Here is a 53621-nt window from a genome sequence, read left to right on the forward strand (position 1 = left end):
CGCTTCGCCATCCGTGAAGGCGGCCGCACCGTCGGTGCCGGCATCGTCGTCACCATCAAAGAATAATTGGACTTAAACCGATCTGTCGCGGGCGCGGAGTTGCCCGCGCCGCGCCAGAACAAGGAAGTGACGCATGAACGGACAGAATATCCGCATCCGCCTGAAGGCGTTTGATCACCGGGTGCTCGACGCCTCGACGAAAGAAATCGTGTCGACGGCCAAGCGCACCGGAGCAAACGTCCGCGGCCCCATTCCGCTGCCGACGCGGATCGAAAAGTTCACGGTCAACCGGTCGCCTCACGTCGACAAGAAGAGCCGCGAGCAGTTCGAGATGCGCACGCACAAGCGTCTGCTCGACATCGTCGATCCGACCCCGCAGACGGTCGATGCTTTGATGAAGCTCGATCTGGCCGCCGGTGTCGACGTCGAGATCAAGCTCTAAGGGAATGAGAGCGCGGTAAGGGGCGGTGCCCCTGGCCCGGAACTCTAAAGGAATTGAACCGATGCGTTCAGGTGTGATTGCAAAGAAGGTGGGAATGACCCGCATCTATAATGATGCCGGGGAACATGTTCCCGTCACCGTTCTCCAGATGGAGAACTGCCAGGTCGTGGCTCAGCGCACGCAGGAGAAGAACGGCTATACGGCCGTCCAGCTCGGCGTTGGCCTTGCCAAGGTGAAGAACACGTCGAAGGCGATGCGCGGCCATTTTGCGACCGCTTCCGTCGAGCCGAAGGCGAAGGTCGCCGAGTTCCGCGTCTCCGCCGACAACATGATCGATGTCGGCGCCGAGATCACCGTCGAGCATTTCGTCGCCGGCCAGAAGGTCGATGTGACCGGCACGACGATCGGCAAGGGTTTCCAGGGCGTCATCAAGCGCCACCACATGGGTGGTGGCCGCGCGACGCACGGTAACTCGGTCTCGCACCGTACGCATGGTTCGACCGGCCAGCGTCAGGACCCGGGCAAGGTGTTCAAGGGCAAGCATATGGCTGGCCACATGGGCGACACCCGCGTCACCACACAGAATGTCGAGATCGTTTCGACCGACGCCGATCGCGGCCTGATCCTGATCCGCGGTGCGGTTCCCGGATCGAAGGGCGCCTGGATCCTGGTCCGCGATGCGGCCAAGGTGGCACTGCCGGCCAATGCGCCGAAGCCTGCCGCGATCCGCGCCGTTGCGAAGAACGAGGCTCCGGCCGCAGAGGGAGCAGAATAATGGATCTCAAGATCACAACGCTTGGCGGCAAGGACGCCGGCAAGGTGAAACTCTCCGAGGAGATTTTCGGCCTTGATCCGCGCGAGGACATCCTGCAGCGCGTCGTGCGCTGGCAGCTGGCCAAGAGGCAGCAGGGCACGCACAAGGCCAAGGGCCGCGCCGAAATCGCGCGCACCGGCGCCAAGATGTACAAGCAGAAGGGTACGGGCCGCGCCCGTCACCATTCGGCACGCGCTCCGCAGTTCCGCGGCGGCGGCAAGGCCCACGGCCCGGTCGTTCGCAGCCACGAGCACGATCTGCCGAAGAAGGTGCGGGCTCTCGGCTTGCGGCATGCTCTCTCGGCCAAGGCCAAGAGCGCGTCGATCATCATCGTCGACGAGCTGAAGCTGACCGAGGCCAAGACGAAGGCGCTGATCGCGAATTTTGCGACGCTGGGCCTGACCAATGCTTTGGTGATCGGCGGTGCCGAGCTTGACCAGAACTTCAAGCTGGCGGCGACCAACATCCCGAACATCGACGTGCTGCCCATCCAGGGCATCAACGTCTACGACATTCTTCGCCGCGGCACGCTGGTCCTTTCGAAGGCCGCCGTCGAGGCTCTCGAGGAGCGCTTCAAATGACCGACCTTCGTCATTACGACGTGATCGTCTCGCCGGCGATCACCGAAAAGTCGACCATGGCCTCCGAGCAGAACCAGGTCGTCTTCAACGTCGCCAAGAAGGCGTCGAAGCCGGAAATCAAGGCCGCTGTCGAAGCGCTGTTTGGCGTCAAGGTTACGGCCGTGAACACGCTTGTCCGCAAGGGCAAGATCAAGCGCTTCCGCGGCACGATCGGCCGCCAGAGCGACGTCAAGAAGGCGATTGTGACGCTGGCCGACGGCCAGTCGATCGACGTCGCGACGGGTCTCTGAGCAAGGCCGCGAGGACAGGACAATGGCACTTAAAAAATTCAACCCGGTAACGCCGAGCACCCGCCAGCTGGTCATCGTCGACCGCTCGGGCCTCTACAAGGGCAAGCCCGTCAAGGGTCTGACCGAAGGCCTGACCAAGTCGGGCGGCCGCAACAATCACGGCCGCATCACGGCCCGCTTTATCGGCGGCGGTCACAAGCGTTCGTACCGCATCATCGACTTCAAGCGCCGCAAGTTCGACGTCGTCGGCACGGTCGAGCGCATTGAATACGATCCGAACCGCACCGCCTTCATCGCGCTGATCAAGTATGACGATGGCGAGCTGTCCTACATCATCGCTCCGCAGCGTCTTGCCGCCGGCGACAAGATCGTGGCCGGCGAAGCGGTCGACGTGAAGCCGGGCAATGCGATGCCGCTGGCTTCGATGCCGGTCGGCACGATCGTCCACAACATCGAGCTGAAGCCGGGCAAGGGCGCCCAGGTCGCCCGTTCGGCCGGCGGCTACGGCCAGCTGGTCGGTCGCGACCAGGGCATGGCGATCCTGCGCCTCAACTCGGGCGAGCAGCGTGTCGTTCACGGCTCCTGCATGGCCACTGTCGGCGCCGTGTCGAACCCCGACCATGGCAACATCAACGACGGCAAGGCCGGCCGCACGGTCTGGCGTGGCAAGCGCCCGCACAATCGCGGCGTGACAATGAACCCGGTCGACCACCCGCATGGCGGTGGTGAAGGCCGCACCTCCGGTGGCCGTCATCCGGTCAGCCCGTGGGGCAAGCCGACCAAGGGCAAGAAGACGCGGTCCAACAAGGCGACCGACAAGTTCATCCTGCGCTCGCGCCATCAGCGCAAGAGCTAAGAAGAGGTAACGCCAAGTGACTCGTTCTATTTGGAAAGGCCCCTTCATCGACGGCTACCTTCTCAAGAAGGTGGACAAGGTTCGTGAAGGTGGTCGCAATGAGGTGATCAAGATGTGGAGCCGTCGCTCCACCATCCTGCCGCAGTTCGTCGGCTTCACCTTCGGTGTCTACAACGGCCAGAAGCATGTTCCCGTCTCGGTGAACGAGGACATGGTCGGTCACAAGTTCGGTGAATTCGCTCCGACCCGGACCTATTACGGTCACGGCGCGGATAAGAAGGCGAAGAGGAAATAATCATGGGCAAGGCCAAAGCTCCGCGCAGGCTTGCTGACAACGAAGCGCGCGCCGTTCTGCGCACGATCCGTATCAGCCCGCAGAAGCTGAACCTGGTTGCCGCGCTGATCCGCGGCAAGAAGGTCGCGACAGCGCTTTCCGACCTCGAATTCTCGGCCAAGCGGATTTCCGGCACGGTCAAGAAGACGCTGGAATCGGCGATCGCCAACGCGGAAAACAACCACGACCTCGACGTCGATGCGCTGATCGTGGCGGAAGCCTATGTCGGCAAGTCGATCGTCATGAAGCGGTTCCACGCTCGTGGCCGCGGTCGCGCCAGCCGTATCGAAAAGCCGTTCTCGCACCTCACGATCGTCGTTCGTGAAGTCGAAGAAAAAGGGGAGGCCGCATAATGGGCCAGAAAGTCAATCCGATCGGTCTGCGCCTCGGCATCAACCGCACCTGGGATTCGCGCTGGTTCGCGAACACCGGCGAGTACGGCAAGCTGCTGCATGAAGACATCAAGATCCGCAAGTATCTTGAGAAGGAACTCAAGCAGGCTGCGATCTCCAAGGTTGTGATCGAGCGCCCCCACAAGAAGTGCCGCGTCACCATCCATGCGGCGCGCCCGGGTCTGATCATCGGCAAGAAGGGCGCCGACATCGAGAAGCTTCGCAAGAAGCTGATGGAGATGACGAAGTCCGAGACGCACCTCAACATCGTTGAAGTGCGCAAGCCGGAAATCGACGCGACCCTGGTCGCCCAGTCGATCGCCCAGCAGCTCGAGCGCCGTATCGCGTTCCGCCGCGCCATGAAGCGCGCCGTTCAGTCGGCGATGCGCCTCGGTGCCGAAGGCATCCGCATCAACTGCGCCGGCCGTCTCGGCGGCGCCGAGATCGCGCGCATGGAATGGTACCGCGAAGGCCGCGTGCCGCTGCATACGCTGCGCGCCGATGTCGATTACGGCACGGCCGAGGCGAACACGGCTTACGGCATCTGCGGCGTCAAGGTCTGGGTGTTCAAGGGCGAAATCCTCGAGCACGATCCGATGGCTTCGGAGCGTCGCGCGACCGAGGGTGATGCTGCGCATGGCGGTGGTGGTGATCGCGAACGCGGTCGTCGTCGCGAAAACGCCTGATTATTTAGGAATTTGGAGTTAGAACGATGCTGCAGCCAAAGCGCACAAAGTTCCGCAAGCAGTTCAAGGGCCGTATCCATGGTACCGCAAAGGGCGGCACCAACCTGGATTTCGGTGGTTTCGGGCTGAAGGCGCTTGAGCCGAACCGCGTCACCGCGCGTGAGATCGAGGCGGCCCGCCGCGCGATCACTCGTGAGATGAAGCGTGCCGGCCGCGTGTGGATCCGCATTTTCCCTGACGTGCCGGTGACGTCGAAGCCGACTGAAGTGCGCATGGGCAAGGGCAAGGGCGCTGTCGATTACTGGGCGGCGCGCGTCAAGCCGGGCCGCATCATGTTCGAGATCGACGGCGTCAACGAAGAAACCGCCCGTGAGGCGCTGCGTCTCGGCGCGGCCAAGCTCTCGGTCAGGACGCGCTTCGTACAGCGCATCGCAGAATAAGGACGGGCTGATCATGAAAGCCGAAGACATCCGGACCAAGACCCAGGACCAGTTGACCGACGATCTGGCCAGCCTGAAGAAGGAGCAGTTCAACCTGCGCTTCCAGAAGGCCACCGGCCAGCTCGAGAAGACCGCGCGCGTGAGGCAGGTCCGCAAGGACATTGCGCGTATCAAGACCATCGCTGCGGAAAAGTCCGCAGCCAAGAAGGCTTAAGGACGAAAACCATGCCAAAGCGCATTCTGCAGGGCACTGTCGTCAGCGACAAGAACGAGAAGACGGTAGTCGTCAAGGTCGAACGGCGCTTCACGCATCCCGTGATGAAGAAGACCGTGCGCATGACAAAGAAGTACAAGGCGCACGACGAGAACAACGCCCACAAGGTCGGCGACCAGGTGTTCATCCAGGAATCGAAGCCGATCTCCAAGGACAAGCGCTGGATCGTCGTGTCTTCGGACCAGGCATAAACAACGAATTTTGGACAGACCGGGGAGGGGCTTTGAGCCCGTCCCGTTAGAAAAGAAGAAGGCGGCCAGTCATGATTCAGATGCAAACAAACCTCGACGTCGCGGATAATTCCGGCGCGCGTCGTGTCATGTGCATCAAGGTGCTGGGCGGCTCGAAGCGGAAATACGCTTCCGTGGGCGACATCATCGTGGTGTCCATCAAGGAAGCCATTCCGCGCGGCCGCGTTAAGAAGGGCGATGTGATGAAGGCGGTCGTGGTTCGCACGGCCAAGGACATCCGCCGCCCGGACGGCAGCGTGATCCGTTTCGACAAGAACGCGGCCGTTCTCGTCGACAACAAGAAAGAGCCGATCGGCACGCGTATCTTCGGACCGGTTCCGCGCGAACTCCGCGCCAAGAACCACATGAAGATCATCTCGCTCGCGCCTGAAGTGCTGTAAGGAGCCGGACCAATGCAAAAGATTAGAAAAGGCGACAAGGTCGTCGTGCTGGCCGGCAAGGACAAGGGCCATTCGGGCGAAGTCCTCTCGGTTCAGCCGAAGGAAGACACCGCGCTGGTGCGCGGCGTCAACATGATCCGTCGTCACCAGAAGCAGTCCCAGTCCCAAGAGGGCGGGATCATCACCAAGGAAGCGCCGATCCAGCTGTCGAACATCGCGCTGGCCGACCCCAAGGATGGCAAGCCGACCCGCGTCGGTTTCATCTTCCAGAAGGACGGCAAGAAGGTGCGCGTCGCCAAGCGCTCGGGAGAAGTCATCAATGGCTAAGGCTCAAACCACGAAGCCCAAGGCTGAAAGCAAACAGTCCAAGGCCCAGAACACGCCGCGCCTCAAGCAGGTCTACAACGAGACCATCCGCAAGGCGTTGCAGGAGCAGTTCGGCTACGACAACGAGATGCAGGTTCCGCGCATCGACAAGATCGTGCTGAACATGGGCGTCGGCGAAGCGACCGCAGATTCGAAGAAGCCTTCGATCGCGGCCGAAGACCTTGCGATGATCGCCGGCCAGAAGGCCGTCGTCACCCGTGCCCGCAACTCCATCGCCGGCTTCAAGGTCCGCGAGAAGATGCCGATTGGCGCCAAGGTCACGCTGCGCAAGGAACGCATGTACGAGTTCCTCGACCGCCTCGTGAACATCGCACTGCCGCGCGTCCGCGACTTCCGCGGACTCAATCCGAAGAGCTTCGATGGCCGTGGCAACTACGCCATGGGCATCAAGGAACACATCGTGTTCCCGGAGATCAACTACGACAAGGTTGATCAGATCTGGGGCATGGACGTCATCGTTTGTACGACTGCGAAGACGGACGACGAAGCCAGGGCATTGCTCAAGGCCTTCAACTTCCCCTTCCGCCAGTAACGGCAGCGAGAAAAGGAAAAATCTGAAATGGCAAAGACCAGCTCAGTCGAGAAGAACAACAGGCGCCGCAAGCTTGCTGACCAGTACGGTCCCAAGCGCGCTGCCCTGAAGGCGATCATCATGGACCAGTCCAAGCCGATGGAGGAGCGCTTCCGCGCTCAGCTGAAGCTTGCTGCCCTGCCGCGCAACTCGGCCAAGATCCGCATCCGCAACCGCTGTGAAGTGACGGGGCGTCCGCGCGCCTACTATCGCAAGCTCAAAGTATCGCGCATCGCGCTCCGTGATCTCGGCAATAACGGCCAGATCCCGGGCCTGGTCAAGTCGAGCTGGTAAGGAGGACATAACATGTCATTGAGCGATCCTCTCGGCGATATGCTGACCCGCATCCGCAACGCGTATGGCCGCAAGAAGTCGAGCGTTTCGACGCCGGCCTCGCGCCTGCGTGCCCGCGTCCTCGACGTGCTGAAGGCTGAAGGCTATATCCGCGACTACAGCCAGACCGACTTCGACAACGGCAAGTCCGAAATCGAAATCGAGCTGAAGTATTTCGACGGTGCGCCCGTCGTGCGCGAAATCGCCCGCGTCTCGAAGCCGGGCCGTCGCGTTTACGTGTCGGCCAAGTCGATCCCGCACGTCGCCAACGGCCTCGGCATCGCCATCCTTTCGACGCCGAAAGGCGTGATGGCCGACCACGAAGCCCGCGAGCAGAACGTCGGCGGCGAGATCCTCTGCCAGATCTTCTGATCTGGCAGCTGACCCGCAAAGTGGAATCCGGTCTTCGGATCGTTTCCGAAGACAGAGACCTGAAACAAGAGAAGTGACGAGGACAACAAAATGTCTCGTATTGGAAAGAAACCCGTTTCGCTGCCGCAGGGCGTGACCGCGACCGTCAACGGCCAGACCGTGACGGCGAAGGGCCCCAAGGGCGAGCTGAAGTTCGTGGTGAACGACGAAGTGCTGGTCAAGATGGAAGGCAGCGAGATCGCTGTCCAGCCGCGCGACCAGACCAAGACCGCCCGCTCCAAGTGGGGCATGTCGCGCACGCAGATCGTCAACATCCTGCAGGGCGTCAAGGACGGTTTTGAGAAGAAGCTCGAGATCACCGGCGTCGGCTATCGCGCAGCACTTCAGGGCAAGAACCTGCAGCTGGCTCTTGGCTTCAGCCATGACGTCGTTTACGAGACGCCGGCTGGCATCACCATCACTGTGCCGAAGCCGACGGAAATCACCGTGACCGGCATCGACAAGCAGCAGGTCGGCCAGGTTGCCGCGGAGATCCGCGAATACCGTGGTCCCGAGCCCTACAAGGGCAAGGGTGTGCGCTACGCCGGCGAGAAGATCGTCCGCAAGGAAGGCAAGAAGAAGTAAGTTTAACGCCGCGGGGAGCGGTCGCGGGAGGCGCTTTCGCCTACCGCATATGGCGGCCCCCGTTTTTTGAAGGCAAGGAAGACTATTATGGCCGACAAGGAATCCATCCAGCGCCGCGCGCAGCGCGTCCGCCGCCAGATCAAGAAGGTCGCCGGCGAGCGTCCGCGTCTGTCGGTGCACCGCACGTCGAAGAACATCTACGTCCAGGTCATTGACGACGCCAAGGGCCACACCATCGCTGCCGCCTCCACGCTCGAGAAGGACTTCAAGGGTTCGCTCAAGACTGGCGCCGACACGGCCGCAGCCGCCGCGATCGGCAAGCTGATCGCCGAGCGCGCTTCAAAGGCCGGCGTCAAGGAAGTCGTCTTCGATCGCGGACCGTACATCTATCACGGCCGCGTCAAGGCGCTCGCCGAGGCTGCGCGCGAAGGTGGTCTGAGCTTCTAATTGCTTGATCCCGAAAAGTTGCAGACTTTTCGGATAAGATCATGCAAAGGAGAGAAATTCACCGCCGGTGACCCGAATGAGGCTCCGGCAAACAGCAACCCGTGCTTCCGGAAAAGAACAAGGAACAGGATATGGCACAGGAACGTAGGGATGGCGGCCGCGGCCGCGATCGTGAAGAGCGCGATGACGGCATGGTGGACAAGCTCGTCCACATCAACCGCGTCGCCAAGGTCGTCAAGGGCGGCCGTCGCTTCGGTTTTGCTGCGCTCGTCGTCGTCGGCGACCAGAAGGGCCGCGTCGGCTTTGGTCACGGCAAGGCGCGCGAAGTGCCGGAAGCGATCCGCAAGGCTACCGAATCGGCAAAGCGCGACATGATCTTCGTGCCGCTGCGCTCGGGCCGCACGCTGCACCACGACGTCGAGGGACGCTGGGGCGCCGGACGCGTGCTGCTGCGCGCTGCCAAGCAGGGTACCGGCATCATCGCCGGCGGCCCGATGCGCGCTGTCTTCGAGACGCTCGGCATGCATGACGTGGTCGCCAAGTCGATGGGTTCGTCGAACCCCTACAACATGGTTCGCGCCACGTTCGACGCGCTGAAGAGCCAGATGCATCCCAAGGATGTGGCTGCCGCGCGCGGCATCAAGTATTCGACCCTTCAGGCCCGCCGCGGCACCGCCGTTGCGGCTGAAGAATAGTCGATCTGACCAGGGATTTTGACCATGGCCAAGAAAGCAACCAAGACCATCACCGTTGAGCAGATCGGTTCGCCGATCCGCCGCCCGAAGGAACAGCGCGCGACGCTGGTCGGCCTCGGCCTCAACAAGATGCACAAGCAGCGCACGCTGGAGGACACTCCCTCGGTGCGCGGCATGATCGCCGCCGTCCAGCATCTCGTCCGCGTCGTGGACGAGGGCTGAGCAAAAGCGCAGGAGAACCCAGATGAAACTCACCGATCTGCGTGACAATGAAGGCGCGACGCACTCCAAGAAGCGTCTCGGCCGTGGCATCGGCTCCGGCTCGGGCAAGACCGGCGGTCGCGGCGTCAAGGGCCAGAAGGCGCGTTCCGGCGTCGCCATCAACGGCTTCGAGGGTGGCCAGATGCCGCTCTACCGGCGCCTGCCGAAGCGTGGCTTCAACAACATCTTCGCCAAGAGCTTTGTCGTCGTGTCGCTGGCCCGTATCCAGACGGCGCTCGATGCCAAGAAGCTCGACGCCAAGGCGACCGTGACGGCCGAGGCACTCGTCGCCGCCGGCGTCATCCGACGCGTCAAGGACGGCGTTCGTATCCTGTCGGACGGCGAGCTCAAGGCAAAGCTGGCATTCGACGTCGCCGGCGCTTCGAAGGCTGCGATCGAGAAGATCGAAAAGGCCGGCGGTTCGGTCAAGCTGCCGGAGCAGGCTGCTGCCGAGTAACGGCAAATTTGAAGCGCGCTTGGCAGGAACGGCCTCCGTTTTTGCTCACGATTGCGCTTTGATCCGATCAATTAAGCGGCCGCGTCAACGCGGCCGCTTGCATGTTGAGAGCCCGGAGCTTATCTCGTGAGCTTCGGTGAAACGCGCCGCCTGAGCTGCGGGCATCGAGCGTGATCAAGCGGAGAATCAGGCATGGCTTCGGCTGCTGAACAACTAGCCTCGAATCTGAATTTTGCGGCCTTCGCCAAGGCGGAGGACCTGAAGAAGCGAATCTGGTTCACCATCGGCGCGCTGCTCGTCTATCGTCTCGGTACCTATATCCCGCTGCCCGGTATCAACCCGGATGCCTTCGCGCAGGCCTTCTCTTCGCAGGCCAAGGGCGTGCTCGGCATGTTCAACATGTTTGCCGGCGGTGCCGTGCAGCGCATGGCGATCTTCGCGCTCGGGATCATGCCTTACATCTCGGCCTCCATCATCATGCAGCTTATGACCTCGGTCATCCCGTCGCTGGAAGCGCTGAAGAAGGAAGGCGAGCAGGGCCGCAAGGTCATCAACCAGTACACGCGGTACGGCACGGTTCTGCTGGCGCTGGTGCAGGCCTACGGCATTTCGGTCGGTCTGGAAGGCGGTAACGGCATCGTCAACGATCCCGGCATGTTCTTCCGCATCTCGACCGTCGTCACGCTGGTCGGCGGCACCATGTTCCTGATGTGGCTGGGCGAGCAGATCACCGCGCGCGGCATCGGTAACGGCATTTCGCTGATCATCTTCTCCGGCATTGTCGCTGGCCTGCCACGTGCCATTTCCGGCACGCTGGAACTCGGCCGGACCGGCGCCTTGTCGACCGGGCTGATCCTGGCGCTCATCGTGCTGGCCATCGTCGTCATCGCACTCATCGTCTTCTTCGAGCGCGCGCAGCGCCGCCTGCTGATCCAGTATCCGAAGCGCCAGGTCGGCAACCGCATGTTCCAGGGCGACACCTCGCACCTGCCGCTGAAGCTCAACACGTCGGGCGTCATTCCGCCGATCTTCGCGTCGTCGCTGCTGTTGCTGCCGGCAACGGTTGCCGGCTTCTCGCAGTCGACGAACCTGCCGGCGTGGGCAAGCACGGTGCTCGCCTCGCTCGGCCACGGCCAACCGCTCTACATGCTGTTTTATGCGGGCATGATCGTGTTCTTCGCCTTCTTCTATACGGCGATCGTCTTCAATCCCAAGGACACAGCCGACCAGCTCAAGAAGCATTCCGGCTTCATTCCCGGCTACCGTCCGGGTGAGCGCACCGCCGATTACATCGACTATGTCCTGACGCGCATCACCGTCGTCGGCGCCATCTATCTGGTGCTGGTGTGCCTGCTGCCCGAATTCCTGATTTCGGCGACTGGCGTACCATTCTATCTCGGTGGCACATCGCTTCTGATCGTGGTCAGTGTAACCCTCGATACGGTGGCGCAGATTCAGGGTCACCTGATCGCGCACCAGTATGAGGGCCTGATCAAGAAGTCGAAGTTGCGCGGGGGGAAGAAGGCCAGATGAGATTGATATTGCTTGGGCCGCCAGGAGCGGGCAAGGGGACGCAAGCACAAAGACTGGTAGACAGACACGGCATACCTCAGCTGTCGACGGGCGACATGCTGCGGGCCGCCGTGCAGGCCGGCACCGAAGTCGGCAAGCGCGCCAAGGCGGTGATGGATGCCGGCGAGCTGGTTTCCGACGCCATCGTCAACGCCATCGTGGCCGAGCGCATCGATCAGCCAGATTGCGCCAACGGCTTCATCCTCGACGGCTATCCGCGCACGTTGGTGCAAGCCGATGCGGTTGAATCGATGCTTGCCGAGCGCGGCATTGGCCTCGACGCCGTGATCGAGTTCGTTGTCGACGACAAGGCGCTGGTCGGCCGTATCGTCAAGCGGGCCGAAGATGCCAAGGCCGCCGGCCAGCCGGTGCGCAAGGACGACAACCCGGTGGTGTTCGAAGAGCGCCTGCGGGAATATTACAAGAAGACCGCGCCGCTGATCGGCTATTACTACGCCAAACGCAGGCTGAAGAGCGTCGACGGCATGGCCGGCATCGACACTGTGACAGCAGAGATCGAAGCGCTGCTCACGGCAGTGACGCGGGAGACCGTTACGGCAAAGTAAAGATTGCGCTTGACTGGAACGGTTCGCTGGGTTATGGCGGCCCGTCTTCCTATCAGGCATGAGGCTTGCTTGTCCGCAAGGGCAAGGCAGCCGCATTGAAACTAGGAAACTCCCGCATGGGCCGGCCTCCACCGGACGCGGGGTAATTTGAACAGCGCCGGGCCTACCTTTTGAAGGTTGGCCGGCCCACATGGAGAAGAAAAGAATATGGCTCGTATAGCCGGCGTCAACATTCCGACCAACAAGCGCGTCGTCATTGCGCTTCAGTACATTCACGGCATTGGCAAGAAGTTCGCTCAGGAGATCGTCGACAAGGTCGGCATCCCGGCCGAGCGCCGCGTCAACCAGCTGACCGACGCGGAAGTGCTGCAGATCCGAGAGACCATCGACCGCGACTACCAGGTCGAAGGCGACCTGCGCCGCGAAGTGTCGATGAACATCAAGCGTCTGATGGACCTCGGCTGCTACCGCGGCCTGCGTCACCGCCGCTCGCTGCCGGTTCGCGGCCAGCGCACGCACACCAATGCACGCACCCGCAAGGGCCCGGCCAAGTCGATCGCCGGCAAGAAGAAGTAAGGGAGCGAATAGCGAGTAGCCGTTAGCGAGTAGGGTCCCTATTCGCTACTCCCTACTCACTACTCCCTCTCGAAGGTGGAGCCGCTGGCATTACGGCGGTGTAGAGATCAACTGAAAGGACTATCATGGCCAAGGAAGCCGCTCGTGTTCGCCGTCGCGAACGCAAGAACATCTCGTCGGGCGTTGCCCACGTCAATTCGACCTTCAACAACACGATGATCACCATCACCGACGCGCAGGGCAATTCCATTGCCTGGTCGTCGGCCGGTGCCCAGGGCTTCAAGGGATCGCGCAAGTCGACCCCGTTTGCCGCCCAGATGGCTGCCGAAGACGTCGCCAAGAAGGCCCAGGAACACGGCATGCGCATGCTCGAAGTCGAGGTCTGCGGGCCCGGCTCCGGTCGTGAATCGGCGCTTCGCGCCCTGCAGGCGGCCGGCTTCACCATCACCTCGATCCGTGATGTGACGCCGATCCCGCACAATGGCTGCCGCCCGCGCAAGAAGCGCCGCGTCTAAAGATTTATTGAACGCCACGCGAGCGCTTAAGCGCGCTCCTCCGGGGCATTCCAGGTCGCCCGCCACGATTGGATGGTGGCGGGTCAACGGAAGGAAAGCATCATGATCCAGAAAAATTGGCAGGAACTGATCAAGCCGAACAAGATCGAGTTCTCGTCGAAGAAGAAGACGCTGACCACGCTGGTCGCCGAGCCGCTGGAGCGCGGTTTTGGCCTGACGCTCGGCAACGCGCTGCGCCGCGTGCTTTTGTCTTCGCTGCGCGGTGCGGCTGTGACCGCCGTGCAGATCGACGGCGTTCTGCATGAATTCTCGTCCATCGCCGGTGTGCGTGAAGACGTGACCGACATCGTGCTCAACATCAAGGAAATCGCCATCCGCATGGAAGGCGATGGTCCCAAGCGCATGGTCGTTCGCAAGCAGGGCCCGGGCGCGGTTCTGGCCGGCGACATCCAGACGGTTGGCGACGTCGAGATCCTCAACCCCGACCACGTCATCTGCACGCTGGACGAAGGCGCTGAAATCCGCATGGAATTCACCGTCGACACCGGCAAGGGCTACGTGCCGGCAGAGCGCAACCGCGCCGAAGACGCGCCGATCGGACTTATCCCGGTCGACAGCCTGTATTCGCCGGTCAAGAAGGTCTCCTACAAGGTCGAAAATACCCGCGAGGGCCAGGTTCTCGACTATGACAAGCTGACCATGACCATCGAGACCGACGGGTCGATCTCGGGCGAGGACGCGGTGGCATTCGCTGCCCGCATCCTGCAGGACCAGCTTGGCCTGTTCGTCAACTTCGACGAGCCGCAGAAGGAAGTCGCCGCCGAAGCCGTCACCGAGCTCGCTTTCAACCCGGCGCTGCTCAAGAAGGTCGACGAGCTCGAGCTTTCGGTGCGTTCGGCCAACTGCCTGAAGAACGACAACATCGTCTACATCGGCGATCTCATCCAAAAGACCGAAGCCGAGATGCTGCGCACCCCGAACTTCGGCCGCAAGTCGCTGAACGAGATCAAGGAAGTCTTGGCGGCGATGGGCCTGCACCTCGGCATGGAAGTGCCGGACTGGCCGCCGGAAAACATCGAAGACCTCGCCAAGCGTTACGAAGACCAATATTGAGCATGAATTCCAAGGATCGGCGGCGAGAGCCGCTCGATCCGACGGTCATGCGGAAAACCATCAGAGGCCGTGGCCTCTTGAACAACTGAAGAAGGAAAAGAGCCATGCGCCACGGTTTTAAGGGCCGCCGCTTCGCCCGCAGCATCAGCCATCGCAAGTCGATGTTCGCCAATCTCGCCGTCTCGCTGATCGAGCACGAGCAGATCGTCACCACCCTGCCGAAGGCGAAGGATCTGCGTCCGATCGTCGAGAAGCTGGTGACGCTCGGCAAGCGCGGCGATCTGCACGCCCGCCGCCAGGTCATCGCCCAGATCGGCAATGAAGGCGTCGTCAAGCGCCTGTTCGACACCATCGCGCCGCGCTATGCCAGCCGCAATGGCGGCTACCTGCGCATCATGAAGGCGGGCTTCCGCCACGGTGACAATGCCGCCATGGCTGTCATCGAGTTCGTCGACCGCGACCCCGACGCCAAGGGCGCCGGCGACCGTGCTCGCCTCGAAGCCGAAGGCGCCAATGAGGAAACCGCGGCCGCATAAGGCTCGGGTTTTCCAGGAATGACTTCAAGGGGCCCTCGGGCCCCTTTTTCGTTTGCCGGTGCTTGTCGCCTGTCGGCCAAGGTCAGGTAGTCGCTTCCGCTTAACAGCGTCCAATTGAACGCCCCCGGTATCTCTTCAGTCTTCGGGTAAGGATACGAATAGATACTCTCGAGGGCGGCTCGGGAGTCGATCTCGACCACCAATCGCGACGTGAGAGATCGGCTCAAATACGTTTCAGCGTCTTGGCCACCCTTCAAGGTGGCATCGACGCGAAAGTGCATCTGAATCGATCCCGCACAGATGTTCAGCAAGATATCAGAGCCGGAATCCGCGTAAAATATTTTGACCTGATCTGGGGCCCATAGGCCGGCACCCAGGAATTGCGATGGTTTTGTCTGTCCGCTGAGCCCATCCAGCGAAAGCGCAAGGCGATCGGTGAGAACCTCCATGTCGCCTTTCAGGTAACCGGCGTCTTCGATCTGAAACCAGTTCATCTGGCCAGGCGCCTCCACATCAAAGGAAATTTCGAGCTTTCCGAATGTCCAGTAATCCGGATCGGCCTGCTCAGGCGCGCCGAGCACTTCGACAACCTCGCTCATTGTCATGTCAGGGGAGATCGCGCCCAGTTTGCCGGTCTTCAAAAAGTCACGGAATGACACCAGTTGTCTTTTCATGAGGGCCCGACGAGGTTTTCGCTTTCAAATTCAGCTCTAGCTGTTTTTGCTGCTTAAAATAATCGGATTCAGCAGCTTAGCCTTTCATTTTGCACAATCGTCGGGACAATGCGCCCGAACTCGCCTTGGAGGATTCGCGAATGCGCGCCAAAAGACTGTCCCTTGTTCTGCTCTGCGCATTCACGGTGTTCGCAGCCGCACCGGCAGTCCGGCAGGCATTGGCCGAGGACGCCGCCAAGCCGGCGGACCCGGGCCTGTCCGATGTGCTGACCGACCTCCTGCATGGCGTCGAGGGCGAGAACGGCACCGCCGGTCCCGACAAGCGCGTGCCGTTCGGCCGCGAGGAGGTGCAGCTGTCGTTTGCGCCGCTGGTCAAGCAGACGGCGCCCGCCGTGGTCAATGTCTACGCCTCGCAGACGGCGAAGGTGACGTCGCCCTTCGACGGCGATCCTTTCTTCGAGGAATTTTTCGGCCGCGCGCAGCCGCGCGCGCAATCCTCGCTCGGCTCGGGCGTGCTGGTTGACCCGAGCGGCGTGGTCGTCACCAATTTCCACGTCATCAAGGATGCCGACGAGGTCAAGGTGGCGACCGCGGACGGGCGCGAATTCACCTCGAAGGTCATGCTCAAGGACGAGACGCTTGACCTTGCCGTGCTCAAGATCACGTCCGACAAGCCGTTTCCGGTGATCGCCATCGGCGATTCCGACGCGCTCGAGGTCGGCGACTTGGTGCTGGCCATCGGCAACCCGTTCGGCGTCGGTCAGACCACCACCAGCGGCATTGTTTCGGCGCTTGCCCGCAGCCATATCGGCGTTTCGGATTCGGGCTACTTTATCCAGACGGACGCTGCCATCAATCCCGGCAATTCCGGCGGCGCGCTGATCAACATGGGTGGCCAGCTGGTCGGCATCAACACCGCCATCTACAGCCGCAGCGGCGGCTCGATCGGCATCGGCTTCGCCATCCCCGCCAACATGGTGCGGGCCTTTGCCGATGCGGCCAAGGCCGGGCTCGATTTCTTCGAGCGGCCGTATATCGGCGCCGAGTTCGAGGCGGTGACGCCGCAGATCGCCGAATCGCTTGGCATGGAGAAGCCGACCGGCGCGCTGGTGTCGTCGGTAGAGGAGGCCGGACCGGCGGCGAAGGCAGGGTTGAAGCCCGGCGATGTCGTGCTGCAGCTTAACGGCACGACCGTCGAAGGCATCGAGGCGCTCGACTACCGCATGGCGACGCTGTCGATCGGCACCAAGGCGACCTTCGCCATCCTGAGCAAAGGCCAGCAGGCGACGATGGAGATTGCGCTGGAGCGCGCGCCGGAGGGCGCCAAAGCCTCGGAAGTGACGCTGCATGGCCGCAGCCCGTTCTCCGGCGCCAAGGTGGCGGAACTGTCGCCCAGGCTCGCCCAGCGGCTTGGCCTGCGCACCGACCTCAAGGGCGTCACGGTGGTAGACATCAACCGCGATTCGCCAGCCGCCGATTTCGGCTTCCAACCGGGCGACATTGTGCGGGAGGTAAACGGCACGGCGGTCGATACCGCGGCTACACTGGCGCAGCTTGCCCAGCAGGATACGCGCTGGTGGCGCTTTACCGTCGAGCGTGGCGGGCAGATACTGCGCCAGGTGTTGCGCTATTAAGCCGACTGCCCCATCTGCGGGCGATCAGCTCCAACCAGAAGACCTACATGGCCGATCTGTTCAGCGTCGATGAACCGGAAAGAGCGCCCCCCGAGGATCTCTCCAAAGGTCTTCGGCCGCTCGCCGATCGGCTGCGTCCGAAAAACCTTGGCGAAGTCGTCGGCCAGGAGCATCTGACCGGGACCGACGGCGCGCTGACGCGACTGATCAATTCCGGTTCGCTCGGCTCGATGATTTTTTGGGGGCCGCCGGGTACCGGAAAAACCACCGTGGCGCGGCTGTTGGCCGGCGAAACCAGTCTTGCCTTCGAGCAGATATCGGCCGTGTTTTCCGGCGTCGCCGACCTGAAGAAAGTGTTCGAGGCAGCAAAACTGCGCCGCGCCAATGGCCGCCAGACGCTGCTCTTCGTCGACGAAATCCACCGCTTCAACCGTGCCCAGCAGGATTCTTTCCTGCCGGTCATGGAGGACGGGACAGTCGTGCTGGTTGGCGCCACAACCGAGAACCCGTCCTTCGAACTCAACGCCGCTTTGTTGTCCCGCGCGCGGGTCATGGTTTTTCATTCGCTTGGCGAGGACAGCATCGCCAAGCTGATGACGCGGGCCGAGGAGACGGAGGGCAGGGCGCTGCCGCTCGACGACGAGGCGCGGGCGATGCTCATCCGCATGAGCGATGGCGACGGCCGTGCCTCGCTGACGCTCGCAGAGGAAGTCTGGCGTGCCGCCAAACCTGGCGAGGTTTTCGATCCCGAAGGGCTGCAGCGCATCGTCCAGCGCCGCGCGCCGATCTACGACAAGGGCCAGGACGGTCACTACAATCTGATCTCGGCGCTGCACAAATCGGTGCGCGGATCCGATCCCGACGCGGCTCTCTACTATCTCGCCCGCATGTTCGACGCCGGCGAGGATCCGCTCTATCTCGGCCGCCGGCTGGTGCGCATGGCGATGGAGGATATCGGGCTGGCCGACCCTCAGGCGCTGGTCGTGGCCAACGCCGCCAAGGACGCCTACGACTATCTGGGCTCGCCCGAAGGCGAACTCGCCTTCGCCGAGGCGACCGTCTATCTCGCCACAGCGCCCAAATCCAACGCCGTCTATACTGCGTTCAAGACCGCCACGCGGGCGGCGAAGGAGTTCGGTTCGCTGCTGCCGCCCAAGCACATCCTCAACGCGCCGACCAAGTTGATGAAAGAGGAGGACTACGGCGCCGGCTATCGCTACGATCATGACCAGCCCGACGCCTTTTCCGGCCAGGACTATTTCCCGGAAAAGATGGGTCGGCAGACATTTTACGATCCGCCTGAACGCGGCTTCGAGCGCGATATCCGGAAACGGCTGGACTATTGGGCAAAGCTGCGCAGCGAGCGGGAAAAATAGGCTGGCGCGCTGCTGCGGTTTTGACGGCCCAGGACGAAACCCTGCCATGGGGCATTCCCCCTTCAATTCTTCTCCAAGTCGCTGGTTGGCATGCTGGCGGAGGGGTCCATTCTGGCGCGATGTCACGGCATTGTGCACGGGAACAAAAAATCCTATCAAGGCGCACGGCTGGCGGGGGTCGCCGTGATTTGGCTCATGCGAACAGGATCGCGCTCCCGCGCGAACGACAATGACAAAACAAACCCGTAAGACCCTTCGCCAGGCTGTGATTGCGCTGCCGCTTCTCGCGCTAGGTTTCTACTTCATCCCGATCCTGACCACGATCTGGATCGTCTGCGGCTTGATCGACGTGCTGCGCAACGCCAACAAGAGCTGGTCGCTGTTGCGCGGCTATTTCCTCGGCAACGGCATCTTCACCTGGCTGCTGTCGCCCTTCAATCTGCTGGTCGACCTCGTCTGCTACCGCAACCCGGGCGTGTGGAAGCTTGACCAGTTTCCGCCGGACTATCAGCGCGAGGTCAACGAGGTTTTGGACGTCTTCAAGTCGCGCAAGGACGAGATCATTGCCGATATCGACGCCAATCTCGGCACGGCCAGGCGCGGCATGTATGTCTATCAGTGGTATGGCAAGCACAAGATCGACAACGTTGCCGAGTTCAACAAGGATTTCAAATACATCAAGACCATTGCCGTGTCGGTCTTCAGGGGCAAGGAATCGACCTCCTGGCATTTCGGTCCGCTGCGTCTCAGCCTGCGCATCCTCTACAATCTGCTCCCGGTGAAGGCCGAGGTTTTCGTCGAATGCAACGGCGCCAGGAACTACTGGCACGACAACCCGCTCTATATATTCGACGACACGCTGCTGCACCGCTCGGTCAACGAGTATGACGGGCACCGTTACTGCGTGTTCATGGACATCGTCCGTCCGTCGCCGTTCCCGGGCCTCATCGCCGGCCTCCTCGCCATCGTTTCGGTCACCGTCGAGCGCATCAATTCCATGTTCTACAAGAACTGGAAGATGCTGGGCTCGAGCAAGGCAAAGAAGGTCGAGACGACCTGAGAGCGTCATAAAGGCCGTCATGTTCAATCTGCTTCTCGTTGTGGTCGGCGGCGGCATCGGTGCCGGCATTCGCCATTTGACCAATATCGGCGCGATGCGTCTCGTTGGCCCGAACTATCCCTGGGGCACGATGGTTATCAACGTCGTCGGCTCCTTTGCCATGGGCCTGTTCATTGCCACGCTGATGCGGCGTGGCGGCTCCAACGAGCTTCGGCTGTTCGTCGCCACCGGCATCTTCGGCGGCTTCACCACGTTCTCCGCTTTTTCACTCGATTTCGCGACGCTTTGGGAGCGCGGCGCGACGCTGCCGGCGCTGGGATATGCGCTTGCCAGCGTCGTTGGCGCCATCATCGCCCTGTTTCTGGGACTTTGGCTCGCAAGAACCGTATAGGCTTGGCTCCGGCACTTTTTTGAATCTAAGCTTTCTGAAAATCGATTCCGATTTTCGAGCCGATAGTGCTATTGCCCCGCTTCGAAACGGATAGATAAAAATCATGGCAGGCGTTGAACAGATCACGGTGGAGGCCGGCGAGGCGGGCATGCGGCTCGATCGCTGGTTCAAGACCCATTTCCCCGGCCTCGGCTTCGGCCATCTGCAGAAGCTGCTGCGCTCCGGTCAGATCCGCGTCGACGGTGGCCGGGTCAAGGCCGACAGCCGTGTCGAGCCGGGCCAGGTGGTGCGCGTGCCGCCGCTCGAGGTCGACAAGAAGGGCGAGAGCGCACTTACGGGTCACTCGATCCGCAACCAGGGCGATGCCGATGTGCTGGCCAAGATGCTGATCCACGAAGACCCGAAGGTCTTCGTCTTCAACAAGCCGGCCGGCCTGGCCGTGCAGGGCGGGTCGGGCGTCACCCGCAATGTCGACGACATGCTGGAGGCGTGGCGCAGCCAGAAGGGCGAGAAGCCGCGCCTGGTGCACCGGCTCGACCGCGATACGTCGGGCGTGCTGGTGGTTGCCCGCACCAGGCTTGCGGCGATGAAGCTCTCCGAGTCGTTTCGCGCACGCGAGACCAAGAAGACCTACTGGGCGCTGGTCAAGGGCGTGCCGCCCAAGCGCGAGGACAAGATATCGACCTGGCTGGTCAAGGAGCCGACCGAGGACGGCGACCGCGTGCGCGTGGCAGCCCACGGTGAAAAGGGCGCCGACCACGCCGTGTCGTACTACCGCATCATCGAGCAGGCGGCGCAGACGATGACCTGGCTGGAAATGGAGCCCTATACCGGCCGCACCCACCAGCTTCGCGTTCATGCCGCCTATATTGGCTGCCCGATCATCGGCGATCCCAAATATTTCGAGGCCGACACCAATTGGGATTTCCCAGGCGGCATTCAGAATCGCCTGCATCTGCATGCGCGCCGCATCGTCATTCCGCATCCGGACAAGGGCGTCATCGACGTCACTGCGCCGATGCCGCCGCATATGCGCCAGAGCTGGAACCTGATCGGCTTCGACGACGCCAGCGCGGAGGACTGACATTGGCTGTTGCCTCGGCATTGGATCGCCGTGACGCGGTCGATCTGGCGGCCGCTTCCATCATGGTCGGGCTGACCTTTTCCTGGGGGCTGAATTATGTCGCTGCCAAGATCTCCTATGCTGGCTTCGATCCCGTTTTCGTTTCGATCGCACGCTCCATCATCGGCGGGCTCTGCGTGCTCGGCTGGTGCTGGCTGCGCGGCATCAGGCTGTTCGGGGCCGACGGTTCGCTTGTCGCCGGCATCGTTGTCGGCGTGCTGTTCGGCGTCGAATTCCTGTGCCTCTATATCGGGCTGGAATACACGACCGTTGCCCGCAACACGCTGCTGGTCAACACCATGCCGTTCTGGGTCCTGATCGGCGGTCATTTCCTGCTTGGCGAGCGCATCAATGCGAGGAAGCTTGGCGGGCTCGTTCTCGCCTTCTGCGGCCTGGTGGCCGTGTTCTCCGACGGGATTGTCGGCGGCACGGACACGACCCTGATGGGCGACCTGCTCAGCCTCGGCTCCGGCATCCTCTGGGCGGCGACCAGCATCGTCATCAAGCGTTCGAACCTGGTCGAGACCAGCGCCGAGAAATTGCTGCTTTATCAACTGGCCGGTGCTGGCGTCGTCGGCTTCCTGGTGATGCCTTTCGCCGGCCCGCCGATCCGCAACGTCACTGCCTTGCCGACATTGGCGCTGCTGTTCCAGTCGCTCTATATTGTTGCCTTCACCTATGTGCTGTGGTTCTGGCTGCTGAGGCGCTATCCGGCATCGGGCCTGTCGAGCTTCGCCTTCCTGTCGCCAGTGTTCGGCGTGCTGTGCGGCGCTATTATTCTGGGTGAGGCGCCGACAGTCAGGATTTTTGTGGCGCTTGGGCTGATTGCCGTCGGCCTCATGATCGTCAACCGGCCGGCGCGCAAGCAGGTGCCTGGATAGAAAGTTCTACCATGCGTGACATCCTCAACGACCTCGAAGCAGGCAAGCAACTGTCCGATCCGGATCCGGTGCGCCGTGCACAGATCCAGATGAAGACGCATCTGCCGAAGCGCTTCTACAAGGACGTGTCGGTCGCGGCTGTCGAAGACGGCTTTGCCGTGCATCTCGACGGGAAGCCGGTGCGCACGCCGGGCAAGGCGCTGTTGGCGCTGCCGACCGAGAAGGCGGCACAGTTGGTAGCCGGCGAATTCGAAGCGCAAGGCGAAACCATCGACCCGGTGACGATGCCGATGCTGCGTCTGGTCAACACCGCCATTGACGGCGTCGCCAGCGACCCGCAGGCGGTGCTGGAGGACGTGTTGCGTTTCGCATCGTCCGATCTGACCTGCTACCGCGCCGACGCGCCGCAGGGGCTGGTCGAGCGCCAGAACCAGCATTGGGATCCGGTGATCGACTGGGCGAGGGCGACATTGGGGGCTCGGTTCAATCTCGCCGAGGGCATCATCCATGTCGAACAGCCGCGCGAGAGCATCGCGGTGCTCGGCGCCCATCTTGCCCAGCGCGCCGAGCCGCTGCGGCTGGCCGCAATCCATGTCATGACGTCGCTGACCGGCTCGGCGCTGCTGGCGGTTGCGGTCGACTATGGCGCACTCGACGGCGAGGCGGCCTGGGCCGCCGGCCATGTCGATGAGGACTGGCAGATCGAGCACTGGGGCCAGGATGCCGAGGCGGTGGCACGCCGTTCGGCCCGCAAGCGCGACATGATGGCCGCCGTCAGCCTGCTGGAAGCGCTTGAGAGCTGATCTCGGCTCATTGCCGCACTGCACCTAATACCAAAGTCATAAACCCAATGTCGGTCTGCCTCCGGCTGCCGCTTTCTGTCATTTTTTGCGCCGATGGCTGAGCTGAGTCTGCACTCGGAGGAGAGGCGGACGTTGAGGCGCAGCATCGAGGACAGTGGGTCTCACGGGAGGACAAATTCAATGGCAATGGCATCGACCGCCGGCGGAGCAAGCCGCGGCATGACGCGAGAGGAAAAGAAGGTCATCTTCGCCTCCTCGCTCGGCACCGTTTTCGAATGGTATGATTTCTATCTCTACGGTTCGCTCGCTGCGTTTATCGGCAGCACCTTTTTCAGCCCGACCATCCCGGAAGCGACGCGCAATATCTTCGCGCTGCTGGCTTTCGCGGCGGGGTTTCTGGTGCGCCCGTTCGGCGCGCTGCTCTTCGGCCGCATCGGTGACCTTGTTGGCCGTAAGTACACCTTCCTTGTAACCATGACGATCATGGGTCTGTCGACCTTCCTCGTCGGCTTGCTGCCTGGCTATGCAACGCTGGGCCTCGCTGCTCCAGTGATCCTGATCGTCCTGCGCATGCTGCAGGGTCTGGCGCTTGGCGGCGAATATGGTGGTGCGGCGACCTATGTCGCCGAGCACGCGCCAGACAACCGGCGTGGCTACTACACCTCATGGATCCAGACAACGGCGACGCTCGGTCTGTTCCTGTCGCTGGTCGTTATCCTGATCGTGCAGGCCTCGTTGAGCAAAGAAACCTACGCGGCCTGGGGCTGGCGTATTCCGTTCATCGTCTCCTTCCTGCTGCTCGCCATTTCTGTCTGGATTCGTCTGTCGCTGTCAGAATCGCCGACTTTCCAGCGCATGAAGGATGAGGGCAAAGGCTCCAAGGCGCCGCTCACGGAAGCTTTCGGTCAATGGAAAAATGCCAAGATTGCGCTGCTGGCGCTTCTCGGCTTGACCGCTGGCCAAGCCGTGGTCTGGTACAACGGCCAATTCTACGCCTTGTTCTTCCTCACGAACGTGCTGAAAGTCGACGCGCAGTCGGTCAACATCATGATCGCCATTGCACTGGCGATCGGTTCGATTTTCTTCGTCGTCTTCGGCTGGCTCTCTGACAAGATCGGCCGCAAGCCGATCATCATGGCGGGTCTGGCACTGGCCATCGTCTGCACCTTCCCACTGTTCAAGGCGCTGACCTGGGCCGCCAATCCGGCGCTCGCCACGGCCCAGCAGACTACGCGCGCGACGGTCACCGCTGCACCCGGCGACTGCAGGTTCCAGTTCAATCCGGTTGGTACGGCGAAATTCACGACGTCCTGCGACATCGCGACCTCGTTCCTGACCAAGAACTCGGTGCCTTACGATGTGGTTTCGACCGCAGCCCCTGGCACGGCCGCCTCGGTCAAGATCGGCAATGAGACGGTTGAGTCCTACGATGCCATCGCCGCCGGCGATCAGGCCAAGGCCAAGGACGCCGCCTTCGTCAAGGCGGTCAACATGTCGCTGAAGGACAGTGGCTATCCCTTGAAGCGCGCGCCAGCGAAAGTGACCGACCAGAAGCTCGATGCTTTCATTGCGGCCAACCCGGAGCTCAAGCTCGACGCCGTTGCGATCCGCGCCGGCGAGAAGGCCACAGTTCCGACCGAGCAGGCGGTGAAGGATAAGCTGCTGACTGCCGAAGAGGCAGCAGGGGCGACCGAGGTAACCGTCTACAGCATAGCGGGAGGCGGCGCCTTTGCCATGTTCGCCGACCCGGCGGCGGTGAATTGGCCGATGACGATCGGTATCCTGTTCATCCTCGTGATCTTCGTCACGATGGTCTACGGGCCGATTGCCGCGATCCTGGTCGAGATGTTCCCGACCCGCATCCGCTACACCGGCATGTCGCTGCCCTATCACATCGGCAATGGCTGGTTCGGCGGCCTGTTGCCAGCGACGGTGTTCGCCCTCAGCGCCTACAAGGGCGATATCTATTACGGCCTCTGGTATCCAGTGGTGATTGCGGCGATGACGCTGGTCATCGGCATGATCTTCGTCAAGGATACTCTGGGAACCGACCTGCACGCCAAGCAGTAGCCAGGCAGCTCCAGTATGAAACGAAAAAGCCCGGCGCGAGCGATCGCGCCGGGTTTTTCAATTGTCGGGCTTTCCAGCTGTTGGCCCGGATAACGGCTAGCTCTTGCGGGGCTGCTCGGTTTCCGCGATGGCGGCCTCATGATACCAGGCCTCGCCATAGGCCAAGGGGTGATCGCGCAAGGACGCAAGCTCTGCCGCGAACTTAGCCTTGACGCCTAAATTTGAGGCAGCCGATCGCGCTGCCAGCGGGAACATCAGGATTTTTGCCGACGGGCGGGCCGAGGTGATTTCCATGTCGGTCTCCTTTCTTCTGAGGACCGTGGTCGATTCATCTTTTCACCAAGGTAGGTCCTGCAATCCGTTTAGGCAAGATGCCTAAAGAAAGATCAGTATTTGCCGGTTATTTAAGCAAATTCTGACTTTGATCGATCCCGACGCATTGGTTAGACGGCTTGGTAGGATCGTTGGGGCGCATGGGCATTTTTGACGCACCCCGGCCAACGGAAATGGCACATGACTTGCATTTTATCGACCGGCAGCCGGCGGCTGGATGGCTCGGCATCCGCCGCACTGTCCAGCTTCGGTGATCTAGCAACGAGAGGCTCTAGAATGACGAAATACAAGCTCGAGTATATCTGGCTCGATGGTTACACGCCGGTCCCCAATCTTCGCGGAAAGACCCAGATCAAGGAGTTCGCCGAGTTCCCGACGCTCGAGCAGCTGCCGCTGTGGGGTTTTGATGGCTCCTCGACGCAGCAGGCCGAAGGCCACAGCTCCGACTGCGTGCTGAAGCCGGTCGCCGTGTTCCCCGATCCGGCCCGCACCAATGGCGTGCTGGTGATGTGCGAAGTGATGATGCCCGATGGCGTGACGCCGCACGTGTCCAACAAGCGCGCCACCATCCTCGACGATGAAGGCGCCTGGTTCGGCTTCGAGCAGGAATATTTCTTCTACAAGGACGGCCGTCCGCTCGGCTTCCCCGAGAGCGGCTATCCGGCGCCGCAGGGCCCGTACTACACCGGCGTCGGCTATTCGAATGTCGGCCCGGTCGCGCGCCAGATCGTCGAGGAACATCTCGACCAGTGCCTCGCCGCCGGCATCAACCATGAAGGCATCAACGCCGAAGTGGCGAAGGGCCAGTGGGAATTCCAGATCTTCGGAAAGGGTTCCAAGAAGGCCGCCGACCAGATGTGGATGGCCCGCTATCTCTTGCAGCGCCTGACCGAAAAGTACGAGATCGACATCGAGTACCACTGCAAGCCGCTCGGCGACACCGACTGGAACGGGTCGGGCATGCACGCCAACTTCTCGACCGCCTATATGCGCGAAGTCGGCGGCAAGGCCTATTTCGAAGCGCTGATGGCTCAATTCGACAAGAACCTGATGGATCACATCGCCGTCTACGGCCCGGACAACGACAAGCGCCTGACCGGCAAGCACGAGACCGCGCCGTGGAACCGGTTCAGCTACGGCATTGCCGACCGCGGTGCCTCGATCCGCGTGCCGCATTCCTTCGTCAACAATGACTACAAGGGCTATCTGGAAGACCGCCGCCCGAACTCGCAGGGCGACCCCTACCAGATCGCCTCGCAGATCCTGAAGACGATCGCGGAGGTTTCGACCAGCTCCCAGGTTTCGGCCGCGGCTTGAGCATCCGCTGCGGGGCAGGCTTGAGTGCCTGCGCCGCTCCAAAAACAAAACCCCGGCGTCGTGAACCGACGCCGGGGTTTTTCATTGTCTCTGAAACGATCGCTCAGACCGAATAGTACATATCGTATTCGACCGGATGCGGGGTCATTTCGAAGCGCATCACTTCGGCCATCTTGAGTTCGATGTAAGAGTCGATCTGGTCGTCGTCGAAGACGCCGCCGGCTTTCAGGAAGCCGCGGTCCTTGTCGAGGCTCTGCAGGGCTTCGCGCAGCGAGCCGCAGACGGTCGGGATCTTTTTCAACTCCTTCGGCGGCAGGTCGTAGAGATCCTTGTCCATCGGCTGTCCCGGGTGGATCTTGTTCTTGATGCCGTCGAGGCCGGCCATCAGCATGGCGGCGAAGGCGAGGTAGGGGTTCGCGCCCGGATCGGGGAAGCGGACCTCGACGCGCTTGGCCTTCGGCGACGAGCCGAACGGGATGCGGCAGGAGGCCGAACGGTTACGCGCGGAATAGGCGAGCAGCACCGGCGCTTCATAACCAGGCACCAGGCGCTTGTAGGAGTTGGTCAGCGGGTTGGTGAAGGCGTTGATCGCCTTGGCGTGCTTGATGATGCCGCCGATGTAGAACAGGCAGCTTTCCGACAGGCCGGCATATTCGTTGCCGGCGAAGGTCGGCTTGCCGCCCTTCCAGATCGACTGGTGGACGTGCATGCCCGAACCATTGTCGCCGAAGATCGGCTTCGGCATGAAGGTGGCCGTCTTGCCGTAGGCGTTGGCGACCTGGTGCACGACGTACTTGTAGATGAGCATCTTGTCGGCGTTGCGGACCAGCGTGTCGAACTTGATGCCGAGTTCGTGCTGGGCGGCAGCCACCTCGTGATGGTGCTTTTCGACGCGCACGCCCATTTCGGCCAGCACAGTCAGCATTTCGGAGCGCATGTCCTGCGCGCTGTCGATCGGCGGCACCGGGAAATAGCCGCCCTTGATACGCGGGCGGTGACCGAGATTGCCGGTCTCATAGTCGGTGTCGTCGTTGGACGGCAGTTCGGTGGAGTCCAGCCTGAAGCCGGTGTTGTAGGGATCGACCTTGTACTTGACGTCGTCGAAGACGAAGAACTCGGCTTCGGGGCCGACATAGATGGTGTCGCCGATGCCTTCCGCCTTCATGTAGGCCTCGGCCTTCTTGGCGGTGCCGCGCGGGTCGCGGTTGTAGGATTCGCCAGAGACCGGATCGAGGATGTCGCACAGGATGACCATGGTCGACTGAGCGAAGAACGGGTCCATGTGGACGGTATCCGCATCGGGCATCAGCACCATGTCGGACTCGTTGATCGCCTTCCAGCCGGCGATCGAGGAGCCGTCGAACATGACGCCGTCGGCGAACATGTCTTCCTCGACCTCGATGACATCCATCGTCACGTGCTGCAGCTTGCCCTTCGGATCGGTGAAGCGCAGGTCGACGAATTTCACGTCGTTGTCCTTGATCTGCTTCATGATGTCTTTGGCTGTCGTCATGTCGTTTCTTCCCTGTGTGATGAACGTTTCGAGGAGACGTTAATCTGAAATCAGAAAGCTCAGACGGCGTCCATACCCGTTTCGCCGGTGCGGATACGAACGACTTCCTCGATGTTGGAGACGAAGATCTTGCCGTCGCCGATGCGGCCGGTCTGCGCCGCCTTGCGGATGGCTTCGATGGCGCCTTCGACGGCGTCGTCGCCAAGCACGACTTCGATCTTCACCTTGGGCAGGAAGTCGACGACATATTCGGCGCCGCGATAGAGTTCGGTATGGCCTTTCTGGCGGCCGAAACCCTTGGCTTCGGTCACGGTGATGCCTTGCAGCCCGGCCTCCTGAAGCGCTTCCTTCACTTCGTCTAGTTTGAACGGCTTGATGATCGCTTCGATCTTTTTCATGTAAAAAGTGGCCTCCACTGCCAAAAAGACGGGTTGTGCGCCCCGCTTGCGCCTCAATCAAGCACGAACTGTGCCAATTTCAGGCCACAAGAAGCGGTTTCGCGCAATTCCAATGCCGCGCCGGGCCGGGATGCACATTCGCGTCATCCGCTGCTTCGGCTGCGTCAAAGCTGCCTTGAACCTACACATCGCCGCTTCGGGCGTCTGCACGATAATTAGGCAGGTCGCGCATTTTGCGGGCGCGCGCGGATCCGCGGCACCAGTCTGCGAAAGGATTGGCCGCACGCCAACTTAGCACCTGGCCGTTTGCTTCGAACCCGAAACTGGACAATGCTCGACCGGGACAAAGGGGCCTTGAGCAAATACGGATCGGCAATTCATGAGCAACGAGGTCTTGTCGCCGGCCGAGATGGCAGAGGCGGATCGGCTGGCGATCGCGGCCGGTCCTCTCGACGGCTATGGCCTGATGCAGCGCGCCGGCGAGGCGGTCGCTGCCATCGTCCTGGCGCGCTATCCCGCCGCAAGCCGTGTCCACGTGCTGTGCGGCCCCGGCAACAATGGCGGCGATGGCTATGTCGTGGCGCGGCTGCTTGGGAAAAGCGGTGTCGATGTCACGCTCTGGGTGTCAGGCGAACCAAGGGCAGGTAGCGATGCCGCGACCGCCGCGGCCGAATGCCTGCTGGAGCGTCGGCCCCTGGGGGCTTTTGTCGCCGAGCCGGGCTCGTTGATCATCGATGCTCTCTATGGTGCGGGGCTGTCCAAGGACCTGTCGGGAGCGAGCGCACGCGCTGTGAATATTGCCGCCGGGCGGTCTGTCGTTGCCGTCGATTTGCCTTCAGGTGTTTCCGGTGACAGCGGCGATATCCTGGGCACGTCATTTCGTGCCGACATCACCGTTACCTTCGCGCGCAAGAAGCCGGGGCATCTTCTGCTACCTGGCCGTGAGCGATGCGGCGAGATCGTCGTCGCCGACATCGGCATTGGCGACGAGATCATCGCGCAGGTCGCGCCGCGCACATTCGAGAACAAGCCGGCGTTTTGGCTCGAGGCGTTGCCGGTGCCGGCGGTCGATGCGCACAAATACAAACGCGGCCATGTCGGCGTCTTCTCCGGCGGACCGTCGGCGACGGGCGCGGCGCGGTTGGCCGGACTTGCCGCGGCACGAAGCGGGGCAGGGGCAGTAACCGTGCTGTCGCCCGCCAATGCCATGCAGGTCAATGCCGCGCATCTGACCTCGATCATGCTGCGCAAGGCCGATGCAATCGCGGATGTGCTCGACTTTCTCGGCGATCGCCGGTCGTCGAGCTTCGTCCTTGGCCCGGGCTTCGGTGTCGGTGACAAGGCGCGCAATTTCGCCCTCGCCGTGCTCGCCAGAAATCGGCAAGAGGGTGGTGTCGAGGGGCTGGTGCTCGATGCCGACGGTATCACGTCGTTCCGCAACGCGGCCTCGACGCTGTTCGAGGCAGCCAGCGGGCCGGATGCGCCAGCACTGGTCATGACGCCGCATGAGGGCGAGTTCGGCCGACTGTTTCCCGACATCGCCGATGACAAAAGCTTGTCCAAGCTTGCCAAGGCGCGTTTGGCGGCGGCGCGCGCCAACGCCACCGTCATCTACAAGGGCGCAGACACGGTGATCGCTGCGCCCGATGGTCGGGCGGCTATCAATAGCAACGGCGCGCCATGGCTGGCCACGGCTGGGTCGGGTGACGTGCTGGCAGGCATCATTGCGGGATTCTTGGCACAAGGCATGCCGGCTTTCGAGGCTGCCTGCGCCGCGGTCTGGATCCATGCCGAAGCCGGTAGCTGCTTTGGACCAGGGCTGATCGCCGAGGATCTGCCGCTGGCTCTGGTGCCGGTGTTGCACGAGCTGGTCGAAGCCCGGCAGAAAGTGCCGATCGGATGAGGCATTTCGCGTTCGTCGTTGCGGTCGTCATCGCGCTGTTCGCGTCGCATGGCGTGCGCGCCGAGCAGCCGGTGACCGTCGTCGACGATCCGGCAGTGCTCGCCGCGCTCGATGCCAAGGGTTTTGGTTTCGCCGGGATCTTCGCTGTCGACGGCGACGACGATTTGAAGACGCTCTACAGCGAGGGGCCGGCCTATCATGCCGTCGTCGACATGGTGGCGGCCGATATCGCGGCGCTGCGTGAGGAGATGAAGGCCGGCGGGCGCACGCTCTATGAGGTGACTGACGGCAATGTCGGCCGCATCATGGATATGCGCTGGCTGAAGACCGAGGCCGCGCGCTTCCGCCTGGTCGGTGTCGTCAACCGTCTCGACCGGCGTGATTTCGCGGCGCTCAAAGGCGACAAGAGCTGCGGCGAGGTGCGCTTCATCTATCGCCTGGCATATAGTTTTCGCAAGAACGGCAAGGTCCTGGCCTCGCGGCTGCCGTTCAACTTCAACGCCGTCTACAGCGTTGCGCCCGATGCCGACGGCGGCTGCGTAGGCGTTGCCGGACGCTGGACGCCGCAGCTCGACGAAAACGTCGATGCCGGCTGGCTGGCCGGCGGTCCGCTGGCTCCGGAGGAACTCACCTTCAAGCAGTTGGAGCTCAACGCGCAAGTCGTGCGCTTTCCCTCAGGCCAGGAGACCGAGTTCGGCGGGCAGGCTGCCTACCTCATGCGGATTTTTGGCATCGATGGCGCAGCTGTCAGCGAGAAGCCGCTGGAGAACACGCCAGACACAGCGCGGCTCTCGGCCGATGTGGCGCTGAAGAAGAGGTTAGCCGACTATGTCAGCGCCAATGTCGCGTCGGTCGATCTCGGCGTCTACGAAATCCCCGACGAATTTTTGGCGAAGAAGGTGATCTCGTGGTCGACCTTCGGCAGCGCAAGACAGGCCAACCATCCGTTCACGCCGCTGTTTGCGCCTGCGGATTTCGCCGGCCTCGACTATGCGCCGCTGCAACTGGTGCGCACGCCTGAGGCGCTGGTCGAGCGGCTGGACAATGGCGCCTGCCAGGGCTGTCATCAGGCAGGCTCTACCGCCGGTTTTCATTTCATCGGCCTCGACGACAAGACGACGTCGCCGCTCAACCGCATCGAGGTCGGCATCTCGCCGCATCTCCATGCCGAGATCCCGCGACGCCAGGCATGGCTGCGCGCGGAGCAGGACGGCAACGAGCCGAACCGGTACCGGCCGCTATCCTTCGCACCGCCTGCCGCATGGACTGATGCCGGCGACGTCGACTACACGCCGGCCGAAATGGCGATGCCGTGCCTGATGCCGGACGATGCAAAACGCTTCGGCGCGACCTGGCAATGCGGCGGCGGCACCGTTTGCACGCCACTGGCGACAGCTTCAGGCGTGCGCACGATGCTGGCGCAGTGTCTGCTGCCCAAGGACAGCCCAAAAATGTTTTCCGGCCATCCCTGCCTGACCGGGTCGATCGCCAGCAATCCATCCCAGCCTTTCAACGACCGCTATAAGATCACCGGCCAGTTCGCCGCCTTCGCACCGACCTTTTCGCGGACCGCCTATACTTGCCGACCGCCGAAGATCGGCGTGCCGGCAGGCATCGCCTACCGCGCTTGCGACGACAAGGACCGCAGCTTCGCCGCCTTCAAGGCCGGCAAACCGATGCCGTCGGAAATCTGCGGGCTGGTCGGCGGCAAGAAGTTCGACACCTGCGTGGCGACCAACAATTTCGACCAGTGCCTTGGCGGCGCAGTCAATCGCGGCAACCGGCCGGCCTGCTCGGCCGATCATTTCTGCCGCGAGGATTACATGTGCCAGTCGCTGCCGTCGGACACGCCGGGTGCGGCCAAGGTGAAAGGCATAGGCTATTGCTCGCCGACCTATTTCATCTTCCAGATGCGCATCGACAACCACGCAACGCCCTGGGCAAGCGCCACCGACGCCACTAGGGATGCTGGCTTCGGCGCGGCGGAAGAGGAGTAGGCGTCGCGCAGTGTCGGGAAGTACTACAGCGGGATGTTGTCGTGCTTCTTCCAGGGGTTTTGCATGTCCTTGTTGCGCAGCATGCGCAGCGCCCGCGCGATGCGGCGGCGAGTGGAATGCGGCATGATCACCTCGTCGACATAGCCGCGTTCGGCGGCGACGAAAGGCGACAGGAAGCGATCCTCGTAAGCCTTTGTATGGGCTGCGATCTTTTCGGCATCACCGATGTCCTTGCGGTAGATGATCTCGACCGCGCCCCTGGCCCCCATTACCGCGATCTGCGCCGTCGGCCAGGCATAGTTCATGTCGCCGCGCAGATGTTTTGAGGCCATGACGTCGTAGGCGCCGCCATAGGCTTTGCGGGTGATGACGGTGATCTTCGGCACGGTCGCCTCGGCATAGGCGAACAGCAATTTGGCGCCGTGCTTTATCAGGCCGCCATACTCCTGAGCGGTGCCGGGCAGGAAGCCCGGAACATCGACGAAGGTGACGATGGGAATCGAAAAACAGTCGCAGAAGCGCACGAAGCGCGCCGCCTTGCGGCTGGCGTCGGAATCGAGCACGCCGGCCAGCACCATCGGCTGGTTGGCGACGAAGCCGACGGTACGGCCCTCGACGCGGCCGAAGCCGGTGACGATGTTCTTGGCAAAGCTCTGCTGGATCTCGAAGAAATCGCCTTCGTCGGCAACTTTGAGGATCAATTCCTTGATATCATAGGGCTTGTTGGCGTTATCCGGGATCAGCCGATCGAGCGACATGTCGTGGTCCGTGACCGACTGGTAGCATTCGATCTCGGGAAGCTCCGACGTGTTGGATGCCGGCAAGAGGTCGACCAGCCGGCGCATCTGCAACAGCGCTTCGACGTCATTGTCATAGGCGCCGTCGGCGATCGAGGACTTTGTCGTGTGGACGGAAGCGCCGCCAAGACTCTCGGCCGTCACTGTCTCGTTGGTGACGGTCTTCACCACATCCGGCCCGGTGACGAACATGTAGGAGGTGTCGCGGACCATGAAAATGAAGTCGGTCATGGCCGGTGAATACACGTCGCCGCCAGCGCACGGGCCCATGATGACGGAGATCTGCGGAATGACACCGGAGGCCAGCACGTTGCGCTGAAAGATCTCGGCATAACCGCCAAGGGCTGCCACGCCTTCCTGGATGCGCGCGCCCCCGGCGTCGTAGAGACCGATGATCGGCGCGCGGTTGCGCAGCGCCATCTCCTGCACCTTGATGACCTTCTCGGCGTGCGCCTCCGACAGCGAACCGCCGAACACGGTAAAATCCTTGGCGAAGAGATAGACCGGGCGGCCATTGACGGTGCCCCAGCCGGTGACGACGCCATCGCCGGCGATCTTGGCTTTTTCCATGCCGAAATCGGTCGAGCGGTGCTCGACATACATGTCGAACTCCTCGAACGAGCCTTCGTCGAGAAAAACCTCGATGCGTTCGCGGGCGGTGAGCTTGCCCTTCTTGTGCTGGGCGTCGATGCGGGCCTTGCCGCCACCCAAACGGGCGATATCGCGGCGGCGCTCGAGTTCCTTCAGCACGTCCTTCATCGCTCGGTCCCCAGAATGGAAGCTGCCCTTGTGGTAATGATGCCCGCAGGCGTGCGCAAGCGCCGCTTTCGCCGTCGTTTTGTTGCACTGCAACATAGTGCCCCTTGCATTCCGGAGCGAACTCAGCCATATGCAGCCCATAGGCGCTTGGGCCAGGAGATTCCGGCCTTCTCGACGAATGAGACTGGTTGCGTCTGTTTTCCCTCTTTCCGTTTGAACGGCAAGGTGGCGGAAAAGCCCCGTGGCATGATGCCTGCGGGCACGACAGCGCAGCCGAGTGGGACGTTACCGTCCGCCCGCCTTGTCGTTTCATATCAAATTTATCGACGGCAGGTTGCGCCCTGCCGCCATCGATGTTTGCGGCCGCAGGCCGCGTGAAAGAAGACTATTTTGACCAACGAAAACACCTCGACCGGTAGCAACACTGTGACCGGCAACACTGCGGAGCTCACCGGTTTCGCAGCACTTGGAATTACTGGCGCTCTGCTCAAGGCGACCCTTGGCGCCGGCTTCACCGAGCCGAAGCCGATCCAGATGCAGGCGATCCCGCCGCAGATGGAAGGCCGTGATATCTTCGGCATCGCCCAGACGGGCTCCGGCAAGACCGCTGCCTTCGCGCTGCCGATCCTGTCGAAGATCATCGCGCTCGGCACCAAGCGCCGGGCCAAGACCACCCGTGCGCTGATCCTGGCGCCGACGCGCGAACTCGCCGTGCAGATCGAGGACACCATCAAGATCCTCGCCAAGGGCGCGCATGTCTCGACCGCACTCGTGCTTGGCGGCGTTTCGCGCTTCAGCCAGGTGAAGAAGGTTGCTCCCGGCGTCGACATCCTGATTGCCACGCCCGGCCGCCTGACCGACCTGGTGCGCGAGGGCGACCTCATCCTCTCCGATACCAAATGGCTGGTGCTGGACGAGGGCGACCGCATGCTCGACATGGGCTTCATCAATGACGTCAAGCGCATCGCCAAGGCGACCGCGCCCGACCGTCAGACGGTGCTGTTCTCGGCCACCATGCCCAATGAAATCGCCGAACTGGCGAAGGGCCTGTTGAAGAACCCGATCCGTGTCGAAGTGGCGCCGCAGAGCACCGCGGCGGCCGAGATCGTGCAGGGCGTCGTCTTTGCCCGCACCAAGCAGAAGCGCCAGGTGCTGTCGACGATGCTCGCCGACGCGGCGATGAAGTCCGTCATCATCTTTTCGCGCACCAAGCATGGCGCCGACCGGGTGACCAAGGACCTCGAGCGCGACGGCTTCAAGGCTGCCGTCATCCACGGCAATAAGTCGCAGAACGCCCGCCAGAAGGCGCTCAACGATTTTCGCGAGGGTTCGGTGCGCATTCTGGTCGCGACCGACATCGCGGCACGCGGTATCGACGTGCCCGGCATCAGCCATGTGGTGAATTTCGACCTACCCGACGAGGCGGAAAGCTACGTCCACCGCATCGGCCGTACCGGCCGCAACGGCATGGACGGCATCGCGATCACGCTTTGCGATCCTTCCGAAAACAGCAAGCTGCGCCAGGTCGAGCGTATTATCCGCAGCAAGCTGCCGATCGTTGCCGACCATCTCGGCAGCCCCGATCCGGCGCGCAATCCGGCTGAAAAGAACGAGCGCTTCGAGCCCGCGAACGATCGCAACGATCGCAATGGCCGTCGCGACGGTAGGCGGCCCGGTGGCCAGAACAATGGCTTCGGCAAGAAGCGCTTCGGCGACAAGGCGGCCTTTGCAGGTGCCGGCGAGCGCAAGTCGGAAGGCGCCAAGCCGTTCAAGGGCAACAACAAGCGCCGCTTCGGCGGCAAGCGCCCCGCGGCGCGGGCTGCCTGATCGGACAATAGGCCAAGCTCGTCGAGAGCTGGCTTGATTGCTGACTGTAGAAATGAGGACGGCCGGAGCAATGCTTCGGCCGCTCTTTTTCGTTTTGGCTATTGGGTAATTGCCTTGACCCACACCACAATCCGCTGCGCCAGGAAGGCCGTGGTCGCTGGCGACAGCGCGTCGCCGGCAATGACGTGGTTGTCGGGATCGCCATTGTCGTCGACCGGCACCAGTTCGTGCGGTGCGCCCCAGCGGCCGGCGATTTCGCGGGTGCGGTCTTCGCGCACCACTGAGTCCGAATCCGAGAAGATGAACAGGGCCGGTATCGTCGCTTTTTCTACCGGGGCGGCGTAGGCGAGCTCGGTCAACGCCGCCATCGGCACTACGGCAGCCATCGGGTAGGTGTGGGTCCAGAGTTTCGCGTGCAGCGCATTGCGGGTCGGAAAGCTGCGCTCCTTGCCGCCGACGAGTTCGGCAATCTGCTTGCCCCACGGCATGGTCAAGAGTTCGGCGCCGGAGGCCCTGACGCCGAAATTCGGCGAGATGAACGCGATGGCGGCGACGCCCTCCGACGCGCCAGGCTCGGTCGCCGCCCATGCCGCCAGCGATCCGCCGGTCGAGGTGCCGATGACGATCACCTTGTCGCCGATCGCTCGGCCGATGGCGAGCGCCTCCTTATAGTCGTTGATCCAGGCATTGACGCTGCCTTGCGCCATTGCGGCGCCGTCCTGCCCATGGCCGGTGAGGCGGGTGTAGAAAAGGTTGGCGTCGAGCTGGTCGGCGACCCCGTCGGCCAGCGGGCGAACCTCGCCCTTCGATGCCGAGAAGCCGTGGATGTAGACGACTGCCAGCGGCGTCCTGGCGTGAACCATCGGATCGGCCCAGATGATTTCCTTCTCCAGCCCGTCGCGGATATTGGGAACGGCAGCCTCTTCGCGCGCCAGATAGGCCTGCGGATCGTCGCCGATCACTTTGGGATCGAAACGGATCGTGGTGTCGACGGGAACGCGCGGACCAAGGAGGAAGGCCAGGACAAGGATGACAACGACGCCCAGCACCGCAAGCACGATCCGTCGCCCCATCGCAGACTCCACGCAACAAATCTCAACCTATGGCGGCAGCTGCGCCCGAGCAACAGCCGTCCTGTGGACAGTTATTCGTTCGGCAGCTTGCGATCGAAATTCAGTGGCCGCCCTGTCCAGCGGGTCGCCGTGCTGATGAACCAGCGGATAACGGGCCTGGGCAGCAACGCCAACAGCTTCAGCCCCCAGCTCAATCGGCGCGGGAAGGTGACCTCGAAGCCGCCGGTTTCGATGCCGCGCAGCATGCGTCGCGAGGCGCGGTTGACCGGCATCAGTCCCGGCATCGGCAGCATGTTCTTTTCGGTCAGCGGTGTGTCGATGAAGCCCGGATTCATCACCTGGACGCGGACATTCATCTTGTCGAAATCATATTTCAGCGACTCGGCCAGGATGTTGATCGCCGCTTTCGAGCCGCCATAGGCAGCCGTGGTCGGCCAGCCGAAATAGGCGGTAACCGATCCCACAAGCACGATATGACCCCGCGCGCGGACGCGCATGCGCTCCATCAGCGGGACGAGACCATTGATGATGCCGAAATAGTTGACCTCGAAGGACTGGCGAAAATCGCGGACCCTGAGGTCTTCGCCGGGCGTGGCGATGTAGTTGCCGGCGTTGAAGACGGCGAGCACGATCGGGCCAAGATCCTTTTCGATCGCCGCCACAGTGCTTGCCATGCGCGGCTCGTCGGTGACGTCGCAAGGGTAGGCAACCACGCGTCCCGGCATCTGTGCCGTCTCGACGATGAGCGCGTCGATCGGATGCTCGTCGAGCGCGCTCACCGCGACGACAAAGCCCTTTGCCGCAAGGTCCTTGGCCAGAGCACGGCCGATGCCGCTGCTGCCCCCGGTGATCCAGGCGACGCCGTGCTTCGGGTTGGCCCGGTAAAGTGTCATTCTGCGCCCTGCCGATCTGTCATTAGTGCTCTAGCGGTGAAAAAATCGAATGAAAAGAGCGCTTTTTCAGACAAGGTTGAAATGATCGTCGTCGCGCGTCATCCGGCGGCAGGAGATTGCAGTACCCGAAATGCGACTGGACCAGGCGAATTCTTGCCTTGAAACGCAAGCTTCGGGTTTCTAGGGTCTCGCCGCAGCTACATGAAGGAATCCCGGATGCCCCGTTCTGTGATCGAAGCGATCGGCAACACGCCCCTGATCCGCCTCAACAAGGCCTCGGAAGCAACTGGCTGTGAAATTCTGGGCAAGGCCGAGTTCATGAATCCGGGGCAATCGGTCAAGGACCGCGCTGGCCTGTTCATCATCCGCGACGCCGAACAGCGGGGGCTGTTGAAGCCGGGCGGCGTCATCGTCGAAGGTACGGCCGGCAATACCGGCATTGGCCTGACGCTGGTCGCCAAGGCGCTGGGCTATCGCACCGTGATCGTCATTCCCGACACCCAGAGCCAGGAAAAGAAGGACACGATCAAGCTGCTTGGCGCGGAGCTGATCGAAGTGCCGGCGGTGCCTTACAAGAACCCCAACAATTACGTGAAACTGTCGGGACGGCTGGCTGAGCAGATGGCACGCTCGGAGCCGAATGGCGCGATCTGGGCGAACCAGTTCGACAATGTCGCCAACCGCGATGGCCACATCCGCACCACGGCGGAAGAGATCTGGGCGCAGACCCACGGCAAGGTCGACGGCTTCGTGTCGGCAGTCGGGTCGGGCGGAACGCTGGCCGGCGTCGCCTTCGGGCTGAAGGCCAAAAGCAAGGACGTCAAGATCGCGCTCGCCGATCCGTTCGGCGCCGCACTTTACTCCTTCTACACCAGCGGCGAATTGAAGTCTGACGGCAGCTCGATCACCGAAGGCATAGGGCAGGGGCGCATCACGGCAAATCTCGAAGGGTTCACACCGGACTTCTCGTTCCAGGTGCCGGATGAGGAAGCGCTGCCGATCGTCTTCGACCTGATCCAGGAAGAAGGCCTGTGCGTCGGGGGGTCGACCGGCATCAACATTGCCGGCGCGATCCGGTTGGCGCGTGAGCTTGGCCCCGGCCACACCATCGTGACCATCCTTGCAGACTACGGCACGCGCTACCAGTCGAAGCTGTTCAATCCGGAATTCCTGCGCGAGAAGAACCTGCCGGTGCCGGGCTGGATGGACGAGCGCAGCACAATTCCGGTGCCGTACGAGAAGGTCGTCTGATGGCGCACATGACCGAAGCGCTGTTTCGTGACGACGCCTATTTGAAGACGGCCGAAGCCACGGTGGTCGCGATCAATGAGCGTGGCGGCATCATTCTCGATCGGACGATCTTCTACGCCACATCGGGCGGCCAGCCGGGGGATACTGGCGCGCTGGAGCGCGCCGACGGCAACCGCATCGCCATATCAGCTACAATCACCGGCGAGACCAAGGACGAAATCATCCATGTGCCGGCGCCGGAGCAGGCCGTGCCCGAAATCGGCGAGCGGGTGAAACTCGCCATCGATTGGGAGCGGCGGCATCTGCTGATGCGCATGCACGCGGCTTGCCACCTGCTCACCGTCGTCTGTCCGTTTCCGATCACCGGGGCTGCGGTTTCCGAGGATGACAGCCGTGTCGATTTCGACGCCCCGGAAGCCGGCTTCACCAAGGAAGATGTTACCGCCGGGCTGATGGAACTGGTGCGTGCTGATCATCCGATCTTCATCAGGCTGATCACCGACGAGGAACTGGCGGCCAATCCGGGCCTGGTGAAATCCAAGAATGTCCGGCCGCCGGTCGGCACCGGCAAGATCCGCCTGGTCTGCATCGGCGACAACGCTTCGGTCGACAGCCAGCCCTGCGGCGGTACCCATGTCAAAAGCACCGGCGAGGTCGGCGAGATCCATATCGGCAAGATCGAGAAGAAGGGGCGCGAGAACCGGCGTTTTCGCATTCGCTTCGGACCGATGCCGGCGAATTAAGGCCAGATAGGCCCAGCCTTCTATAATTGCTGAGGCGGTCCTGAAACGCTTGCTTACCCAAGGTGTCGGAAGCTGGACAGCGGTCGCTCCACCCACGCTTCGATCTGCTCGGTGACGAACCTGGCTGCCTGATGGTGGATGAAGTGGCCCGCTCTGGGCAAGGCAATCACGGCGGTAACGTTGTCGACTTCTCGGAAGGTCCCGTCAAAAGCGCTGGCCGGCACATAGGGATCGTCGGTGCCGAACAGCACCAAGGTCGGCGCCTTGACCAAAGGCAGTTGGCCCAGATCAGGCACTCTGCCAAGCGGTATGTTGGCCCTATAGTAACTCAGCATCGCTTCCGGATCGGATCGCCTGAGCGAGTCTATCAGGGCCTGCCTGTCCTGCGGATCGCTGACCCAGGTGGCAAGTTCGTCGATATCCAGCATCTGGGCGGCGCCCGGGACCTGGAAGCGACGTATATATCCGGTGATCTCGGCATTGGCCGGATCGGCAATAGCACGCAGATGGTTGCGGGGGTGAGGCGTTGACAGCAGGACGAGATGGCGCACGACCTGCGGCACGCGTATGGCCAGCCACCATGCGATGATGCCGCCCCAGTCGTGGCCGACAATAGCGGCCTGGGTCAGCTTTTCCGCTGCAAGAACGGCCAGCACGTCGTTGACCAGATTCGTCAGCACATAATTGCCATGACCCTGCGGTCCATCGCTTTGTCCGAAGCCCCGCAGGTCCGGCGCAATCACGCGATAACGGCCGCAAAGCGCTTGCATCTGCCGGCGCCAACCCATTCCGTGATCGGGAAAGCCGTGCAAGAAGACGATCGGCGGGCCAGAGCCCGCCGCCGTGTAGTGCAATTTGACGTTGCCGTTGACCGCGATCCTGGCTTCGAACATCGCGTCCAAGCTCACCGCGTGCGGGTTACTACGATCACATTTTGACTTCGAGACGAAGGAACGGGCCGTGGAAGGTCTGGGTGGTACTATCCGCATTGACAAGCAGATTGTGCCACTGCTCGATCTTGTAGCCGGCCGTAAAGGTCGCGCCTTCGAGGGGCATCCAGCTCAGGCCGGCCGAGGCGTCGAGATTTGTCACTGTCTTGTTCTCGGACTCGCTCCCCAACTGGACAGAGCCCTGTTGACCCGTTGTGAAGTCGAAGTTGATTCCGGCGCGGTTTTCACGGCGGCCCCACATGACGGAGCCGGAAACAGCACCTGTCAGCCCCCAGGTTTCGTTCAGCGGGTAGTATGCCTCGGCGCCGACACGCGGACCAATGCCCCAATATTCCGACGATCCTATCTTGTCGAAGGTACCGCCCTTGTCGGCTGGATTGTCCGGGTTGAAGCTTTCGGAGGCAACAACTCTTTCATCCGAATGCACCAGGCGCAGACCGCCAAAGAAGCGGATATCGGCGGCCTGAACCTTGACGTGCTTGCCGACGTCGAAATCGAACGCCTGGAAATTGTAGTCGTCGCCGTAGCCTATGGTCAAAAAGCCTTGTGGTATCTGGCCACTCTCTTCCCAGGAACGGTTCTTGCCCAAGTGAAACGCACCTGCAAGGCGCCAGTCCATGTCCGACGAAATCTGCTTGGTCAGCGCGATCGAACCTGAGAAGTCACCGTTGCTATTTCCAAGCTTGTCGGCGCCGCCGGTCTTGTCGTCCTCATGGACGTTGTTTTGAAGGAACGCGCCCTCGAAGGCGATTTTGACACGTGAATCGATGACCGACTGGTCTGTGGCCTTCGCATCTTCTGCATGCGCGGCAATCACGCCCGCCGAAGTCACAGAAGCGGCGGATGCCGCGACAGTCGCCAATAGTTTACCCGGTGCCCTAGCCCGCATTTACTTAACCCCGCCCAGAATCTTGCCCGAAAACCCAGCATTACAGACATAACCTAACGGGACATTGCAGCAAGTCCGGCCAGCAATTTTATAGGATGGTGTTGCGGCCTTGCCACGGTGCCCGGTAGCGCCGCTGGACAGATGTGGTAAGCGTCGCGTTGGGGCTGACCGAGCCGCGGCTGACAGGGGGTTTGGTGGACAATCCAGCGCAAATCGAAAGCGTGCTCAACAACCTTGTCTATGCGCTTTTCGCCCAGAGCGGGCAGGTGGGGCCGAAGGGGAGAGCCCGAGATCTCGGCAATCTGACTGTCTTCGACAATCCCGAGGCGGTCGACGTCATCGTCAAGGCGCCGGAGCTCTTTCGAAAGAACTTCTCCCTGATCTCGGCGCTGGGTTTCAGCCGCTTCAACACCAATGATGAGGACTGGTCTGTCCGGCGCGCCATTACCCAGGATATATACTTGGCGGCCGCCAGGCCGGCGCAGCAGCATTCCGTGGCGGAAATCTTCGCCGCCTGTCTGTCCAGTAGCGACGCTACGCTACCAGCCATCCAGCAAGCGTTGTTTGCCGCGTCGATGACGATATTTTACCGGGCTTTCGGCCTTGTTCCCGACAGGGCGGCGACGCTGTTGCTGCTCGACAGGGTCCGTGACGTACTGAGGCGTCTCCAATATTATTCCTGGGTGACGCCGACGACCGCCGAACGTGGGAACGCCATCCAGGACGCTCGCGCGGTGGTCGCCGATTTCGCATCGCTGCTGATGGCGGATCCCCGCGCCGCTGCGGAGATGGACCGCTTTAGAAGCGAAGCCACAGATGTCGAAGGCTTCTCGCCGGTCGAGGAGTTCGTCATGAACTTCTTCGCTGGCGTCGAGACAACGGTGACCACCGCGCTTTGGGTGGCCGACCGACTGGGGGCGAACCAGAAGGTGCAGGAGCGTATCCACGCAGAGGTTCTCTCGGGCGATGCGCAGACGCCGTACACCGATTGCATGATCAACGAGACGATGCGTTATTTCCCGCCGATACCGTTTCTGACCCGGGAAGTCGCCGCCGATACGGTTCTCGACGGCCAGAATCTCTATGCTGGGCAACTGATCATGGTATCGATCGTCGGCGTGCACCAGAATCCGGCTTTCTGGTCAAACCCGCATGTCTTCGACTCCAGCCGCAGGGAATTCCTCGAGAACAGCTTTGATCGACGGGCCTTTATTCCCTTCCTTACCGGACCGCGCATGTGCGGTGGCGCGCGTCTCGGCCGGCTGGAAGTCAGGGAGGCGGTCCTCGCCATCGTGCGGCAGTTCGCTTTCAGCCGTACCGACGATGTGATTCGGTTCGACTACGCGCTCGCATTGCGTCCAGCGCAGGGGTCTTCCGTCAGTGTTTCGCGCCGATGAAACGCCAAGTCAGATATGGTCCTGCCAGAACCGGCGGAGGTAGTCCCCAAATTGCCTTTTGATCATGGTCTTGAATTCGACATCATGCGCATAGCGCGTGCTCGCCGATATGGCCTTTGACTTCAACTCGAAGTCTGGGAACCAGTTGCTCATTGTGGCGGAAGCGTTTTCTTGCTGGTTCGCGACAAAGTCCTCATAGCAGACGTGGGCCACTCTGCGGCGATCAACAGTGTTCAGATAATTTTTCCACCTGATTTCGCTATCGAGAATGTGCAGCGCGACATCCTTGACAACCTTTTCGCTCAGAGTTGTCACCATGGGAACTCCAGCCAGTGTCTCCTGGCTGTCGAACGGCTGTCCCGTATGCAGCATCGAGAGCAGGCTTATGGTCTGATCGATCTTGTTTCTCCTGGAGAGGAAGACATAGAACGAGTTGCCGTCGTCATCGCCGATTGAACTGCGCGCGAATGGCAGGTTTTCGAAGAAGATCTTGGCGGCGAATACGCCGTTCTCAGTCCTTTTTGCCAGGAGACGGCTACCATAGGCGGGCGCCAGCTGATTGAGCTTTTCAAGGTCCATGCTGTCGTCGGCCGACCACCGTCTCATCAGCGGCAAGGCATACTGCCACTGAAAATACTCCGTGGGTATTCCCAGACCCAACTGCTGCAAGACCTGACAATAGGAATGGCCCGCCGTTCGCGGAGTCGTGCAAATCAGGATTTTGGCTGGGTTTTCGGCAGAGCTTTGGCGATCATAGGTCGCGGCGATATACTCTCTGTATAGATCGTCGAAATGCATTTCCGGAACCAGCCCCACCACGACACGCCAAGTTTTCAGACAGCAGACAAGAACCCCAAGATGAGCAGGGCCTGGTCCAGTGTCATCAATGACGGAGGATCGCCCGCGTCGATATTGTCGACAAGCCACAGGTCAGGCCGAGCCAGCCGCGCGCCGTCGATGGCACGCCGGTCGATGACATCGCTGTCGCGGCCGTACAGCAACAGGAACCGTGCATCGATCTTGGCGGCGATCGGGAAAAGATCATATTCGCGCCCGACCATGGCGCCAAAACTTCCAGTGGTTGCCGGGTCGTAAGCCAGCCTAAAGCCGTCCGGACCAGCGACGATCCTGTTTTCGGCATAGCGGTTGAAGACCGTCTCTTCAACCGGGCCCATCGCGGCTCTCGTGGCGCTCAGATAGTCCTTGGCCGCCGCGCGGGTCGGAAACGCAAGTACGCTCTCTTTCAAAACCTCGTTTCTCATCAAGTCCACCTTCGGCCCGCCAAGCATGGGCACATCGTTGAGAATGATTTTCGAGGCTTTGGAGCGGGTCATGTGCAGAAACAACAGCAAGATCGTGCCGCCCCACGAAGTGCCGATGAAGTGGTTCTCCGTGCCGGCGAATTCGCCGAGCGCACGCAGGCATTTGGAGTAGACGTTGATGTCGTATCCCGAACCCAGATAGGCGCTGCGCCCGCGTCCCAACAGGTCGGGACAGATCACCAGGAAGCCGTTACGGCACAGGAAGGTGGCGAGGTAATCAAAGTCGGCACCGTTGCCGGTAAAGCCATGCAGGCAGAACACGGTTGCGCGCGGGGTACCGGCGGGCTGCCAGATGCGCACGAACATTGCGGCATAGCGGTCGTCCAGCCGGATGAGGATCTCTTGCGTCAGCGCCTCGGCGGAGCCGGCCGTATCCATCAGACGTCACGCTTGCGAACGGCACGCTTGACCGAGCCGCGGCTGTCGATGAAGTCGCGCTTCCAAAATACCGATTTGTCCAGGTTGATGCGCTTGGCTTCTTTGATCATCGGCAGGATGTGGGACGAAGACCGCGTCGCCAGCACCGTCACGGCGGTGGCATCGCCGCCGGGAAAGGGGTTGAGTGGCCCGCCATTCGTCGCCCAGGCCTCCGCTATCTCGCGGCTGGTTTGGATCCAGCCTACATAGGCGACGATGGCGTCGTTGATCGACCCTATCATGTGGGTTTGCTGGTCCAACTGATAGCGCAGCGTCTTGACCATCAGGCCAAATTCGTAACCGTCGAACGGTGGATAGTGCGCAATGAAGTTGCAAACAAGCCCAAGCGAAAGCGGATTGCTGGGGATACGGGAAAACAGAAGATTGCTCATGCCAGGATTATTGACCCCACCCACCCCAGATCATAACCATCAATCCGTACTCGCCATAAAATGCGAAAACAATTGGAATTAGCATGCTGCCAAAGACGAAGCAGGAGAACAGCAATGGCCGATGACAGCCCTTTCACCGTCGATGCGGACTGGTTGGAGAGCCGTCTTGGCGAACCCGGCCTGACGATTGTCGATGCGTCCTGGTATCTGCCGGCACAGAAGCGCGACGCGCGCGCCGAGTATGAGGCGGCGCACATTCCGGGCGCCCGTTTCTTCGACCACGATGCGGCCTCGGACCCGGATGCCAAGCTGCCGCATACGCTGCCTTCGCCACAGCATTTCGCGCAGTATGTCGGCACGATGGGCATTTCGGCCGACGACACCATTGTCGTCTATGACGGTCCGGGCTTCTTTTCGGCGCCGCGCGCCTGGTGGATGTTCCGTGTCATGGGCGTGTTCCAGGTCTATGTGCTGGACGGCGGCTTCGACCGCTGGAAGGCGGCGGGCCGGCCAGTGACGGCGGAACCGACCAAGATCGCGCCAAATGTGTTTCATGCCGATTTCGACGCCGCCCGCGTCGCCAGCCTTGCCGACATGCGCCGCATCGTCGAGACCAAAGAGAGCCAGATAGCGGATGCCCGTGGCGCCGGCCGCTTTACCGGGGTCGAGCCAGAGCCTCGCGCGGGTGTCCGTTCCGGCCACATGCCGGGCGCGCGCAATGTGCCTTATTCGGCGCTGTCGCAGGATGGCGCGCTGTTGTCGAAGGATCAACTGCGCAAGGCCATTGAAGATGCCGGCATCGACCTGTCGAAACCTGTCGTCACCTCTTGCGGCTCCGGCATAACGGCGGCTGTGGTCACGCTGGCGCTTGAGACGCTCGGCCACACCGACAACAGGCTCTATGACGGCTCATGGACGGAATGGGGCGGACTATCGGATACGCCCGTTGCAACGGGCAAGGAATGATGGCGATGGAAAACGGCGCGCTGGACGACATCGAGGTTACGGTCACGTTTCTGGAAATGCACGTGCCGCCGGCCTATTCGCCGCCCGTGCCCTACAACAAGCAGATCGCGCTGCTGAAGACCAAGGACATTCCGCTGCATTTCTATCGCTATCTGATGGATCGCGTCGGGCGCAAATGGCACTGGGTCAATGTGCTGCGGCTGGACGACGACGAGCTTGCCGCCGGCATCCACCGCGAGGACCGCGATATCAGGGTGCTTTATCTCGACGGCGCGCCGTCGGGTTTTTTCGACCTCAAGCCGTATCTGCCTGAGGAAGTCGAGCTCGCTTATTTCGGCATGATGGAGCACGCGACCGGGCAAGGGATAGGCCGTTGGTTCCTGGGCGCGGCGATCGCCGCCGCCTGGTCCTACGGGCCGAAGCGAGTGACGGTGCAGACCTGCACGCTCGATCATCCGGCCGCCTTGCCGCTCTACCAGAAGCTCGGTTTTGCGCCGGTGGCGCAAAAGAAGGAGACCGTGCATCCGCTGCCGTTCGCCGAGCGCTCGGCCAGCGTCATGCGGCCGTAATCTCCGAAAGCTGAACCATCTGTTCGTCGGCGCTTCTGGCCGCCCTTGCCATGGTGACGCCCACACTGACGCGATCGATATTGAAGCAGCCCGGCTTGAAATAGCCGGGCTGCCCGCGGTCTCACAGCCTTGGCAGGAATCGGGTGGGAAGCGTCTGAGTGGCGGCATATCTTCCGGTCAACGACACCGGAGATTCAGCCATGGCCGTTCAGTTCAAAGCCTTGCCGACAGAAGATGTGAGAGCGCTGCAGCGCGGCGGGCCGGACGCCTATGGCCAAACACCGGAGCGGAAGGTTTCCGATGGCGACGGCGTGCCGTGCCGGCATTGCCTGAGAAACGTCGCCGAAGGCGATGGCTATCTGGTCTTGGCATACCGGCCGTTCCCGGCGTTGCAGCCTTACGCGGAGACAGGACCGATCTTCCTGCATGCGCAGGAATGCGAACGCGCCGCCGAGGCGGAAGCGCTTCCGGACGTGCTCGAGAGCAGCGACTATATCGTGCGCGGCTATGGAGCAGATGACCGCATCGTCTATGGCAGCGGCGGTGTCATTCCTACGGAGGCTATCCTGGCGCGGGCAGAGACGCTGTTTGAGCGCGACGACATCGCCTATGTCCATATCCGCTCGGCGCGAAACAATTGCTATCAGTGCCGCATCGAGCGCGCGTGACGGCATGGCAAAAAGATGCCCGCCGGTGGTCTGGCGGGCAGTTGGGAACCTTTGACAGAAGCCGCGGTCAAAGCAGCCGGCAGGCCGGTGATCACCGGCTTCCGGAGGCGCTTGAGCCGTAACTCGGCACCTCTGTCTAGGCATGTTTTTCGAACGCCTGATGTGAAGTACTTCACACAGCCCGCGCGATCGTCGCCGTCATGGCGCGCGGCGACTGCCGGTTTAGAGCTGTCGTACTGCCGTCGCATTCGCGCGCTAAAAGGGGATCGTCGATGGATTTGCCGACCGCGGATGAACCGGCGGGAATCTCGATGACTGAGGAAGCGGGGCTTTGGCTCCGCTTTTTTGTTGCCCGCTCTATTCCGCGCCAAGAAAAAGCCCGCCGGAATTGACCGGCGGGTGAGGGAGGCAGAAGCGTCTTGAAGTCTGGTCAGGCGGCCAGAACCGCCTTCGGTTCGACCAGCTCATAACCAAGCGCTTCGGCGACGGCGCGATTGGTGATCTTGCCCCTGTGGACATTGAGACCGTTGCGCAGATGATGGTCGTCGACCAGCGCCTTCAGGCCCTTGTCGGCCAGCTGCAGGCCATAATGCAGCGTCGCGTTGTTGAGCGCATGCGCCGAGGTGACCGGCACGGCGCCTGGCATGTTGGCGACGCAATAATGGATGACGCCATCGACCTCATAGGTCGGCTCGGCATGGGTGGTGGCGTGCGAGGTCTCGAAGCAGCCGCCCTGGTCGATGGCGACATCGACCAGCACCGAGCCCTTCTTCATGCCCGACAGCATTTCGCGGGTCACCAGCTTGGGTGCAGCCGCGCCCGGGATCAGCACGGCGCCGACGACGATGTCGGCGGAGAAGCATTCTTCTTCCAGCGCCTCGACAGTGGAATAACGGGTGTGGACGCGGCCGGTAAAGAGATCGTCGAGCTGGCGCAGACGCGGGATCGAGCGGTCGATGATGGTGACATCGGCGCCGAGGCCGACCGCCATGCGGGCGGCATGCAGGCCGACGACGCCGCCGCCAAGCACGGTGACCTTGCCGGGCAGCACGCCGGGCACGCCGCCGAGCAGCACGCCGCGGCCGCCATTTGCCTTCTGCAATGCGGTGGCGCCGGCCTGGATCGACAGGCGGCCGGCGACTTCCGACATCGGCGCCAGGAGCGGCAGGCCGCCGCGGTCGTCGGTTACCGTCTCGTACGCGATTGCCGTGACGCCGGAGGCGAGAAGACCCTTGGTCTGTTCCGGATCCGGAGCCAGGTGAAGATAGGTATAAAGGATCTGGCCATCGCGCAGCTGCGCCCATTCATTGGGCTGCGGCTCCTTGACCTTGACGATCATGTCGGACTTGGCGAACACGTCGGCGGCGGTCTTGGCAATGGTGGCGCCGGCGGCGCGATAGGCATTGTCATCGGCGCCGATGCCGGCGCCGGCGCCGGTTTCGATCAGCACCTCATGGCCATGCGCAACATATTCGCGGACCGAGCCCGGCGTCATGCCGACGCGGTATTCGTGGTTCTTGATTTCCTTGGGGCAACCGACGCGCATCGTCTTCTCCTGATCCGGCCCTTGGGGCTCGTTCCCTGTATGAAGTCAGTGAACCACGAATCGTTGCGCAGGTGTTTGCGAATGCGCTTGCGTGGGATCGCCCGTTTCGATAATCGTTGCGCCAAATCGCATGATTTTCGCAGGAATCACGAAAAATGCCGCTCGACAGGATTGATATCGCCATTCTCGAGACTTTACAGAAGGATGGGCGCATACCCAATGCAGCGCTGGCCGAGCGGGTCGGGCTGTCGCAATCGGCCTGTTCTCGGCGCCTCGACAATCTGGAGAAATCCGGGACCATCCGCGGCTATCACGCCCGGCTTTCGAATGCCGCGCTCGGCCACCAGATGACGGCGATCGTGCATATATCGCTGTCGGGACAGTTCGAAAAGACGCTGTCGGATTTCGAGGCGGCGATCAAGCGCTGCCCGAATGTGCTGTCCTGCCACCTGATGTCGGGTGAATACGACTACATCCTGCGCATCGCGGCCAAGGACCTGGTCGACTATGAGCGCATCCACAAGGAATGGCTGTCGGCGATGCCGCATGTGACCAAGATCAATTCGTCGTTTGCCTTGCGCGAGATCGTCGATCGGACCGCCATGGGCATGAAGCCGGAACTGGCTTAACGCCAAAGGCAAATCCGGACGTCCTTCCCAATATAGCACGCGCCTTCGCGGCGAAGCTCTTCCCAACGTTCATCGCCGTGCGTTGCGCGAATGTCGGAGTTCGCATAGCCTGCCCAAAGATCACCGTCCTTGTAGACAACCGCCCAGTAATCTTCGGACATTTCATCAGCGCCACTGTGCGTATCCGGGTAGTCGATACCGGCAAAAACCTGCCGAGGCCCCTGGATATTAAAATCGCCGCCAGTCTCGATTTGATAGGAGCATCTTCCGGAGATGCGAGTCTGACCGTCAACAACGAGCAGGCAGCGGCCCCATTTGTAGCCGCCCGGTAAACGATGCTGTGGTTGCGCATGCAAAGGCGAGAACGAAAACGCAATTGCAAGGGCAGCCGCTAAAGTTCGTCCGATCATCGCGTCATCCGTTGTGAAGCAGCCAATCCAAAGAGTGACGGGACACTGTTGGATCCGCCCAGAGCGCCTGTCGAAACAGTGCTTCGCAGCGTGGTCTTCTGGAAGATTATATTATCGACCAAGTCGGATTTTTGTCACAGCGAAACAGAAATCCAGCCGGGGTTCATTTCCCAACAGGCTCTTAGGCCTCAGTCACCAGCCGATCCATCGGGATATCATGCGGTTGCGGGTAGATGGTGGTGATCCGCTGCAGCTCGTAGCCGACGCCGATGACCAATGGCTTGAACGGCATCGCGGCCAGCGTGCGGTCGAAAAAGCCGCCGCCATAGCCCAGGCGGTAGTTATTGGGATCGATGCCGACGATCGGCGAAATGACAATGTCGGGCAGCACCGGATCGCCTTTGGCGGGGATCGGGATGTTCCAGACGCCCTTTTCCAGCCGGTCGCCAGGGACGTAGGCGCGGAAGATCAGCGGCTGGGTCTTCTCGATGACGATGGGCAGGGCCGTGCGGCCACCGCGCTCGTTGATCGACGCCATCCATGACCGCAGGTCCGGCTCGCCACGAAACGGCCAATAGAGGCTGACCATACGGCCGGCGATATCGCCGATCACCGCGTCCAGGCCGTTGGCAATACGCTGCGACATGGTTGTGCGCGCATCGGCCGAAACCGCCAGTCGCGCCGTGATCAGCCGTTCGCGCTCGACCTTGCGCCAGCGCCTGACGTCGGTCCAGTCGGATAGCGGCACGCGAAATTCCGGGTCGAGTTCGTGCATGAAACAAGGCGGCGAGGCGTATAGCGCCGGGCCGTCGTGATCTTTGGCGTCGTCATCGTCGTTGGCCATGCCTCACTCCCGTGGTCCTGCGGTGTGAAGCTATACCCGTCTGAACCTGACAACGTAGGCATTCACGACATTGGAAGGCGAGTCTGGGGCAGCCTTGATGCATGGCTGTCCTGCGCCCCACGACATTGTTGCGGTGCACAAGAATCACTAAATACGGACGGTGAAAACGAGATGAGTGCGATGAACGAAACAAGCCATCATATCGTTGTCGTCGGTGCGGGATTCGGCGGTCTCGAACTCACCCGCTCACTGGCCGGTGCACCCGTGCGCATCACCATGATCGACAAGCGCAACCACCACCTTTTCCAGCCGCTGCTCTACCAGGTGGCGACCACATCGCTCGCAACCTCCGAGGTTGCTTGGCCGATCCGCCATCTCTTGCGCAATCGCAAGGATGTGACGACCCTTCTGGGCAACGTCATCGGCGTCGACCGTGCCGGCAAACGTGTAATGCTCGAGGACGGCAGTTCGATCGCCTACGACACTCTGGTGCTCGCCACCGGCGCCCGCCACGCCTATTTCGGCCATGACGAATGGGAGCCCTTTGCGCCTGGGCTGAAGACGCTTGAGGACGCCACCACCGTTCGCCGCCGCGTCCTGCTTGCCTTCGAGCAGGCCGAGCGAGAGACCGATCCGGCCACGCGCCAGGCGTTGCTGACGCTGGTCATCGTCGGCGGCGGCCCGACCGGGGTGGAGCTTGCCGGCACCATTGTCGAACTCGCGCATGAGACGCTGCGGGGCGAATTCCGCAACATCGACACGCGTGAGGCGCGCGTGGTGCTGGTCGAGGCCGGCGACCGGATCCTGGCCAATTTCGCGCCGGAACTGTCAGACTATGCCCGCAAGGCTCTGGAACGGCTGGGCGTAACGGTCGAACTCGGCCGCGCCGTTACGCGCCTCGATGCCGAAGGCGTTGTCTTTGGCGAGACGCATCTTCCGGCAAGGACGATCCTGTGGGCCGCTGGCGTCGCCGCTTCGCCCGCAGGAGAGTGGCTGGGAGCGCCGGTCGACCGGGTGGGCAGGGTGATGGTCGAGCCCGATCTTACCGTGCCGAACAATCCGGAGGTCTTCGTCATCGGCGACACTGCGCATGTGTTGCGGCCGGACGGCAAGCCGGTACCCGGCGTGGCGCCTTCCGCCAAGCAGGAAGGCAAGCATGTCGCGGCAACGATCAAAGCGCGGCTGGCCGGTGATAGCGCGTCGCGCCCTTTCCGCTACAAACATGCCGGCGACCTGGCGACGATCGGCAAATGGGCAGCCGCGATCGATTTCGGCTGGATCAAGCTGACCGGCTGGCTCGCCTGGTGGCTGTGGGGCGTGGCGCATATCTACTTCCTGATCGGCTTCCGCAACCGACTGTCGGTATCGCTTAGCTGGCTATGGATCTATTTCACCGGCCAGCGCAGCGCGCGGCTGATTACCCAGGGCGATGACGACAAGGGCTGAGAGCCCGTTTGGAAATTCTACTCCGGCGGCCATCTGGAGGCGTTTTCTGCGCTTCCGTTGCTCACGGACTTATGTCCGCTCCGCTACGGTTCTCGAAAACAACACCATATGACTCGCCGGAGCGAATTTCGAAACGGCCTCTGACGCCTTGCCTCCGGCCAAAGCAATTCATCCAGGCGTCACCTTTTGCTGATCGACTGACTTCACGGTGGACATGGCCGGGTTTCGGCGCGAAGCTTTCGCTCGGGGCTGGGATCTTGTCACGTCACTGGGAAGGAAACCAATGTCGCATCTCACCCACCCCGTCTCTCGTCGCGGTTTTCTTGCCGGTGCGGCCGCCAGCGGGGCGCTGATCATGCTGCATCCGTTCTCCGCCCGCGCTGAGGCCAATCAGGCGCATCTGAGGATCATGGAGACGACAGACATCCATGTGAATGTGCTGCCTTACGATTACTACGCCGACAAAGCGAACGACACGATGGGCCTGTCGCGGACGGCCTCGCTGATCGCGGCAGTGCGCAAGGAAGCCAGCAATGCGATGCTGATCGACAATGGCGACCTTTTGCAGGGCAACCCGATGGGCGACTACATCGCCTATGAGAAGGGGCTCAAGGACGGAGACCTGCATCCGATCGTGAAGGGCATGAACCTGCTCGGATATGAATGCTCGACGCTCGGCAATCACGAGTTCAATTACGGCCTGTCGTTCCTCGACAAGGTGCTGGCCGGGGCCAATTTTCCGTTCGTCTGCGCCAATCTGATCCGCGGCACCGAACTCGCCACCAACCCGCGCGACGACAAGCTCTATCTCAAGCCCTATGTCATCCTGGACAAGAAGATCAAGGACGGGTCGGGCGCCGAGCAGCCGATCAAGATCGGTATCATCGGCTTCGTGCCGCCGCAGATCATGGTCTGGGACCTGAAGAATCTGGAAGGCAATGTCCGGACGCGCGACATCGTCGAGGCGGCCAAGGCCTGGGTGCCGCAGATCAAGGAAGAGGGCGCCGACATCGTCATTGCGCTCTCGCATTCCGGCATCGACGTCAAGCAGGGCACCGGAATGGAGAACGCCTCGTTCTTCGTTGCCGGCGTCGACGGCATCGACGCGGTGTTCACCGGCCACCAGCATCTGGTCTTCCCCGGCAAGAAGGATTTTCAGGCGCTCGACGGTGTCGACACCGAAAAGGGCACGCTGCAAGGCAAGCCGGCGGTGATGGGCGGCTTCTGGGGATCGCATATGGGCCTGATCGACCTGCTTCTGGAACGCGACGGATCGAAATGGCGCGTGGTCTCGGCGACCTCGGAAGCACGGCCGATTTACGAGCGCGTCGACAAGGCGAACAAGCCGACTGTTGCCGACGACCAGCGCATCGTCGATGCGTTGAAGGCCGACCATGAGGCGACACTTGCCTATGTTCGCCGTCCGGTCGGCAAAACGTCGGCGCCGCTCTATTCCTATTTCGCGCTGGTGGCAGACGATCCGTCGGTGCAGATCGTCAATCAGGCGCAGAGCTGGTATCTCAAGGACATCTTGAAGAGCACGCGGTGGAAGGACGTGCCGCTCCTGTCGGCGGCAGCACCCTTCAAGGCCGGCG

General features: G+C 61.9%; 62 protein-coding genes (1 of these 62 running past the window's edge). 48 read left to right on the plus strand and 14 right to left on the minus strand.

Annotated elements, in window-relative coordinates:
* The first annotated feature begins 133 nt into the window (after nucleotides 1-133).
* From rpsJ to ACWTU9_RS12435, 35 genes are all read left to right on the plus strand, one after another.
* Nucleotides 134-442, plus strand: coding sequence for a 30S ribosomal protein S10 (gene rpsJ, locus ACWTU9_RS12265; RefSeq protein ID WP_010909272.1), 309 nt, complete (start codon nucleotides 134-136; stop codon nucleotides 440-442).
* Between the two features lie 61 nt (nucleotides 443-503).
* A complete protein-coding gene (rplC, locus tag ACWTU9_RS12270; RefSeq protein ID WP_112395064.1) occupies nucleotides 504-1217 on the plus strand; it encodes a 50S ribosomal protein L3 in 714 nt (237 codons plus the stop codon).
* Nucleotides 1217-1837, plus strand: coding sequence for a 50S ribosomal protein L4 (rplD, locus tag ACWTU9_RS12275; RefSeq protein ID WP_455858510.1), 621 nt, complete (start codon nucleotides 1217-1219; stop codon nucleotides 1835-1837). Before rplC ends, rplD begins: the two co-directional genes overlap by 1 nt.
* Nucleotides 1834-2127: a 50S ribosomal protein L23 gene (locus ACWTU9_RS12280; RefSeq protein ID WP_115143199.1), complete on the plus strand. Its 294-nt coding sequence runs from the start codon at nucleotides 1834-1836 to the stop codon at nucleotides 2125-2127. Before rplD ends, ACWTU9_RS12280 begins: the two co-directional genes overlap by 4 nt.
* A gap of 22 nt (nucleotides 2128-2149) precedes the next feature.
* Complete coding sequence (gene rplB / locus ACWTU9_RS12285; RefSeq protein ID WP_112618131.1) at nucleotides 2150-2983, plus strand: 50S ribosomal protein L2; 834 nt, start codon at nucleotides 2150-2152, stop codon at nucleotides 2981-2983.
* 16 nt (nucleotides 2984-2999) lie between these two features.
* Nucleotides 3000-3278 (plus strand): 30S ribosomal protein S19, encoded by a 279-nt coding sequence (gene rpsS / locus ACWTU9_RS12290; protein ID WP_006205463.1) that lies wholly within the window; start codon nucleotides 3000-3002, stop codon nucleotides 3276-3278.
* A 2-nt stretch (nucleotides 3279-3280) separates the two neighbouring features.
* Nucleotides 3281-3670, plus strand: coding sequence for a 50S ribosomal protein L22 (rplV, locus tag ACWTU9_RS12295; protein WP_006205462.1), 390 nt, complete (start codon nucleotides 3281-3283; stop codon nucleotides 3668-3670).
* Nucleotides 3670-4395, plus strand: a complete 726-nt coding sequence (gene rpsC / locus ACWTU9_RS12300) for a 30S ribosomal protein S3 (RefSeq protein WP_013895697.1) — start codon at nucleotides 3670-3672, stop codon at nucleotides 4393-4395. Before rplV ends, rpsC begins: the two co-directional genes overlap by 1 nt.
* Before the next feature lie 26 nt (nucleotides 4396-4421).
* Nucleotides 4422-4835 carry a 50S ribosomal protein L16 gene (rplP, locus tag ACWTU9_RS12305; protein ID WP_006205460.1) on the plus strand — a complete coding sequence of 138 codons (414 nt, stop codon included), beginning with the start codon at nucleotides 4422-4424 and terminating at the stop codon, nucleotides 4833-4835.
* Nucleotides 4836-4848: 13 nt separating this feature from the next.
* The gene (rpmC, locus tag ACWTU9_RS12310) at nucleotides 4849-5049 is read left to right on the plus strand and encodes a 50S ribosomal protein L29 (RefSeq protein WP_006205459.1); all 201 of its coding nucleotides are present in this window, start codon (nucleotides 4849-4851) and stop codon (nucleotides 5047-5049) included.
* Nucleotides 5050-5060: 11 nt separating this feature from the next.
* Nucleotides 5061-5300 (plus strand): 30S ribosomal protein S17, encoded by a 240-nt coding sequence (gene rpsQ / locus ACWTU9_RS12315; RefSeq protein ID WP_010909280.1) that lies wholly within the window; start codon nucleotides 5061-5063, stop codon nucleotides 5298-5300.
* A gap of 71 nt (nucleotides 5301-5371) precedes the next feature.
* Complete coding sequence (gene rplN, locus ACWTU9_RS12320) at nucleotides 5372-5740, plus strand: 50S ribosomal protein L14 (RefSeq protein ID WP_006205457.1); 369 nt, start codon at nucleotides 5372-5374, stop codon at nucleotides 5738-5740.
* Between the two features lie 12 nt (nucleotides 5741-5752).
* The gene (gene rplX, locus ACWTU9_RS12325) at nucleotides 5753-6067 is read left to right on the plus strand and encodes a 50S ribosomal protein L24 (RefSeq protein WP_455858511.1); all 315 of its coding nucleotides are present in this window, start codon (nucleotides 5753-5755) and stop codon (nucleotides 6065-6067) included.
* On the plus strand, nucleotides 6060-6659 hold the full coding sequence (gene rplE, locus ACWTU9_RS12330; protein WP_013531429.1) for a 50S ribosomal protein L5: 600 nt from the start codon (nucleotides 6060-6062) through the stop codon (nucleotides 6657-6659). The genes rplX and rplE overlap by 8 nt, the downstream gene beginning before the upstream one ends.
* Nucleotides 6660-6686: 27 nt before the next feature.
* Nucleotides 6687-6992, plus strand: coding sequence for a 30S ribosomal protein S14 (rpsN, locus tag ACWTU9_RS12335; protein WP_010909282.1), 306 nt, complete (start codon nucleotides 6687-6689; stop codon nucleotides 6990-6992).
* Between the two features lie 12 nt (nucleotides 6993-7004).
* Complete coding sequence (gene rpsH, locus ACWTU9_RS12340; protein WP_126042427.1) at nucleotides 7005-7403, plus strand: 30S ribosomal protein S8; 399 nt, start codon at nucleotides 7005-7007, stop codon at nucleotides 7401-7403.
* Between the two features lie 90 nt (nucleotides 7404-7493).
* The gene (rplF, locus tag ACWTU9_RS12345) at nucleotides 7494-8027 is read left to right on the plus strand and encodes a 50S ribosomal protein L6 (protein ID WP_023682603.1); all 534 of its coding nucleotides are present in this window, start codon (nucleotides 7494-7496) and stop codon (nucleotides 8025-8027) included.
* 87 nt (nucleotides 8028-8114) lie between these two features.
* A complete protein-coding gene (gene rplR, locus ACWTU9_RS12350; RefSeq protein WP_454575220.1) occupies nucleotides 8115-8474 on the plus strand; it encodes a 50S ribosomal protein L18 in 360 nt (119 codons plus the stop codon).
* 131 nt (nucleotides 8475-8605) lie between these two features.
* Nucleotides 8606-9169 carry a 30S ribosomal protein S5 gene (gene rpsE / locus ACWTU9_RS12355; RefSeq protein ID WP_006333394.1) on the plus strand — a complete coding sequence of 188 codons (564 nt, stop codon included), beginning with the start codon at nucleotides 8606-8608 and terminating at the stop codon, nucleotides 9167-9169.
* Nucleotides 9170-9193: 24 nt separating this feature from the next.
* A complete protein-coding gene (rpmD, locus tag ACWTU9_RS12360; RefSeq protein WP_006205449.1) occupies nucleotides 9194-9391 on the plus strand; it encodes a 50S ribosomal protein L30 in 198 nt (65 codons plus the stop codon).
* 22 nt (nucleotides 9392-9413) lie between these two features.
* Entirely contained in the window at nucleotides 9414-9887 is a 474-nt protein-coding gene (gene rplO, locus ACWTU9_RS12365; RefSeq protein WP_455858512.1) for a 50S ribosomal protein L15, read from the plus strand.
* A gap of 192 nt (nucleotides 9888-10079) precedes the next feature.
* Nucleotides 10080-11420 (plus strand): preprotein translocase subunit SecY, encoded by a 1341-nt coding sequence (secY, locus tag ACWTU9_RS12370; protein ID WP_455858513.1) that lies wholly within the window; start codon nucleotides 10080-10082, stop codon nucleotides 11418-11420.
* Complete coding sequence (locus tag ACWTU9_RS12375; RefSeq protein ID WP_454575217.1) at nucleotides 11417-12025, plus strand: adenylate kinase; 609 nt, start codon at nucleotides 11417-11419, stop codon at nucleotides 12023-12025. The genes secY and ACWTU9_RS12375 overlap by 4 nt, the downstream gene beginning before the upstream one ends.
* A 207-nt stretch (nucleotides 12026-12232) precedes the next feature.
* Nucleotides 12233-12601, plus strand: a complete 369-nt coding sequence (gene rpsM / locus ACWTU9_RS12380) for a 30S ribosomal protein S13 (RefSeq protein WP_006205445.1) — start codon at nucleotides 12233-12235, stop codon at nucleotides 12599-12601.
* A 125-nt stretch (nucleotides 12602-12726) separates the two neighbouring features.
* On the plus strand, nucleotides 12727-13116 hold the full coding sequence (gene rpsK, locus ACWTU9_RS12385) for a 30S ribosomal protein S11 (RefSeq protein WP_006205444.1): 390 nt from the start codon (nucleotides 12727-12729) through the stop codon (nucleotides 13114-13116).
* Between the two features lie 102 nt (nucleotides 13117-13218).
* The gene (locus tag ACWTU9_RS12390) at nucleotides 13219-14229 is read left to right on the plus strand and encodes a DNA-directed RNA polymerase subunit alpha (protein ID WP_006205443.1); all 1011 of its coding nucleotides are present in this window, start codon (nucleotides 13219-13221) and stop codon (nucleotides 14227-14229) included.
* Between the two features lie 104 nt (nucleotides 14230-14333).
* Nucleotides 14334-14765 carry a 50S ribosomal protein L17 gene (gene rplQ / locus ACWTU9_RS12395; protein WP_454575216.1) on the plus strand — a complete coding sequence of 144 codons (432 nt, stop codon included), beginning with the start codon at nucleotides 14334-14336 and terminating at the stop codon, nucleotides 14763-14765.
* 814 nt (nucleotides 14766-15579) lie between these two features.
* Entirely contained in the window at nucleotides 15580-17073 is a 1494-nt protein-coding gene (locus ACWTU9_RS12400) for a DegQ family serine endoprotease (RefSeq protein ID WP_455858514.1), read from the plus strand.
* Between the two features lie 47 nt (nucleotides 17074-17120).
* The gene (locus ACWTU9_RS12405; protein WP_455858515.1) at nucleotides 17121-18449 is read left to right on the plus strand and encodes a replication-associated recombination protein A; all 1329 of its coding nucleotides are present in this window, start codon (nucleotides 17121-17123) and stop codon (nucleotides 18447-18449) included.
* 229 nt (nucleotides 18450-18678) lie between these two features.
* The gene (locus ACWTU9_RS12410; RefSeq protein ID WP_455858516.1) at nucleotides 18679-19509 is read left to right on the plus strand and encodes an aspartyl/asparaginyl beta-hydroxylase domain-containing protein; all 831 of its coding nucleotides are present in this window, start codon (nucleotides 18679-18681) and stop codon (nucleotides 19507-19509) included.
* A gap of 19 nt (nucleotides 19510-19528) precedes the next feature.
* On the plus strand, nucleotides 19529-19900 hold the full coding sequence (gene crcB / locus ACWTU9_RS12415) for a fluoride efflux transporter CrcB (RefSeq protein ID WP_454575212.1): 372 nt from the start codon (nucleotides 19529-19531) through the stop codon (nucleotides 19898-19900).
* Nucleotides 19901-20003: 103 nt separating this feature from the next.
* On the plus strand, nucleotides 20004-20984 hold the full coding sequence (locus ACWTU9_RS12420; RefSeq protein ID WP_455858517.1) for an RluA family pseudouridine synthase: 981 nt from the start codon (nucleotides 20004-20006) through the stop codon (nucleotides 20982-20984).
* Between the two features lie 62 nt (nucleotides 20985-21046).
* Nucleotides 21047-21904 carry a DMT family transporter gene (locus tag ACWTU9_RS12425; protein WP_455858715.1) on the plus strand — a complete coding sequence of 286 codons (858 nt, stop codon included), beginning with the start codon at nucleotides 21047-21049 and terminating at the stop codon, nucleotides 21902-21904.
* 11 nt (nucleotides 21905-21915) lie between these two features.
* Nucleotides 21916-22707, plus strand: a complete 792-nt coding sequence (locus ACWTU9_RS12430) for an ATP12 family chaperone protein (protein WP_455858518.1) — start codon at nucleotides 21916-21918, stop codon at nucleotides 22705-22707.
* A gap of 180 nt (nucleotides 22708-22887) precedes the next feature.
* On the plus strand, nucleotides 22888-24777 hold the full coding sequence (locus tag ACWTU9_RS12435) for an MFS transporter (protein ID WP_455858519.1): 1890 nt from the start codon (nucleotides 22888-22890) through the stop codon (nucleotides 24775-24777).
* A gap of 96 nt (nucleotides 24778-24873) precedes the next feature.
* Here the strand turns inward: ACWTU9_RS12435 and ACWTU9_RS12440 are convergent, their stop codons facing one another.
* Complete coding sequence (locus ACWTU9_RS12440; protein ID WP_455858520.1) at nucleotides 24874-25071, minus strand: DUF2735 domain-containing protein; 198 nt, start codon at nucleotides 25069-25071, stop codon at nucleotides 24874-24876.
* Nucleotides 25072-25386: 315 nt separating this feature from the next.
* Here ACWTU9_RS12440 and ACWTU9_RS12445 point away from each other — a divergent pair, with 315 nt between their 5' ends.
* Nucleotides 25387-26427 carry a glutamine synthetase beta-grasp domain-containing protein gene (locus ACWTU9_RS12445; RefSeq protein WP_454575208.1) on the plus strand — a complete coding sequence of 347 codons (1041 nt, stop codon included), beginning with the start codon at nucleotides 25387-25389 and terminating at the stop codon, nucleotides 26425-26427.
* 103 nt (nucleotides 26428-26530) lie between these two features.
* On the opposite strand, the gene glnA is transcribed toward ACWTU9_RS12445, so the two are convergent.
* Nucleotides 26531-27940: a type I glutamate--ammonia ligase gene (glnA, locus tag ACWTU9_RS12450; RefSeq protein ID WP_454590165.1), complete on the minus strand. Its 1410-nt coding sequence runs from the start codon at nucleotides 27938-27940 to the stop codon at nucleotides 26531-26533.
* A 59-nt stretch (nucleotides 27941-27999) separates the two neighbouring features.
* The gene (locus ACWTU9_RS12455) at nucleotides 28000-28338 is read right to left on the minus strand and encodes a P-II family nitrogen regulator (RefSeq protein ID WP_006205430.1); all 339 of its coding nucleotides are present in this window, start codon (nucleotides 28336-28338) and stop codon (nucleotides 28000-28002) included.
* A 379-nt stretch (nucleotides 28339-28717) separates the two neighbouring features.
* Between ACWTU9_RS12455 and ACWTU9_RS12460 the strand changes: the two genes are divergently transcribed.
* Together ACWTU9_RS12460 and ACWTU9_RS12465 are read left to right on the plus strand one after the other, a co-directional pair.
* Entirely contained in the window at nucleotides 28718-30241 is a 1524-nt protein-coding gene (locus ACWTU9_RS12460; protein WP_455858521.1) for an NAD(P)H-hydrate dehydratase, read from the plus strand.
* Nucleotides 30238-32238: a hypothetical protein gene (locus ACWTU9_RS12465; RefSeq protein WP_455858522.1), complete on the plus strand. Its 2001-nt coding sequence runs from the start codon at nucleotides 30238-30240 to the stop codon at nucleotides 32236-32238. Before ACWTU9_RS12460 ends, ACWTU9_RS12465 begins: the two co-directional genes overlap by 4 nt.
* Nucleotides 32239-32261: 23 nt before the next feature.
* On the opposite strand, the gene ACWTU9_RS12470 is transcribed toward ACWTU9_RS12465, so the two are convergent.
* A complete protein-coding gene (locus ACWTU9_RS12470) occupies nucleotides 32262-33794 on the minus strand; it encodes an acyl-CoA carboxylase subunit beta (protein WP_455858523.1) in 1533 nt (510 codons plus the stop codon).
* Nucleotides 33795-34184: 390 nt separating this feature from the next.
* Here ACWTU9_RS12470 and ACWTU9_RS12475 point away from each other — a divergent pair, with 390 nt between their 5' ends.
* Nucleotides 34185-35621, plus strand: a complete 1437-nt coding sequence (locus ACWTU9_RS12475) for a DEAD/DEAH box helicase (protein WP_455858524.1) — start codon at nucleotides 34185-34187, stop codon at nucleotides 35619-35621.
* A gap of 98 nt (nucleotides 35622-35719) precedes the next feature.
* Here the strand turns inward: ACWTU9_RS12475 and ACWTU9_RS12480 are convergent, their stop codons facing one another.
* Nucleotides 35720-36694: an alpha/beta hydrolase gene (locus ACWTU9_RS12480; protein WP_455858525.1), complete on the minus strand. Its 975-nt coding sequence runs from the start codon at nucleotides 36692-36694 to the stop codon at nucleotides 35720-35722.
* A gap of 71 nt (nucleotides 36695-36765) precedes the next feature.
* Nucleotides 36766-37587, minus strand: a complete 822-nt coding sequence (locus ACWTU9_RS12485) for an SDR family oxidoreductase (RefSeq protein ID WP_455858526.1) — start codon at nucleotides 37585-37587, stop codon at nucleotides 36766-36768.
* Between the two features lie 216 nt (nucleotides 37588-37803).
* On the opposite strand from ACWTU9_RS12485, the gene ACWTU9_RS12490 reads away from it, so the two are divergent.
* Both ACWTU9_RS12490 and ACWTU9_RS12495 read left to right on the plus strand, forming a co-directional pair.
* Nucleotides 37804-38838, plus strand: coding sequence for a cysteine synthase A (locus ACWTU9_RS12490; protein WP_455858527.1), 1035 nt, complete (start codon nucleotides 37804-37806; stop codon nucleotides 38836-38838).
* Entirely contained in the window at nucleotides 38838-39581 is a 744-nt protein-coding gene (locus ACWTU9_RS12495) for an alanyl-tRNA editing protein (RefSeq protein WP_455858528.1), read from the plus strand. Before ACWTU9_RS12490 ends, ACWTU9_RS12495 begins: the two co-directional genes overlap by 1 nt.
* A 53-nt stretch (nucleotides 39582-39634) precedes the next feature.
* Here the strand turns inward: ACWTU9_RS12495 and ACWTU9_RS12500 are convergent, their stop codons facing one another.
* Nucleotides 39635-40474 carry an alpha/beta fold hydrolase gene (locus tag ACWTU9_RS12500; RefSeq protein WP_455858529.1) on the minus strand — a complete coding sequence of 280 codons (840 nt, stop codon included), beginning with the start codon at nucleotides 40472-40474 and terminating at the stop codon, nucleotides 39635-39637.
* Nucleotides 40475-40508: 34 nt separating this feature from the next.
* Nucleotides 40509-41393 carry an Lpg1974 family pore-forming outer membrane protein gene (locus tag ACWTU9_RS12505; RefSeq protein ID WP_454590174.1) on the minus strand — a complete coding sequence of 295 codons (885 nt, stop codon included), beginning with the start codon at nucleotides 41391-41393 and terminating at the stop codon, nucleotides 40509-40511.
* A gap of 221 nt (nucleotides 41394-41614) precedes the next feature.
* Between ACWTU9_RS12505 and ACWTU9_RS12510 the strand changes: the two genes are divergently transcribed.
* On the plus strand, nucleotides 41615-42817 hold the full coding sequence (locus tag ACWTU9_RS12510; RefSeq protein ID WP_455858530.1) for a cytochrome P450: 1203 nt from the start codon (nucleotides 41615-41617) through the stop codon (nucleotides 42815-42817).
* Nucleotides 42818-42826: 9 nt separating this feature from the next.
* On the opposite strand, the gene ACWTU9_RS12515 is transcribed toward ACWTU9_RS12510, so the two are convergent.
* From ACWTU9_RS12515 to ACWTU9_RS12525, 3 genes are read right to left on the minus strand one after another with little or no spacing between them, the layout of a single operon-like run.
* Nucleotides 42827-43615, minus strand: a complete 789-nt coding sequence (locus ACWTU9_RS12515; RefSeq protein ID WP_455858531.1) for a Stf0 family sulfotransferase — start codon at nucleotides 43613-43615, stop codon at nucleotides 42827-42829.
* Nucleotides 43616-43650: 35 nt separating this feature from the next.
* Nucleotides 43651-44517, minus strand: a complete 867-nt coding sequence (locus ACWTU9_RS12520) for an alpha/beta hydrolase (RefSeq protein WP_455858532.1) — start codon at nucleotides 44515-44517, stop codon at nucleotides 43651-43653.
* Nucleotides 44517-44840, minus strand: a complete 324-nt coding sequence (locus tag ACWTU9_RS12525; RefSeq protein ID WP_455858533.1) for a hypothetical protein — start codon at nucleotides 44838-44840, stop codon at nucleotides 44517-44519. The genes ACWTU9_RS12520 and ACWTU9_RS12525 overlap by 1 nt, the downstream gene beginning before the upstream one ends.
* 222 nt (nucleotides 44841-45062) lie before the next feature.
* Between ACWTU9_RS12525 and sseA the strand changes: the two genes are divergently transcribed.
* The 3 genes from sseA to ACWTU9_RS12540 all read left to right on the plus strand — a co-directional run bounded on the left by sseA (nucleotide 45063) and on the right by ACWTU9_RS12540 (nucleotide 47151).
* Complete coding sequence (gene sseA, locus ACWTU9_RS12530) at nucleotides 45063-45914, plus strand: 3-mercaptopyruvate sulfurtransferase (protein WP_455858534.1); 852 nt, start codon at nucleotides 45063-45065, stop codon at nucleotides 45912-45914.
* Nucleotides 45915-45919: 5 nt separating this feature from the next.
* Nucleotides 45920-46483 carry a GNAT family N-acetyltransferase gene (locus ACWTU9_RS12535; protein ID WP_455858535.1) on the plus strand — a complete coding sequence of 188 codons (564 nt, stop codon included), beginning with the start codon at nucleotides 45920-45922 and terminating at the stop codon, nucleotides 46481-46483.
* Between the two features lie 200 nt (nucleotides 46484-46683).
* Entirely contained in the window at nucleotides 46684-47151 is a 468-nt protein-coding gene (locus ACWTU9_RS12540; RefSeq protein ID WP_455858536.1) for a DUF1203 domain-containing protein, read from the plus strand.
* A gap of 430 nt (nucleotides 47152-47581) precedes the next feature.
* On the opposite strand, the gene ald is transcribed toward ACWTU9_RS12540, so the two are convergent.
* On the minus strand, nucleotides 47582-48697 hold the full coding sequence (gene ald / locus ACWTU9_RS12545) for an alanine dehydrogenase (RefSeq protein ID WP_455858537.1): 1116 nt from the start codon (nucleotides 48695-48697) through the stop codon (nucleotides 47582-47584).
* A 155-nt stretch (nucleotides 48698-48852) separates the two neighbouring features.
* On the opposite strand from ald, the gene ACWTU9_RS12550 reads away from it, so the two are divergent.
* Nucleotides 48853-49326 carry an Lrp/AsnC family transcriptional regulator gene (locus ACWTU9_RS12550; protein WP_112395099.1) on the plus strand — a complete coding sequence of 158 codons (474 nt, stop codon included), beginning with the start codon at nucleotides 48853-48855 and terminating at the stop codon, nucleotides 49324-49326.
* On the opposite strand, the gene ACWTU9_RS12555 is transcribed toward ACWTU9_RS12550, so the two are convergent.
* Nucleotides 49323-49736, minus strand: coding sequence for a hypothetical protein (locus ACWTU9_RS12555; RefSeq protein ID WP_455858538.1), 414 nt, complete (start codon nucleotides 49734-49736; stop codon nucleotides 49323-49325). The two genes, ACWTU9_RS12550 and ACWTU9_RS12555, sit on opposite strands and share 4 nt — an antisense overlap.
* 181 nt (nucleotides 49737-49917) lie before the next feature.
* Nucleotides 49918-50580 (minus strand): 5-formyltetrahydrofolate cyclo-ligase, encoded by a 663-nt coding sequence (locus ACWTU9_RS12560; RefSeq protein WP_455858539.1) that lies wholly within the window; start codon nucleotides 50578-50580, stop codon nucleotides 49918-49920.
* Between the two features lie 180 nt (nucleotides 50581-50760).
* Here ACWTU9_RS12560 and ACWTU9_RS12565 point away from each other — a divergent pair, with 180 nt between their 5' ends.
* Both ACWTU9_RS12565 and ACWTU9_RS12570 read left to right on the plus strand, forming a co-directional pair.
* Nucleotides 50761-52026: an NAD(P)/FAD-dependent oxidoreductase gene (locus ACWTU9_RS12565; RefSeq protein WP_455858540.1), complete on the plus strand. Its 1266-nt coding sequence runs from the start codon at nucleotides 50761-50763 to the stop codon at nucleotides 52024-52026.
* Between the two features lie 283 nt (nucleotides 52027-52309).
* Nucleotides 52310-53621 carry the 5' portion of a bifunctional 2',3'-cyclic-nucleotide 2'-phosphodiesterase/3'-nucleotidase gene (locus tag ACWTU9_RS12570; protein WP_455858541.1) on the plus strand. The gene runs 668 nt beyond the window's last position, so 1312 of the gene's 1980 nt are visible here — the first part of the coding sequence; its start codon is at nucleotides 52310-52312; its stop codon lies off the right edge, out of view.

Source organism: Mesorhizobium sp. 128a (assembly GCF_053848025.1).

Excerpts from the sequence above, each read along its gene's own strand:
- rpsH (WP_126042427.1), top strand. The coding sequence starts at position 7,005 with ATGTCATTGAGCGATCCTCTCGGCGATATGCTGACCCGCATCCGCAAC.
- ACWTU9_RS12430 (WP_455858518.1), top strand. The coding sequence starts at position 21,916 with ATGCGTGACATCCTCAACGACCTCGAAGCAGGCAAGCAACTGTCCGAT.
- rpsE (WP_006333394.1), top strand. The coding sequence starts at position 8,606 with ATGGCACAGGAACGTAGGGATGGCGGCCGCGGCCGCGATCGTGAAGAG.
- ACWTU9_RS12280 (WP_115143199.1), top strand. The coding sequence starts at position 1,834 with ATGACCGACCTTCGTCATTACGACGTGATCGTCTCGCCGGCGATCACC.
- rplO (WP_455858512.1), top strand. The coding sequence starts at position 9,414 with ATGAAACTCACCGATCTGCGTGACAATGAAGGCGCGACGCACTCCAAG.
- ACWTU9_RS12405 (WP_455858515.1), top strand. The coding sequence starts at position 17,121 with ATGGCCGATCTGTTCAGCGTCGATGAACCGGAAAGAGCGCCCCCCGAG.
- rplV (WP_006205462.1), top strand. The coding sequence starts at position 3,281 with ATGGGCAAGGCCAAAGCTCCGCGCAGGCTTGCTGACAACGAAGCGCGC.
- ACWTU9_RS12480 (WP_455858525.1), bottom strand. The coding sequence starts at position 36,694 with ATGGGGCGACGGATCGTGCTTGCGGTGCTGGGCGTCGTTGTCATCCTT.
- rplP (WP_006205460.1), top strand. The coding sequence starts at position 4,422 with ATGCTGCAGCCAAAGCGCACAAAGTTCCGCAAGCAGTTCAAGGGCCGT.
- rpmD (WP_006205449.1), top strand. The coding sequence starts at position 9,194 with ATGGCCAAGAAAGCAACCAAGACCATCACCGTTGAGCAGATCGGTTCG.
- ACWTU9_RS12490 (WP_455858527.1), top strand. The coding sequence starts at position 37,804 with ATGCCCCGTTCTGTGATCGAAGCGATCGGCAACACGCCCCTGATCCGC.
- ACWTU9_RS12400 (WP_455858514.1), top strand. The coding sequence starts at position 15,580 with ATGCGCGCCAAAAGACTGTCCCTTGTTCTGCTCTGCGCATTCACGGTG.
- rplQ (WP_454575216.1), top strand. The coding sequence starts at position 14,334 with ATGCGCCACGGTTTTAAGGGCCGCCGCTTCGCCCGCAGCATCAGCCAT.
- ACWTU9_RS12555 (WP_455858538.1), bottom strand. The coding sequence starts at position 49,736 with ATGATCGGACGAACTTTAGCGGCTGCCCTTGCAATTGCGTTTTCGTTC.
- rplN (WP_006205457.1), top strand. The coding sequence starts at position 5,372 with ATGATTCAGATGCAAACAAACCTCGACGTCGCGGATAATTCCGGCGCG.
- ACWTU9_RS12485 (WP_455858526.1), bottom strand. The coding sequence starts at position 37,587 with ATGACACTTTACCGGGCCAACCCGAAGCACGGCGTCGCCTGGATCACC.
- rpsN (WP_010909282.1), top strand. The coding sequence starts at position 6,687 with ATGGCAAAGACCAGCTCAGTCGAGAAGAACAACAGGCGCCGCAAGCTT.
- ACWTU9_RS12390 (WP_006205443.1), top strand. The coding sequence starts at position 13,219 with ATGATCCAGAAAAATTGGCAGGAACTGATCAAGCCGAACAAGATCGAG.
- ACWTU9_RS12440 (WP_455858520.1), bottom strand. The coding sequence starts at position 25,071 with ATGGAAATCACCTCGGCCCGCCCGTCGGCAAAAATCCTGATGTTCCCG.
- ACWTU9_RS12460 (WP_455858521.1), top strand. The coding sequence starts at position 28,718 with ATGAGCAACGAGGTCTTGTCGCCGGCCGAGATGGCAGAGGCGGATCGG.
- rplB (WP_112618131.1), top strand. The coding sequence starts at position 2,150 with ATGGCACTTAAAAAATTCAACCCGGTAACGCCGAGCACCCGCCAGCTG.
- ACWTU9_RS12495 (WP_455858528.1), top strand. The coding sequence starts at position 38,838 with ATGGCGCACATGACCGAAGCGCTGTTTCGTGACGACGCCTATTTGAAG.
- ACWTU9_RS12435 (WP_455858519.1), top strand. The coding sequence starts at position 22,888 with ATGGCAATGGCATCGACCGCCGGCGGAGCAAGCCGCGGCATGACGCGA.
- secY (WP_455858513.1), top strand. The coding sequence starts at position 10,080 with ATGGCTTCGGCTGCTGAACAACTAGCCTCGAATCTGAATTTTGCGGCC.
- rpsJ (WP_010909272.1), top strand. The coding sequence starts at position 134 with ATGAACGGACAGAATATCCGCATCCGCCTGAAGGCGTTTGATCACCGG.
- rpsQ (WP_010909280.1), top strand. The coding sequence starts at position 5,061 with ATGCCAAAGCGCATTCTGCAGGGCACTGTCGTCAGCGACAAGAACGAG.
- ACWTU9_RS12375 (WP_454575217.1), top strand. The coding sequence starts at position 11,417 with ATGAGATTGATATTGCTTGGGCCGCCAGGAGCGGGCAAGGGGACGCAA.
- rpmC (WP_006205459.1), top strand. The coding sequence starts at position 4,849 with ATGAAAGCCGAAGACATCCGGACCAAGACCCAGGACCAGTTGACCGAC.
- glnA (WP_454590165.1), bottom strand. The coding sequence starts at position 27,940 with ATGACGACAGCCAAAGACATCATGAAGCAGATCAAGGACAACGACGTG.
- ACWTU9_RS12560 (WP_455858539.1), bottom strand. The coding sequence starts at position 50,580 with ATGGCCAACGACGATGACGACGCCAAAGATCACGACGGCCCGGCGCTA.
- ACWTU9_RS12470 (WP_455858523.1), bottom strand. The coding sequence starts at position 33,794 with ATGAAGGACGTGCTGAAGGAACTCGAGCGCCGCCGCGATATCGCCCGT.
- rpsM (WP_006205445.1), top strand. The coding sequence starts at position 12,233 with ATGGCTCGTATAGCCGGCGTCAACATTCCGACCAACAAGCGCGTCGTC.
- sseA (WP_455858534.1), top strand. The coding sequence starts at position 45,063 with ATGGCCGATGACAGCCCTTTCACCGTCGATGCGGACTGGTTGGAGAGC.
- ACWTU9_RS12540 (WP_455858536.1), top strand. The coding sequence starts at position 46,684 with ATGGCCGTTCAGTTCAAAGCCTTGCCGACAGAAGATGTGAGAGCGCTG.
- ACWTU9_RS12550 (WP_112395099.1), top strand. The coding sequence starts at position 48,853 with ATGCCGCTCGACAGGATTGATATCGCCATTCTCGAGACTTTACAGAAG.
- ACWTU9_RS12520 (WP_455858532.1), bottom strand. The coding sequence starts at position 44,517 with ATGGATACGGCCGGCTCCGCCGAGGCGCTGACGCAAGAGATCCTCATC.
- rplC (WP_112395064.1), top strand. The coding sequence starts at position 504 with ATGCGTTCAGGTGTGATTGCAAAGAAGGTGGGAATGACCCGCATCTAT.
- ACWTU9_RS12465 (WP_455858522.1), top strand. The coding sequence starts at position 30,238 with ATGAGGCATTTCGCGTTCGTCGTTGCGGTCGTCATCGCGCTGTTCGCG.
- ACWTU9_RS12535 (WP_455858535.1), top strand. The coding sequence starts at position 45,920 with ATGGAAAACGGCGCGCTGGACGACATCGAGGTTACGGTCACGTTTCTG.
- rplF (WP_023682603.1), top strand. The coding sequence starts at position 7,494 with ATGTCTCGTATTGGAAAGAAACCCGTTTCGCTGCCGCAGGGCGTGACC.
- rplR (WP_454575220.1), top strand. The coding sequence starts at position 8,115 with ATGGCCGACAAGGAATCCATCCAGCGCCGCGCGCAGCGCGTCCGCCGC.
- rplX (WP_455858511.1), top strand. The coding sequence starts at position 5,753 with ATGCAAAAGATTAGAAAAGGCGACAAGGTCGTCGTGCTGGCCGGCAAG.
- ACWTU9_RS12445 (WP_454575208.1), top strand. The coding sequence starts at position 25,387 with ATGACGAAATACAAGCTCGAGTATATCTGGCTCGATGGTTACACGCCG.
- ACWTU9_RS12525 (WP_455858533.1), bottom strand. The coding sequence starts at position 44,840 with ATGGTCAAGACGCTGCGCTATCAGTTGGACCAGCAAACCCACATGATA.
- rpsK (WP_006205444.1), top strand. The coding sequence starts at position 12,727 with ATGGCCAAGGAAGCCGCTCGTGTTCGCCGTCGCGAACGCAAGAACATC.
- ald (WP_455858537.1), bottom strand. The coding sequence starts at position 48,697 with ATGCGCGTCGGTTGCCCCAAGGAAATCAAGAACCACGAATACCGCGTC.
- crcB (WP_454575212.1), top strand. The coding sequence starts at position 19,529 with ATGTTCAATCTGCTTCTCGTTGTGGTCGGCGGCGGCATCGGTGCCGGC.
- ACWTU9_RS12500 (WP_455858529.1), bottom strand. The coding sequence starts at position 40,474 with ATGTTCGAAGCCAGGATCGCGGTCAACGGCAACGTCAAATTGCACTAC.
- ACWTU9_RS12425 (WP_455858715.1), top strand. The coding sequence starts at position 21,047 with ATGGTCGGGCTGACCTTTTCCTGGGGGCTGAATTATGTCGCTGCCAAG.
- ACWTU9_RS12515 (WP_455858531.1), bottom strand. The coding sequence starts at position 43,615 with ATGCATTTCGACGATCTATACAGAGAGTATATCGCCGCGACCTATGAT.
- ACWTU9_RS12565 (WP_455858540.1), top strand. The coding sequence starts at position 50,761 with ATGAACGAAACAAGCCATCATATCGTTGTCGTCGGTGCGGGATTCGGC.
- rplD (WP_455858510.1), top strand. The coding sequence starts at position 1,217 with ATGGATCTCAAGATCACAACGCTTGGCGGCAAGGACGCCGGCAAGGTG.
- rplE (WP_013531429.1), top strand. The coding sequence starts at position 6,060 with ATGGCTAAGGCTCAAACCACGAAGCCCAAGGCTGAAAGCAAACAGTCC.
- ACWTU9_RS12410 (WP_455858516.1), top strand. The coding sequence starts at position 18,679 with ATGACAAAACAAACCCGTAAGACCCTTCGCCAGGCTGTGATTGCGCTG.
- ACWTU9_RS12420 (WP_455858517.1), top strand. The coding sequence starts at position 20,004 with ATGGCAGGCGTTGAACAGATCACGGTGGAGGCCGGCGAGGCGGGCATG.
- ACWTU9_RS12455 (WP_006205430.1), bottom strand. The coding sequence starts at position 28,338 with ATGAAAAAGATCGAAGCGATCATCAAGCCGTTCAAACTAGACGAAGTG.
- rpsC (WP_013895697.1), top strand. The coding sequence starts at position 3,670 with ATGGGCCAGAAAGTCAATCCGATCGGTCTGCGCCTCGGCATCAACCGC.